The sequence below is a fragment of the Streptomyces sp. NPDC093260 genome (genome assembly GCF_040683715.1).
GTDB classification, from domain to species: domain Bacteria; phylum Actinomycetota; class Actinomycetes; order Streptomycetales; family Streptomycetaceae; genus Streptomyces; species Streptomyces sennicomposti.
In genome coordinates, this window is sequence record NZ_JBFBEK010000023.1 from 1 (window position 1) to 57,281 (window position 57,281).

A 57,281-nucleotide genomic window follows, 5' to 3' on the forward strand; every position below is an offset into this window, starting at 1 on the left:
ACAAACACGGCAACGTCGTCGTCGTCTCCACCCGCGACTGCTCCCTCCAGCGCCGCCACCAGAAACTCGTCGAGGAAGCCCCCGCCCCCTTCCTCTCCGACGAACAGGTCGCCGAGCTCTACCGCGCCTCCAAGGCCATCCTCCGCGAAGCCCGCTACGAAGGCGCCGGCACCTGCGAATTCCTCGTCGGCCAGGACGGCACCATCTCCTTCCTCGAGGTCAACACCCGCCTCCAGGTCGAACACCCCGTCACCGAAGAAGTCGCCGGCATCGACCTCGTACGCGAGATGTTCCGCATCGCCGACGGCGAAGAACTCGGCTACGACGACCCCGCCCTGCGCGGCCACTCCTTCGAGTTCCGCATCAACGGCGAAGACCCCGGCCGCGGCTTCCTCCCCGCCCCCGGCACCGTCACCCGCTTCGACGCCCCCACCGGCCCCGGCGTCCGCCTCGACGCCGGCGTCGAAGCCGGCAGCGTGATCGGCCCCGCCTGGGACTCCCTCCTCGCCAAACTCATCGTCACCGGCCGCACCCGCAAGGAAGCCCTCCAGCGCGCCGCCCGCGCCCTGGACGAATTCCACGTCGAAGGCATGGCCACCGCCATCCCCTTCCACCGCACCGTCGTCCGCGACCGGGCCTTCGCCCCCGAACTGGACGACTCCACCGACCCGTTCACCGTCCACACCCGCTGGATCGAGACCGAGTTCGTCAACGACATCAAACCCTTCACCACCCCCGCCGACACCGAAGCGGATGAGGAGACGGGCCGGGAGACCGTCGTCGTCGAGGTCGGCGGCAAACGCCTGGAAGTCTCCCTCCCCTCCTCCCTCGGCATGTCCCTGGCCCGCACCGGCCTCGCCGCCGGCGCCAAGCCCAAACGCCGCGCCGCCAAGAAGTCCGGCCCCGTCGCCTCCGGCGACACCCTCGCCTCCCCCATGCAGGGCACCATCGTCAAGATCGCCGTCGAAGACGGCCAGGAGGTCAAGGAAGGCGACCTCGTCGTCGTCCTCGAAGCCATGAAGATGGAACAGCCCCTCAACGCCCACAAGAGCGGCACCATCAAGGGCCTCACCGCCGACGTCGGCGCCTCCATCACCAGCGGCGCCCCCATCTGCGAGATCAAGGACTGACCCACACACACCACACACCTGAGGCGCCCGGCCCGACCGCGACAGCGGACCGACCGGGCGCCTCGGTCTTTGCTCCACAACCCTTTGCTTCACGCTACATGTAGATGCATCATGTAGTTATGCATAAGCGGGTTATGGACTCTGCATCCACGGCCGTGCCCTCCGAGGAGCTGATGCTCGCCGTGGAGCAACTGGTCCGGTACGTGCGCCGCAGCGCCACCGCCGGAGGCCTGAGCACCGCGGCCTCCTCCGCGCTCGGCCGGCTCGGCAGCGAGGGGCCGCAGCGGCTCACCGAGCTGGCCCGCGCCGAGAACGTCTCCCAGCCGAACATGACCCAGCTCGTCACCCGCATGGAGCGGGACGGGCTGGTGCGGCGCACCGCCGACGCGACCGACGGCCGCGGTGTGGTGGTGGCGGTCACCGACACCGGTCTGGAGGTGTTCCGGCAGCGGCGGGCCGAACGCGCCGACGCCCTGCGGCAGCTGGTCGAAGAGCTGACGGAACCGGAGCAGGAGGCGGTGCGGATCGCGCTCCCGGCCCTGGCCCGCGCCGTCCGGCACCACACCGTCCAGGAGCGCCGGGCGCAGTCCTGACCCCGTGACCGCGTGCCCCGGCCGACTTCGCTCGGCCTCCCGGGCGCGGCCTGAGCCACCCCCCTCGTTCCACCGTCCCCGTCACCGCGACCACTGGAGAGAAGCGGTCATGAGTACATCGCCTGGAGAAGCGTCCAGCCCGTTCAAGCAGCCGAAGGCCGTCTGGGCCGTGGCGTTCGCCTGCGTGATCTCGTTCATGGGCATCGGTCTGGTCGACCCGATCCTGCCCGCCCTGGCCGAGAGCCTGCACGCCACGCCGAGCCAGGTCTCCCTGCTGTTCAGCAGCTACCTGATCGTCACGGCCGTGGCGATGCTGTTCGTCGGCTGGTTCTCCAGCCGGTTCGGCGCCAAGCGCACCCTCGTCATAGGCCTGGCCGTCATCGTCGTCTTCGCCGCCCTGGCGGGCGCCTCCGGCTCCATCAACGGCATCGTCGGCTTCCGGGCCGGCTGGGGCCTGGGCAACGCCCTGTTCATCGCGACCTCACTGGCCGTGATCGTCGCCTCCGCCAGCGGCGGCTTCGCCGGTGCGATCATCCTGTACGAGACCGCGCTCGGCCTCGGTATCGCCGTCGGCCCGCTGCTCGGCGGCGAGCTGGGTGCGATCAGCTGGCGCGGCCCGTTCTTCGGCGTCGCCGTCCTCATGGCCATCGCGCTGACAGCCACCGTCCTCTTCGTGCCCTCGCTGCCCAAGCCGAAGCGGCCGACCTCGCCCGTCGCCCCGCTCAGGGCGCTGCGCCACCGCGGCCTGCTGACCATGGGCATCATGGCCCTGCTGTACAACTGGGGCTTCTTCACGATGCTCGGCTACGCGCCGTACCCGATGAAGCTGAGCGCCCATCAGCTCGGTCTGGTCTTCACCGGCTGGGGCCTGCTGGTGGCCGCCTTCAGCGTCTTCTTCGCACCGCGCCTCCAGGCCCGTTACGGCACCGCCCCGGTCCTGTACGCCAACCTGCTGGGTCTCGGCATCGTCATGGCGGTCATCGCCGCCGGAGTCGACACGCCCACGACCGTCATCGTCGCGGTCATCGTCAGCGGCGCGTTCATCGGCATCAACAACACCCTGACCACGCAGGCCGTCATGCTCGTCTCCCCGGTCGAGCGCCCGGTGGCCTCCTCCGCGTACGGTTTCCTGCGCTTCATCGGCGGCGGCCTGGCCCCCTACGTCGCCGGCAAGCTCGCCGACGCGACCGATCTGAGCGTTCCCTTCTACGTCGGCGCCGCCACCTTCCTGCTCGCCATCCCCGTGCTGGCCAGCGGGCACCAGTTGCTGCGGCGGGCGGAGCAGCAGTCGGGCGAGGCGGCCGAGACGGTGGAACCGCAGCTCACGGCCGTCGGCGCTCCCGCCCCGGCCGATGTGCCGCCGGTCATCGTCGCCGTCGGTGCCCATGAGCGGGCGGAGGCCATCGTGGACGCCGCCGCGCGCATCGCGCGCGACACCGGCAGCCCGCTGGAAGTCGTCCACGTGCGGCAGACCGCCGTCGTGGAGGAGCAGGCCGTCGACGTCGAGTCGGCCGACCGGGCGAAGGCCGCCGTCACCGCCCACCTCGACCGGCTCGCCGCGGGCGGGGTCCCCGCCACCGGCCAGATCCTGACCAGCGTGGGCGACCATGCCGCGGCCGGGCGCGTCCTGGCCCGGCACGCGGCCGAGGTGCACGCGCGCGTGGTCGCCGTGGGCCGCTCGCCGCGGGGACCGGTCGCGCAGTTCACCGACGGCAGCCTCACCACCGCCCTCGCCCACGCCGCGGAGTGCACCGTCGTCCTGGTCGACGCCGGGCACGCTCCCCGGCCGCTGACGAAGGACAGCCTGGCGGAGCTGCGCGGCAGCGCGGTCTGATCCGGCCCCCTCGCACGGGCCCGCGGCGCGCAGACGCGCCGCGGGCCCGCGGTCCGCCCGGCGCGGGCGTCGGGACGACGTGACGCGGCGGCCGTCGCACAGCGCGTTCCTGACCGGCGGTGGCCGCGAAGCGCTCCTGTTCACAACCCGAGGCGGCGGCGAGGCGCTCCGGATAGCATCCGCAGTCGCTGATCTCCACCCGTCGCCGATGAAGGAACCCGCCCCATGCCGCGCCGCCCGATCCCCGCGATCACTCAATTCCCCGTGTCCGACAGGGACGCCGGCCCCTACGGAATCACCCGCGGTCCCGACGACGCCCTGTGGTTCACCATGGTCCACCACGGGCGGATCGGCCGGATCACCACCGAGGGCGAGGTCACCTCCCACCAGCTCGAACCCCCTTCCGGCGGACCGTCGATCATCACCACGGGGCCCGACGGCGCTCTGTGGTTCACCGAGTACCGCGGTCACCGGATCGGCCGCATCACGACGACCGGAGACATCACCTCGTTCCCGCTGCCGACCCCGGACGCCGGGCCGTTCGGCATCACCGCCGGCCCCGACGACGCGCTGTGGTTCACCGAGGCGAACGCCGACCGCATCGGCCGGATCACACCCGACGGTCACCTCACCGAGTTCCCCCTCCCGCTCTCGGGCGGCTTCCCGTCGGCCATCGCCACCGGTCCCGACGGCCGGCTGTGGTTCACCCTGAACCGGGCGAACGCGATCGGCGCCATCGGGCAGGACGGCCGCGTCACCCTCCACCCGCTGCCCGTACCGGACAGCGCCCCGGTCGGTATCACCGTCGGCGCCGACGGAGCCCTGTGGTTCGTCGAGATCGGCGCCGGTCGGATCGGCCGCATCACACCGGACGGCGAGATCGACGCGTTCGCCCTGCCCCACCCCGCGTCACGCCCCCACGCCATCGTCGCCGACACCGACGGGAACTGCTGGTTCACGGAATGGGGAGCCAACCGCATCGGCCGGATCACGGCCGAGGGCGGGATCGACGAGTACGGCCTCCCGAGCCCGTCCTCCGAACCGCACGGCATCGCACTGGGACCGGACGGCGCGGTCTGGACGGCCCTGGAGATCGGAGCAGTCGCCCGACTCGCACCACGGTGAGCCCCGCGCGGGCGGGTCCGGCCCGAGGGGGCGCGTCCGGCCCGCGCGGACCGGTCGACTGAGTGACCGCGGCCGGTCAGTCCCGGCCGGGCTCACCCGCACCCGGGCCGCCGTCGGCCGCCGTGTCCGGCAGGTAACTCGCCAGGCCGCGCAGGATGATCTCCAGGCCGATGTCGAACCTCTCCTCGGAGGAGTCCGTCACCATCAGACCGGCCAGGGCGCGCAGATGGGGGAAGTCGTCGGCGGGAAGCGACGCGAAGTAGTCCTGCATCTCGGCGGCGATCCCGTTCCCGTCGGGGCGGGCCGGGTCGGGGCTCTGGGCGTCCCCGCCGTCCGGGCGGGCGGCCCGTTCCCGCCACATGCCCTCCGCCAGGACGAAGCCGTCGATGTAGGTGGAGATGAGGTCGCCGGCCTCCGCCGCGATGCGGTCCGGCAGCCCGGCGGTCCGCAGCAGGCCGAGGAACGCCTCGACGTGCGGCAGGAGTTCGGCCGTGAAGGGGGCGTAGGCCATGGAGATCCTGGCCATGTCCCGGTGGGACAGCAGGCGCTCGCGGCCGGCACGGGCGTAGTCCCGCAGTTGTTCCCGCCACCGCTCGGGATCGGGTTCGGGAATATCGGCGCCCTCGAACAGCCGGGCGTACATCAGCTCCAGCAGATCGTCCTTGGACCGCACATGGGCGTAGAGGGCGGAGACCGTGACGTCCAGTTCGGACGCCACCTGCCGCATCGTCAGCTTGTCCAGTCCCTGCCGGTCCAGGACGGTGAACGCCGCCTCCACCACGCGTTCGCGGGAGAGCGGGGTGCGGGCGGGCGCCGGACGGGCGCGGGCGGGGCGTCGGCGCTCCCAGGGGGACGGCGGTGGGGATGCGGGGCTGCCGGGGGCCGCGTCGTTCATGGGAATCAGTCTAGGCGTTCGGAGAACAGTGTTCTCTTCGGGTGGGCGGGCCGCACGGGACGCCCTCAGGGGGCGCGGGGTTCACGACAGGAGGAACGCTACGCGATATATCTTGTCCTCGTCGCGACCTTGCGCTATATCTTGATAAACAGCGTTCTCCCCCTGATCGATGTTCTGTTACGGTGAACGCTGTTCACCGGTTTCTCTGTCCATCTGTCCCACCGTGTCCGTGACCTCGGCACCGCGGCACGGCCCTGTTTCGCGAGGAGACCTACCGATGTCCACCACCGGCGTCGCGTCCGCACAGACGCCCACCGACTCACCAGCGCCCTACCGGTGGCGCTGGGCCGCGCTCTTCGTGATCCTGGCGGCCGAGGTGATGGATCTCCTCGACGCCGTCGTCACCAACATCGCCGGACCCTCCATGCGGGCCGACCTCGGCGGCGGTGCCTCCACGCTCCAGTGGCTCGCCGCCGCCTACACCCTCTCGATGGCCGTCGGGCTCGTCACCGGCGGACGGCTCGGCGACATCCACGGGCGCCGCCGGATGTTCCTGGTCGGCGCCGCCGGCTTCACCGTGGGCTCGCTGCTGTGCGCGACAGCCGTCTCACCCGAGATACTGATCGGCGCGCGCGTCGTGCAGGGGCTGTTCGGCGCGGTGATGCTGCCGCAGGGCCTCGGCATGATCAAGGAGATGTTCCCGCCGAAGGAGTCGCAGAAGGCCTTCGGCATGTTCGGCCCGGTCATGGGCCTGTCCGCGGTGTGCGGGCCGATCCTGGCGGGCTGGCTGGTGGACGCCGACTACTTCGGCACCGGCTGGCGGATGATCTTCCTGATCAACCTGCCGCTCGGCGCCGCCGCGATCCTCGGCGCCCTGCGCTACCTGCCGAAGGGCCGCTCCGGCGACAAGCCCAGGCTGGACATCCCCGGCATGATCCTGATCTCGCTGGCCGCGCTGCTCATCATCTTCCCGCTGGTCCAGGGCCGGGAGTACGACTGGCCCGTGTGGACGTTCGTGATGATGGCCGCCTCGGTGGTCGTCTTCGTCGCCTTCGCGAAGTACGAGGCGCGGCGCAGCAAGACGGGCCAGGACCCGCTGGTGATCCCCAGTCTCTTCCGCAAGCGTGGCTTCAGCGGCGGCATGACCCTCGGGCTGGTCTTCTTCTCGACCATGCAGGGCTTCATGCTGGTCTTCAACCTCTACACCCAGATCGGCCTCGGCTACTCGCCCCTCAAAGCGGGTCTGGTGATGGTGCCGTGGTCCGGCGGCATGATCGTGGGCTTCGGGATCGCGCAGGGCGTCGCCCGGTTCGGCCGGGCGGTGCTCCAGGCGGGCACGCTGGTCATGGCGCTCGGCGTGTTCGGCGTGTGGCTGACCCTCGACCAGGTGGGCAGCGACGTCGGCCCCTGGCAGCTCCTGCCGGCGCTGCTGGTCACCGGTATCGGCATGGGCCTGCTGATGGCGCCGTTCTTCGACATCGTCCTCGCCAGCGTGGAACAGCACGAGACGGGTTCGGCGTCCGGCACGATGACCGCGATCCAGCAGCTCGGCGGGGCGTTCGGCGTCGCGCTCCTCGGCACCGTGTTCTTCGGCCTGCTGGGCGGCGGGATGGCCACCGCCGTCGACCATCACTCCGACGGGCTGCGGGGGCAGTTGACCGCCGCCCACGTCGCGCCCGCCGCCGGCGACCGTATCGTGGCCGACCTGCGCACCTGCGCCTCGGACCGTGCCGTGGCCAAGGACCCGGAGGCGACACCGGCCTCCTGCGCCCGTCTGGAGAAGGACGCCCGGTCGGCCGTGACCTCACCGGAGGCCGCTGCCCGTATACCGGCCGCACTGCAGGCCACGGCGTCGTCGGCCTTCCGCAGCGGTTTCGGCTCGGTGATGCAGACGGTGCTGTGGATCGTCGACGGCCTGCTCGCCGTGACGTTCCTGCTCGCCTTCCTCCTCCCGCGCCACGCCCGCCCCGAGGGCCCGGCAGGGCACTGAGCCCCGTCAGCTTCGGGCGCACAAGAAGACGGCCGGGCCACCGCAGGGGCCCGGCCGTCGCGGCGACGGGCGGCCCACGGGGACGCGCTCCGGCCCGCCGGCACGACCGGCGAACAGACTGCCGCGCCCGCCGCGTCGGGCGGGGCGACCTGCCTCGCCCGCGGGTTTGGCCGGCGGGCCGGGCGGCATACCCACCGCACATGACGTCCTCCCGGGTCGAGGAGAACCTGCCGGGCCTGGGGCCCTCGTCACGCCGTGCGGGCGGTCGGGCAGCCGCGTGCCGCGCACCGTCCGGCGAACCGCCGGCCGGCCTGCCACACGGACGGCACGACGCCCCGTCGGGCACCCCGCCCGGTACCGCATCCGGGCCCTCGCACATCCGCACCCGCACCCGTCGGGGGCTACCGGCGGCCGAGGGTGCTCTCGCGTTCGACCAGGGAGTAGCCGGCGTGGATGCGGCGCGCCTGGTGGCGGGGGGCGCCGTTCAGCTGGGACAGCACGGACTCGACGGCCATCCTGGCGATGGACGCCTTGTCGGGTGAGACGGAGGTGAGGGTGACGGCGCCGAACCGGCCCTCCACCACGTCGTCGAAGCCGACCACGGCGACGTCCTCGGGAATGCGCAGGCCCCGTTCGGACAGGACGCGCATCGCGCCGATGGCGATGAGGTCGTTGTAGGCGAACACCGCGTCCGGGCGGTGCCCGGCGTCCAGCAGCCCGGCCATGGCCGCCGCCCCGTCCGCGTGGCCCCACCCGTCGGTGGCCGCCACCAGCCGGTGGTCGGCGACCAGTCCGGCGGCGTCCAGCGCCTCCCGCCAGCCGCGCAGCCGCAGATGCGCCGGCTGGCTGCGCCCCCGGCGCGCCCCCAGGAAGGCGATGTCCCGCCGTCCCAGATCGATCAGATGGCGCACCGCCTCACGGGCGGCGGCGACGTTGTCGATGGAGATGTGGTCGTAGGGCAGGTCGTACTCGCGTTCGCCCAGCAGGACGAGCGGGACCGGTTCGGCGCGCTGACGCAGGTCCTCCGCCTCCAGCTCGATGGGGCTGAGGATCAGCCCGTCGATCACCCGGGCTCGGAAGCCCTGGCTGACCAGGGTCTCCTGGTCGCGCCGGCCGCCGGTGTGGTCGAGCAGGACGGTGTAGTCGTGCTCGGCCGCCGCGTCCACGACCTCGGCGGCCAGTTCGGCGAAGTAGGGGTTGCCCAGTTCGGGCAGGGCCAGGGCCACGATCCCGGTGCGGCCCTTGCGCAGATGCCGGGCGGTGAGGTTGGGGCGGTAGCCCAGCTCGTCGATGGACTTCTGCACCCGCGCCCGCATGGTGGGGGTGACATGGGGCTGGTCGTTGACCACGTTGGAGACGGTCTTGATGGAGACGCCCGCGTGCAACGCGACGTCCTTGAGGCTGACCCGCACGATGTTCCTCCCCTTTCCAACGTTATACGGGGGACACCTCCGCCCTGGCAAGCCTTCGCCGTACGCGGCACCACTGTCTTGACGCCCTGTCAACACCACCCTACGGTGGCGCACCGTCGGCATTACAACGATGCAAAGCGATATCCCGGCGTGTCCGCGCCGGGCCTGCCCCCACCTCTGTGCGAAGCGCTCCCCCCAGAAGGAGTCCCTCATGCGCACGCAATCCCGCACCGCTCCCCCTGGGGTGCGTCCATCCCGGTCGCGCCCACGGCGCCTGCTCGGCGTGCTGGTCGCGCTCGGGCTGGTCCTCGTCGCCCTGAGCGCCGTACGCCCCGCCCCCGCCACGGCGGCCCAGGCGACGCGGCCGGCCGCCCAGGCCGCCGCCGCCCGACAGGCCGCCGCAACCGGCACGTTCCGCAACCCGCTCAACACGGGGCCGGACCCGTTCATGACGTACTGGAAGGGGAACTACTACCTCACCACCACGCAGGGCGGCAGCATCCGCATGTGGCGCTCGCCGTCGCTGAGCACGCTGCTGACCGCCGACCCCATCACCGTGTGGACCGACACCGACGCCTCCCGCAACCGCGACGTGTGGGCGCCGGAGTTCTACCGGTTCGGCGACCGCTGGTACCTGTACTACACCGCCGACGACGGCACCGACGACCACCACCGGATCTACGTCGCCGAGTCCGACCGCGACGACCCGGCCGGGCCGTACCACTTCAAGGCGAAGCTGGCACCGCCCAACCACGCCGCCGACTTCGCCATCGACCCGGGCATCCTCCAGCACAACGGCCGCCTCTACCTGGCCTACAGCGGCATCAACCCGTACCAGCACAACGGCCTCAACATCGCGCCGCTGTCGAACCCGTACACCGTCTCGGGCAATGCCGTAGCGATCGACGCGGCCGGAGGCTGCCCCGAGGTGCGGGAGGGACCGGAGTTCCTGTACCGCAACGGCCGTACCTGGATGACGTATTCGACCTGTGACACCGGTAAGCCGGACTACCAGGTGTGGATGATGTCGCTGCCGTCCAACGCCGACCCGCTGGTGCCCGGCAACTGGACGCAGCACCAGGGGGCGGTCTTCTCCCGCGCCGACGACCACGGCGTCTTCGGGCCCGGCCACCACGCCTTCTTCAGGTCGCCCGACGGCAGCCAGGACTGGATCGTCTACCACGCCAAGACCACCTCGGCCTACACCTACAGCGACCGCACCACCCGGGCGCAGCGCATCGGCTGGAACGCCGACGGCAGCCCGAACCTCGGCGTGCCGCTCGCGGCGGGCGCCACGCAGGACCTGCCGTCCGGCGACCCGGGACCGGGCGGCTACTGGATCAACGACGACGGCCGTTCCAACGGCCCCGGCAGCCTCGCCTACACCGGCACCTGGAACTCGGGCACCGGGTGCGGCGTGCAGTGCTTCTGGGGCAACGACCACTGGAGCGACCGTGCCGGGAACACCGCCACGTTCACCTTCACCGGCACCCGGATCGCCCTGCTGTCCGTCCGCGACACCGGCAACGGCTACGCGGCGCTCAGCATCGACGGCGGCGCCGAGCAACGCCTCGACTACTACGGCGCGATCCGTACCGGCGAGACGCTCCAGTTCCTCAGCCCGCGTCTGCCCTACGGGCAGCACACGCTGCGGGTGCGGGTGACGGGCGAGCACGACGCGCAGTCCGGGGCGTCGTTCGTCAGCGTCGACCGCGCGGAGGTGTACGTCAACTGAGCCCCGAGTGAGGGGGGTACGGGACCGGGGACCGGTCCCGTACCCCCCCTGTCCATCTCCCGACATACCTGACGTGGCGTCAGCTCAGCGTGAAGCGCTGTGCCGCCGAGCCGTTGCAGTCCCAGATGCGCAGCCGGGTGCCGTTGGCGGTGGCCCCGTCGGGCGAGTCCAGGCAGCGGCCCGACTGTGCGTTGAACAGGGAACCGTCCGAGCGCTGCTGCCAGTTCTGGCCGCCGACGCCGTTGCAGTCCCACAGCTCGACCGGCGTGCCGTTCGCGGTGCCGTTGCCGTTGACGTCCAAGCAGCGGCCGAGCGAGCGCAGCGAGCCGTTCGCGTTGTGGTACCAGTGCTGGTCGACGGCGTAGGACTGGCAGTCCCAGAGCTGTACGGCGCTGCCGTTGCCGCCCGTGTCGTCGGCGGCCACGTCGAGGCACTTGCCGCCGGGGGCCGCGACCGGGGCGCCGCCGTCGACGGAGAACCTCTGCGCCGGCGAGCCGTTGCAGTCCCAGATCTGCAACCGGGTGCCGTTGGCGGTGGCACCGCTCGGCGAGTCGAGGCAGCGGCCCGACTGCGGGTTGCGCAGCGAGCCGTCGGCCTGCTGCACCCACTTCTGGCCGCCGACGCCGTTGCAGTCCCACAGTTCGACCTTGGCACCGTTGGCGGTGCCGTTGCCCTCGATGTCCAGGCAGCGGCCGATGGTGGTCAGGGAGCCGTCGGCGTTGTGCTGCCAGTGCTGGTCCTCGGCCCAGGTCTGGCAGTCCCAGAGCTGCACGGCGGCGCCGTTGACGCCGGTGTCGTCGGCGGCCACGTCCACGCATTTGCCGCCGGGGCCGGTGACGGTGCCCTGCGGTCCGCCCGGCACATCGGTCCGGCCCGCGTAGCCGACGGAGACGATGTCGGCCTGGACGGCGTTCTCGGCGGCGTCGCTCGGGTAGCCGGCGACCATGACGCCCTCGAAGAAGGTGCCCCGGTTCCAGTTGCTGTTGTCGCCGCCGGTGCCCAGGATGATGCCGCCCTCCTGGTGCATGGGCTTGTAGCCGCCGCGGGTGGGCAGCCCGCCGTCCCACCAGGTGGTCAGGGCCCCGGTCTGGGAGTTGCCGCCCTTGAGGGCGTACCTGGTCTGGCCGTCGTTCTTCAGCACGGCGGTGACGAAGGGGCTGTTGTTGCCGCGGTTGGCGGTGTTGGAGCCGTTGTCGCCCTGGAACATGCCGTTCTCCAGGTCGGCCTCGACCCACGGTCCGGAGCCGGTGCACGGGGCGAAGTAGCAGGTGGTGGCGATGGATACGGCATCCATGTGGCCGTTGCCCGTGTCGGCGGGGGTGCTCTCGGCGTTGCCGTAGTCGAAGCAGCAGTCGGAGCCGACGTGGGTGCCGGAGGCCACCATGTAGGCGCCCTCGGGCTGCCCGTTGACGGCGACGCCGGAGGCCACGCCGGTGTAGCGGTAGCCGACGCCCGGCGAGATCCAGATGCCGTAGACCTTGTGGCCGCCGGCGGTCACCGCGATCTCGCCGGCGTCCGCGCCGCGGTCGGCGCCCATGCCGGCGGTGCCGGCCGGGCCGGGGGTGAGGTCGTTGTGCCGGGCGGTCTGGTCGTAGACCTTGGTGATGCGGCACGTGGTGTTCTGGCAGAACACGTCCTGCCGGGCGGCGTCGGCGTAGCCGCCGGGGGCGAGCAGCCCGATGTCGGCGCGGGCCCCGTCGGAGGCACGTGTGACCTGGTAGAGGGGGCCGTTGTAGGACGACAGCAGGGCGCGTGTGGTGCTGTGCGCGGCGACGCAGGGGGTGCCGGCCGTGCCGTAGATGTCGCACGGCAGCGAGCCGGCCGCCTGGGAGACGGCGGGGAAGGCGATCAGGGCGCCGAGGACGAGGCCGAGGGCGGCCATGGCGGACAGCAGGTGCCGCAGGGTGCGGAGGACCGCTGATCTCGCGACGGGGCGCGGGATTCTTCGCGCGGCGGTGGACGGTGCTCTGCGCATGGTGTGCTCCCGTGGCTGTGGGGAGGGGAATGGAGCTCGACCTGCCGATGCGACGGCAGAGTTCACGCCGCTCGGCACCTTCGCCGGGAAGTTACGCGCGCCGGTCCGCCGCGTCAATATTTGTTGCTTCGCTCTCCTTGACCGTCGGCAACCCGTCTGGATCTGTTGTCTTCTGTTGGTCCAGGGCTCGATTCGGCCAGTCGTTCGGGGCTCGGCCCGGCCGTTCCCGGGCAGCCCGCAGCCCTCCAGGGGCCGGTGGCACCGGCCCCTGGAGGGTGTCAGTCGCTCTCTGCCGAGCGGGCGTCCGCCGTCAGCGCGCGGTGGTGCCCGCCGCGGCGCCGGCCGCGATGAGCCTGCGGTTGATGTCCCTGACCTGGTCCGGGTAGACCTTCAGGACCGCCCGGTCGTAGGTGATCAGGCCGTTCAGTTCGCCCTCCACGTCGCTGATCTGGGTGTAGACCGAGCCGGACAGTCCGGCGGCGGCGTTCGGGATGAGCTGGCTGGTGTTCTCCACGTAGGTCTTGGTCATCTCGGCGATGTCGGTGGGGCCGTCACCGTAGTCCTGGCCGCCCGCGACACCCGCGATGTGGCCGGGGACGGTCAGCGAGTACCCGCCGTGCTCGCCGTCCACGGCCGCCCGGGTGGCGTCCGGGGCGGGGTTGGCCGGACCGTGGTAGAGGTGGTAGTCGATGACGTCACCGCGGCCGGAATCGCCCTTGGAGGCACAGCAGTTGACTCCCGAGTGGGCGTCGACCAGGCGCGAGGGGTCCTGCTGCTTGACGGCGTCGGCGAGTTCACCGGTGGACTGCTTGCTCTGCTCGCCCCAGCCCTCGTTCATCATGGTCCACATGACGACGGAGGGGCTGCTGATGTGCTGGTCCACGATCTCGTGGACCTCCTTGGTGAACTCCGCGTTGCTCGCGGCGCTCGCGTGGTCGGTGTTGCGGCTCGGCATGTCCTGCCAGACCATGAGGCCGAGCTTGTCGGCCCAGTAGTACCAGCGGGCGGGCTCCACCTTGATGTGCTTGCGCACGGCGTTGAACCCGAGCTGCTTGTGCAGCTGGAGGTCGGACTTGAGGGCCGCGTCCGTCGGAGCGGTGTAGACGCCGTCGGGCCAGAAGCCCTGGTCGAGGGTGGACAGCAGGAAGGTGGGCCTGCCGTTGAGTTCGATCTTGTTGACGCCGCCGACCTTCGCCACGGAGATCGACCGCATCCCGAAGTAGGAGCCGACGCTGTCGTGCGAGCGGCCGTCGTCGAGGGTGACCTTCAGGTCGTAGAGGAAGGGGTTGTCCGGGCTCCACAGCTTCGGGTTGCTGATGTGCAGCCGCAGCGGGGTTCCGGCGGCGCCGGAGACCGAGCCGACGCGCTTGTGGCCGTCGTAGGCGGTGGCGCTCACCCGGGCGGTGCGCTTGGCGCCGGCGCTCGGGCGGACCGTGACGGAGAGGGTGTCGTCCTTCAGGTTGGGGGTGAGGACCAGCGAGTCGATGCTCTCCTCGGGGACCGGCTCCAGCCACACGGTCTGCCAGATGCCGGAGGTGGGCGTGTACCAGATGCCGCTCGGGTCGGTGGACTGCTTGCCGGTGGCCTGGTCGGAGGCGTCGGTGGTGTCCCTGATCTTCAGCAGCACCTTCTGGTCGCCGTGGCGGGTGACGGCGTCGGTGATGTCCGCGGTGAACGCCTCGTAGCCGCCGAGGTGATGGGCGACCTGCTTGCCGTTGACGTAGACCCAGGCCTCGTAGTCGACCGCGCCGAAGTTCAGGTGCAGCCGGTTGCCCGAGCCGACCCGCCAGCCGGCCGGGACCTTGAAGGTGCGCTGGTACAGCGACCAGTCGTGGTGCTCGGCGACGCCGGACAGCGGCGCCTCCATCGGGTAGGGCACCAGGATCCTCCCGCTCAGCTTGCCCTTGGGCAGCGCGGCGTCCTGCGTGGTGCCCTGGAACTGCCAGGTGCCGTTGAGGTTGGCCCACTGCTTGCGGGTCTGCTGCGGGCGCGGGTAGTCGGGCAGGGCGTTGGACGGGGAGACGTCCTTGGCCCACTTGGTGGCGAAGTACCAGGTGGAGTTGTTCTGCGCCACGCTGGAGAACACACCGAGCGGACCGGCGGTGGTGGTCAGTCCGCCCTGGCCGTCGTAGCTGATGCGGACCTCGGACTTCAGGGCCGCCGGGGTGTCCGTCTTGGCGGCGGTGAGGACCAGCTTGGAGCGGTCGGCGGGGTCGGTGGTCACGGTCGGCGACCAGCGCTGTCCGCCCGCGATCACCGACAGGTGCTTCGTCAGGTCGGCGGGCAACGCGGCGACCTGATCAGGGAGTTGCACGACGGCCTCGCGGCCCGAGGTGTCGACCGTGCTGTGCAGGTCGAGGGGCGCGTAGTCGTCCGGCAGGTGCAGGGCGGAGTCGGGGACGGGCTGGCGGTCGATGCCGGGGCCGGACCACTCGGTCTGGATGTAGGCGCCGCCGTTGCCCTGGTTGTAGTCGAAGGACAGCTGGTGCTCACCGGCGGTCAGCGTGACGGGCTGGGACTGGGTCTGCACGTCCCAGTCGGTCGTCCAGTGGTCGATGACGCTGGCGCCGTCCAGGGACATGCGGAAGCCGTTGTCGCCCTTGATGTAGAAGGTGTACGACCCCCCGGTGGGCACGTCCAGCATGCCGGTCCAGTGCACGGCGACGTTGAGGGTGGAGCCGGCGCAGCTGCGCAGGGTCGGAATGAGGTCCTTGACGTTGAGGGACGGCTGGATTCCGCTGCTGGTGTAGGTGGCGAAGTCCAGTGAGGTGCTGTCGGAGCTGAGGTAGCAGTCGCTGCGCAGCCCCTGTGCGGTGGCGCTCGGGGCGGCCTCGGCGGCCGGGGCCGCCTGCGCGAGGGTGGCCGGGGTGAGGAGCGCCGCGCCGAGCAGCAGCGGGGCGAGAGCGGCCAGTCCGCGGGTCAGCGGGGTGCGGTTTCTTCCGGGACTCAACGGGGGTTCACCTTTCGTTCGGAGCGGTGACAGGGGCTGCCGGGCGGTGCTGCCGGGGATCGGTGGCAGACCCTCGGGGTTTCTCCGGAGCGCTCGTGCGCACCGGGCCGTACGGCCCGTACACCGGCCGTGGTGGCGGGCGCGTGGGCCGTACGACTCCGTAGGCGCCGGGCCGCCTGACCGGGCGCGCGGACCGTCACGGTCCGGTGCGCCAGGCCAGCAGGCCGCCGGAGAACCCGGTCTTCAGTTGCGCGGTGATGCGCAGGGCGGTGGTGGTCACGGTGGGGAAGGAGAGGTCGTTGAAGCGGTCGACGGCGGTGCCGTGGCCGGTGTCCGCCCCGGCCGTGCGCCAACTGCCGTCCACGGCGCGGTACTCCAGCTGCCAGGAGGTGGGGACGCGGCAGGCGCCGTGACCGGTGTCGTCATACCAGTACACGGACACCGTGCCGACGCGCACGGGTTCGGCGTAGGCGTACTGGACCCATTCCTCGGTGCCCGTGCGGTCCCACCAGGTGAAGCGGGGCACCGACTGGTCGTAGGAGCCGGACGGTTCGACGGCGGCGTTCATGAGCAGCGCCTGCGGGCTGTCGACGCCGCTGAACGAGGCGGTGACGGCGGCCCACTCGCGTGCCGTGGCCGAGGTGCCGGCGGTCGGGAAGGAGGTGATGCGCAGCCGTGCGGCGGCGGCCGGGATCAAGGTGAGCTGTTCGACCGGCTGGGTGGTGTGCGCGGGGCTGTGCTGGAGCGGGGCGAGGACGTTCTGGTCGTCGGTGGTCCAGCCGGGCAGCCGCCGGCCCCGGGCCCGGATGCGGACCGGGGCGCCGTCCTGGGTGAAGGGGTTGGCGGCGCGGGCGCGGGTGCGTTCCACGACGAGGGACCGGGCGGGGTCGCGTGGGTCCAGGTCCAGGGCGTGGTTCCAGGGCGAGCCGGGGCGCACCTCGTACTCCGGCCAGGCGTCGGTGCCGCCGGAGCGCTGCCACTTCTCCTCGATGCGCAGGGAGTAGGCGAGGGGGCCGTGGTGGACGGAGACGGAGTCCTCGTTGGCGCCCCAGGTGCGCACCGTCGTCCTCATCGGCAGGTGCAGCACGAGCTGGTCGCCGTCGTGCCAGCGCCGGTCGAGGACGAGGTGGCCGCCGCTGCGCCGCGCGTCCACCGGACGGCCGCCGAGCCGTACCGCGGGCCGCTCGCACCAGCCGGGCACACGCAGGTAGAGCGGGAAGGAGACGGGTCGCGGTGTGGACACCTGGAAGGTCACGGTGTCGCCGAAGGGGTACTCGGTGCGCTCGGCGACGGTGACGGTGGTGCCGTCGCCGACCTTGGCGCGGACGCTGGACTCGCCGTACAGCGAGGCGCACAGCCCGCCGTCGACGCTCGCGAGCCACATCTCCTCGGCGTAGTAGGGCCAGCCCATCCCGTAGTTGTGGGGGCAGCAGCGGTACTGGTGGATGCCCGGCATGTACGCCTGCATGGCGAAGGAGTTGTTGAACTGGCCGTGTGATTTGGCAACGTTGTCCAGCTGGACGTTGTTGGCGGACGTGACGTAGTGGGTGCCCTTCTGGAGCGGGTCGAAGGCGGCGGGCAGCATGTTGAGGGCCAGGTCCTCGCAGCGGTCGGCCCACACCGTGTCCCCGGTCATCCGGGCGAGCAGCTGGTGGCTGTGCATGAACTCGACGATGCCGCACGTCTCGAAGCCCTGACGCGGGTCGTGGAAGCCGGGGCGCGCGTTCTCGTCCGCGGCGAAACCGCCGCCGGGGAACTGGCCGTAGGCGTGCATGACGGTGTCGTAGACGCGCCGGGTGGCGGCGAGGAAGGAGTCGTCGCCGGCCAGGACGCCGTACTGGGCGGGTTCGCGGAAGCCCTGGGCGAGGTTGACGTTGTGCCAGGTCGGGACGGAGTTCGTGTAGTCGGCGCTGTGGGTGTGCATGGTGCGGACCAGGTCGAGCAGCCAGTCCTCGCCGGTGCGGTTGTACACCCAGTACGCGGTGTCGATGGTGTCGCCGACACGGGCCGCGCCCCAGCCCTGCCCGAAGAGCGTGCCCGGCTGGGTGTGCAGGTACTTCAGCCAGCCGGTCAGGGTGGGCACGACCCGGTCGTCGCCGCTGTACTCGTGCCAGGTGCGGAGCGCGTCCAGGACCGGCATGTGCGGCCAGAAGTCGGGGCCGCCGTTCAGCGCGGTGCGCAGCCGGGCGGGGCCGAAGAAGCCGTCGGACTGCCGGGTGGCGAGGATGCGGTCGATCCAGTCGCGGGTCAGCTCCAGCACGCGGGCGTCCTGGGTGACGTAGCCGAGGTCGCCGAACCCGCGCAGCCAGTACGGCAGTTCCTCCCAGCCGTCGTTGGCGGGGACGGACCAGCCGCTGGTCCTCGGGTCGAGGTAGTCGGACACCTCGGGCATGCGTCCGTTCAAGCCGTCCAGTTGCAGGTCGAGTTGGGTGCGCAGCCAGCCCTTGGGGGTGACGCTGCCGGGCGGCAGCCGCAGGAAGGGCTCCGGCCGCAGCGGGTCCCGGTTGGCGGTGTAGTGGGGGCGGCGGCCGGCGGCCGGGACGACGGGGCCGGGCGGGGAGGCGGCGTGCGCGGGCGTGGCGGCGCCGGCCAGGGCGGCGGCGCCGGCGACCGACATGGAGCCGGTCAGGAACGTACGGCGTTCCATGAACTGCCCTTCCTGTTGGAGGACCGTGTCCAGCGGGGGTGCGGGGCTTGCGTGTCCAGCGGCGGTGCGGCTTGTGCGTCCGGTCGGGGCGCGGGATGCGGGGTACGGGCTTGTGGGGACTTCGCACGAGGGGCATGAGGTGGCGGGGCGCGCGGACCGGCCGGGCCGGGACACGGTCCTGACGGCCGGCACGTACGCGCGGGGCCGTGAGCGGTCACGGTCGGCGGCCGCCACGGGGTGGGGACGGCTCGGCCCGCCCGCGCCGCGACCCTCGGCGGTGACGGACACCTAACAACGTTGTAAACGAAAGCAGCCACATGACAGCACAGCCCCGATCGGAGTGTCCACCCCTCTGCACGATTCTTCTCGCACCCCGCGCACAGACCTCGGAAATCATGGAAATACCGCTGTTCAGAGGGCCTTTGACGAGCGGAACAGTACCCATCGAGGACACCGCCGCCCTCATGGCGCCCGGCGGCCGGTCGCCGCCCGGGCCCGGGAAAACCGCCGTCGGAAAGGTTGCGTACCGCGGGTTGACATCCGGTTTGACGTTCCCTCAATGTCTACAACGTTGAAAAGCCCGCCTGTCGGCACCGCACCCTTCGATCGAGGGCCCAGGTGGTCCCCCGCCTTTTCCGCCCCGCCCCCTTCGTCCACCCCGCTGAGGATGTGATCGGCGCGTGAACCTCCAGTCCAAGACCTTCTCTGCCGCAGTGCTGGCCGCCGGGCTGTGCCTGGCCGTCACCGGATGCACCAAGTCGGACTCGTCCGGCTCCGGCGGCGACTCCAAGTCCGCGGCCGCCGCGAACGACAACGCGGCCGCCTCGCAGCAGGTCGCCTCGCCCTCCGCGGCGGCCGGACCCGGCTGCACCTACAAGACCTACGGCGGCGGCGTCCCCAAGCTGGACCTCACCGACGGCAAGACGGTCGTCGGCTTCTCGCAGTCGGAGTCGACCAGCAACCCGTTCCGCGCCACCGAGACCAAGAGCATCGAGCAGCAGGCGAAGAAGCTGGGTGTCAAGCTCATCCAGCGCAACGCCAACGCCGATGTCAACGCGCAGAACTCGCAGATCGAGGACATGATCGCGCAGGGCGCCAAGGTCCTCATCGTGGCGCCGGAGAACTCCGACGGCCTCGGACCCGCGCTCGCCAAGGCCAAGTCCGCCAAGGTCCCGGTGCTGACCATCGACCGCACGGTCGGCGGCAGCGCCTGCACGGACTTCATGGCCTTCATCGGCTCCGACTTCTACCACCAGGCGCAGATCGCGGCCGACGACCTGGCCGGTGCCACCGGCGGCGAGGCCCATGTCGCCATCCTGACCGGCACCCCGGGCAACAACGTCACCACCGACCGGACCAAGGGCTTCCAGGACCAGGCCAAGGCCAAGTACCCGAAGATGAAGATCGTGGCGTCGCAGACGGGCAACTTCGCCCAGACCGACGGCCAGAAGGTGATGGAGCAGCTGCTCCAGTCGCACTCCGACATCAACGCGGTCTACGCGGAGAACGACGAGATGGCGCTCGGCGCGATCCAGGCCATCCGGTCGGCCGGCAAGACGCCCGGCAAGGACGTCAAGGTCGTCTCCATCGACGGCATCGAGCAGGCCGTGAAGAACGTCGCCGCCGGCCAGATGGTCTCCGACATCGAGACCAACCCGCGCTTCGGCCCGCTGGCCTTCCAGGCGCTCAAGGACTTCTACGGCGACACCGGCGTCCAGCCCAAGGTGATCATCAAGGACGGGCACTTCACCGCCGACAACGCCCAGCAGGCCCTCGACCAGGGCCTCGTGTACTGAGCCCGCACCGCACCGGGCGCGCCGGGGCCGGGCCGCGACGCCGTGGCCCCGGCCGGTCCGGCCGACCGGTGGCTGCCTGCGGCAGCCCGCATGAGGAGGAAGACGTTGGTCCAGCAGGACCCGGCACCTCGCAGCGACTGGATCGTGGAAGTCGCCGGGGTGGACAAGAGCTTCGCGGGCGTCCACGCCCTGCGCGGGGTGGACTTCCGCCTGCGCCCCGGTGAGGTGCACGCCCTCATCGGCGAGAACGGCGCCGGGAAGTCGACGCTGATCAAGGTGATGACGGGCGTGTACCGGCCCGACGCGGGCCGGATCCGGTTCGCGGGCGAGGACCGCGCCTTCCGCAACCCGCTGGAGGCGCAGGCGGCCGGCATCTCGACCATCTACCAGGAGGTCAACCTCGTCCCGCTGATGTCGGTGGCCCGCAACCTGTGCCTGGGGCGCGAGCCGCGCCGCCTCGGCCTGGTCGACGTCAGGGCGATGAACCGCCTGGCCGCCGAGGCGCTGAAGCGCTACGGCGTGGACGTGGACGTGACCCGTCCGCTCGGTTCGCTCGGGCTCGGCGCCCAGCAGATGGTGGCCCTGGCCCGTGCCGTGCAGATCGACGCCCGCGTGGTGGTGATGGACGAGCCGACCTCCTCGCTCGAACCGCGCGAGGTGGAGACCCTGTTCTCGGTGATCCGCGACCTGAAGCGGCAGGGCATCGCGGTCGTCTACGTCAGCCACCGCCTGGACGAGCTGTACGCGATCTGCGACCGGGTCACCGTGATGCGGGACGGCGCGGTCGTGCACACCGGCGAGATGGCCGGGCTGGAACGGCTCAAGCTGATCTCGTTGATGCTCGGCCGCGAGATGTCCACCGTCCGGGCCAAGGGCGCCACCGCGTTCGGCGGGGATCACGAGCGGCGCGAGGGCGTGCCGGCCCTCCGCGCCACCGGGCTTACCGTGCGGCACCGGGTGCACGGCGTGGACGTCGACATCCACCGCGGGGAGGTCGTGGGGCTCGGTGGGCTCCTCGGGGCCGGGCGCAGCGAGACCGCCAAGGCGATCATCGGCGCGCTGGCCACGGACGGCGGCGCCGTCGAGGTGGAGGGCGCCCCGCTGGCCCGGCGCAGCCCGGCCGCCGCCATCAAGGCCGGGGTGGTGATGCTCGCCGAGGACCGCAAGACGGAGGGCATCCTGCCCAACCTGTCCGTGCGGGAGAACATCTCGCTGGCCCTGCTGCCCCGGCTCGCCCGCGCGGGCGTGGTCTCGCAGGCCAAGCAGGACGAGGTGGTGCGCTTCTTCATGGAGCGACTGCGCATCAAGGCGTCCGGTCCCGACCAGAAGGTCAGCGATCTGTCCGGCGGCAACCAGCAGAAGGTGCTGCTGGCCCGCTGGCTGTGCCTGGACCCGAAGGTGCTGCTGCTGGACGAGCCCACCCGCGGTATCGACGTGGGCGCCAAGGCGGAGGTGCAGGCGCTCATCGACGAACTCGCCGAGCAGGGGCTCGGGGTGCTGCTGATCTCCTCGGACCTGGAGGAGCTGATCGAGGGCTCGGACCGGATCGTCGTCCTCAAGGACGGCCGCGCCGTCGGCCATCTCGAGGGCGACGGCGTGACCGAACAGGCGGTCCTCGACACCCTCGCCACCGCCGACCCGGCGGACGGCGCACAGGCGTCGGAGGACGGCGGGAGTGCCGTGCGCGCCCGGGCCACCGCCGCCGAACACCCGCAGGACCAGAGCCGGTTGGCCGGCCGGGCCGTGACGAAGGAGGAGCCCCGATGACGCCCACCACCTGGGCCGGGCCGGACCTGCTGGACCGCGCCCGGCTGACCCGGCTGCTCCAGGCGTACGGCGTCTACGCGGCGCTGGTCGTCCTGTTCGTGGTGGCGGCCGCCCTGGACAGCTCGTTCCTGTCCGCGGGCAACGTGCGCATCCAGCTGTTCCAGGTCGCGCCGACCCTGATGGTCGCGCTCGGCATGGCTCTGGTCATCGGCACCGAGGGCGTCGATCTGTCGGTCGGCGCGGTGATCGCCCTGGCCGCCTCGGTCGTCCCCCTCTACGTCGGCTACGGCGCGCCGCTCGCGGTGATAGTCGCCCTGGTGTTCGGCGCGGTGTCGGGGGCGGTCGGCGGCACGATGGTGGCCTTCGCCCGGATCCAGCCGATCGTCGCCACCCTCTCCCTGATGATCGGACTGCGCGGTGTCGCCGAGCTGATCAACGGCAACTCCGCCAAGCCGGTCATGGACTCCGGTCTGCTGAGCCTGGGTTCGGACGGCTTCGCCGGGGTGCCTCTGATGGCGTGGATCGCCGGGGTGTGCGCCGTGCTGACCGCGCTGCTGGTGCGCCGCACCACGTTCGGGCGGCAGTTGGTCGCCATCGGCGACAACCGGCAGGCGAGCAAGCTGGCCGGTCTGCCGGTGCGCCGCGTCCTCGTCACCGTCTACGTCCTCTCCGGCGTCCTCGCCGCCTTCGCCGGCGCGATGATCGTGGGGCACGGCGCCGAGGCGGACCCCGCTCACCAGGGCCTCAACATGGAGCTGAACGCCATCACCGCGGTCGTGGTCGGCGGCACCCCGCTCACCGGCGGCCGGGTGCGGGTGCTCGGCACGGTGGCGGGCGCGCTGTTCATGCAGCTGATCACCGCCGTCCTCACCCAGCACAACGTGCACACGTCGTACACCCAACTCGTGGAGGCCGCCATCATCTGCTTCGCGGTCTACGCCTCACAGGAGCGTGGTACCCGATGAGCCCGTCCGCCCTGCGGCCCGCCCCGCTGCCGGCGGGCCCCGCGCCCGACGCGGCGCAGCCGGCCGCGCTGCGCGAACGCCTGGCCTCCCACATCCAGCGCCGGGGCGCCCTGGTTGTGCTGGTGCTGATGGTAGCCATCGCCTCGGCGACCTCCGACACCTTCCCGACCTGGTCCAACATCTCCAGCATCCTCGGCAACAACGCGTTCGTGTGGCTGCTCGCCCTCGGGATGACCTTCGTCATCCTGACCGGCGGCATCGACCTGTCGGTGGGCTCCCTGTACGCGCTCGGCGGCGTCCTCGGGGCGTACGGCGCGCACGCCGGCGGCACCTGGCTCGCCATCGTGCTGCCGCTGGCGGTCGGCGCGGTGTGGGGGTCCGTGCAGGGGCTGCTGGTCTCCCGCGCCGGGATGGCGCCGTTCATCGTGACGCTCGCCGGACTGCTGGGCGCGCGGGGGCTGTTGCAGGCCCTGACCGACGAGGGCGCGACCACGTACCTCGTGCCGCCCGGCTCCGCCTTCCGGCACCTGGGCGCGGGCACCTGGACGCCGGTGCTGATCGTGGTCGCGCTGTTCGCCCTGGGCGCCCTGCTGCTCACCCGCACCCGGTTCGGCGCGACGGTCACCGCGCTCGGCGGCAACGAGAGCGCGGCCACGCTGATGGGCCTGCCCGTCGCCCGCACCAAGGTCCTCGTCTACGTCCTGTCGGCCACCCTCGCCTCGGCGGCCGGCGCGCTCGGCAGCGCCCGCCTGGGCTCCGGCGTCACCACGATCGGCGTCGGCTACGAGCTGACCGCGATCGCCTCCGTGGTGATCGGCGGCACGCTGCTGACCGGCGGCAGCGGCTCGGTCGGCGGCACGGCCAGCGGGGTGCTGGTGCTGGCCGTCATCCACAATCTCATCGACCACTACTTCTCGCAGTACGGCTCCGCCTTCACCGACACGGTCAACGGCGCGTTCCTGGCCGTGGTGGTCCTGGCGCAGACCCTGCTCAGCCGCACGCGGCAGACGGACTGACCGCCTGACCGCCCGACCACCTGAATCGGGGCGCCGTCCCGTGGCCCGGCCGACCGTTCGGCGCGCCCGGGCCACGGGACCGCTCCCCGCGATCCGCGCCGGCCCGGGGACGCAGCCGCCCGACCAAAGGAGTTCAGTGGGCGTCAGCCTGAAGGACGTCGCACAGCGCGCCGGGGTCTCCGTCAAGACTGTGTCGAACGTCGTCAACAACTATGTCCATGTCTCCCCCCGGACCCGGGCACGGGTGCAGCGGGCCATCGACGAACTCGGCTACCGGCCCAACCTCGTCGCCCGCCATCTGCGCAACGGCCGCACCGGCATCATCGCCCTGGCCGTCCCCGAGCTGGGCAACCCGTACTTCTCCGAGGTGGCCGGCGCCGTCATCGACGCGGCCGCGCGGCACGACTACACCGTGCTGCTGGACCACACGGCGGGGCTGCGCGAGAAGGAGGTCCTGGTCTGCCAGGGCTTCCGCGCGCAGATCATCGACGGGCTGATCCTCAGCCCGATCCGGATGGAGACCGAGGACCTGCTCTCGCGCACGGACACCTCGCCGCTGGTGCTGCTCGGGGAGCGGGAGTACGAGGCCCCCTTCGACCACATCGCCATCGACAACGTGGCGGCGGCGCGTGCCGCGGTGCAGCATCTGCTGGACACCGGGCGCCGCCGCATCGCCTTCCTCGGCGCCCGCCGGGAGAGCGCGCGCACTCCGGCACACCTGCGGCTGCGCGGCTGGCGGGAGGCGCACACCTCGGCCGGGCTGAAGCCGCCGGACCCGCTGATCGTCGCCACCGACGGCTTCGACCGCCAGGACGGCGCGGCGGGTATGGCCGCGCTGCTGGACCGGGGGGAGCGGCCGGACGCCGTGTTCGCCTTCAACGACATGGTCGCCCTCGGCGCGATGCGGGTGCTCGCCGAACGCGGGCTGCGGGTGCCGCAGGACATCGCGGTGGCCGGGTTCGACGACATCGAGGAGGCCCGGTACGCGGCGGTCGCGCTGACCACGATCGCCCCCGACAAGCAGGCCATCGCGCAGATCGCCGTGGACTGCGTCGTGGAACGCATCGCCGCCCGCACCCCGCCCGTCCCGCGCCGCATCCTCCCCGGTTTCGAGCTGGTGGTACGGGAGTCCACGGTCGAACGGAGACGGTGAGCGGGGCCGACGAGGCCGGCGTACGAGCGCTCAGGCGTCCAGGGGTACGTCGCCGTGGGCCGCGAGGTCGCGCAGGTGCGGGAAGGCGAACTCGGTACGGCTGTCGAAGGGTCGGCCGGGCCGGACCTCGGTGCTGGGGTACTCCGGACGGTTGGGCGAGTCGGGGAAGTGCTGGGTCTCCAGGCACACCCCGGCGTACGCGGCCAGCGGCCGGCCCTCGAAGTCCTTGAGGGAACCGTCCAGTTGCTGCCCGGTGTAGACCTGCACCCCGGGCTCGGTGGTGCGGATCTCCATGATCCGCCCGCTGACCGGCTCTTCGAGCCGCGCGGCCCGATACGGCACGACGGTCCCGAACGGTACGCCCTCGCCCGGGGAACCGGCCGTCCGCTCACGGTTCCACGGATGCCCGCGCAGCACCCAGCAGTGGTCGTATCCGCCGCTGGCGGTGCCGAGTTGCGGGTCCGGCGCGCCGATGCCCGCGCCGAGCCGGCGGGGCCGGGTGAAGTCGAAGGGCGTGCCCTGCACCGGCCGGGGTGCGCCGGGCAGCGGGAGGGAGGTGGCGTCGATCGGCAGGTAGGCGTCGGCGTCGACGGTCAGCACATGGTCGAGGACGCCGAGTTCGGGGCGGCCGGCGAGGTTGAAGTAGGCGTGGTGGGTGAGGTTGACGACGGTGGGGCGATCGGTGTGGGCCGTACTGTCCAGGACGAGGGTCCCGTCCGGCCGCAGCACGTACTCGACGCGGACGGCCAGCGCTCCCGGGAAGCCCTGGTCCCCGTCCGGGCTGTCCAGCGTCAGCCGCACCCCCGCGGACCCGTCGTCGTACGCCACCGGCCGCGCCCGCCACACCCGCCGGTCGAACCCGTCGGTCCCGCCGTGCAGGGCATTGCCCCGGTCGTTCACGGGCACCTGGTGCACGACGCCGTCAAGGCGGAACCGCCCGCCGGCGATCCGGTTGGCGTACCGTCCGACGACGGCCCCGAGATAGGCGCCGCCGCCGGCGTACTCGCGCGGCCCGGGCAGCCGCAGCACCACGTCGTCCACGGCGGCCCCGGCGGCGTCGGGCACCCGAAGGGACTCCAGCACGGCACCGAGGCTGAGGACGGAGGCCCGGACGCCGCTGGGCGAGCGCAACGTCCAGCGCTCGACCGGCTCGTCGTAGGCGTCGGCGGGCAGTTCCTCACGCGTAGCCGTGCACAAAGCCATGGTTCTCCTCACAGAAGACGGAAGAGCGAAAGCACACACCCCGGCCACACCGGCCGTCCCCGGCCGCACTGCGGACGACGGCCCGGGCACGGGCGAACACGTCCGCACTTTACAACGTTGAAAGGACGGGAGAGAAGAGCCTCCGGAGCGAGACACCGCCCTCCTCGGCCGGCCGCTGCGATCACGGGACGCGGTACCGTGTGCGGTCCCTCCCGGCGGACCGCCATCGCGACGGGGAACCTGTCGGCCTCCAGGCACAGGGCGATGTCGTCCGGGTGGATCCCGCGGTAGCCGTTCAGCACCAGCGCCTCGTCCTCCGACGCGGCCAGGACGATCCTCTCCCCGCGCGAAGGCGCACGCGGCCACGGCGAAGGCCCGCATCACGTCCACGACGACCGCGACACGCGGGACGCCGGTCAACTCCCGTGTGCCTGAGCAGAGGTGGCCCATCCCGCCAGTGTGCCCGGAACACCCGGCGGTGCCGGGTGAGCGGACGGCTCCCAGTAGCGTTCGCTGCGTGATCGTTCTCGAGGACCTGGTACGTCTCTGCCCGCCGCCCCTCGAACCGCCGCCCCCGGTGGACTGGGCGCAGGCCGAGAGCGCGCTCGGTACCGCTCTGCCCGGCGACTACAAGCGACTCGTCGAGACCTACGGTGCCGGTGTCTTCGGCGACACCGTCTGGCTGCTCGTCCCCGACTCCGCGTACGACGACTGCGACCTGCACGCGCAGGCGGCCGACGCGCCGAGATCCTGGCCGACTTGTGGGAGGCGGGCGAGGCGAGGCCCGCCGGGCTCACGGAGGCGGGGGCGCGGGCCCTGCCGTGGGCGTTCGAGGAGGGCTCGGGGGCGTTCCTGTACTGGCTTGTCCTGCCGGGGCGGCGGCCCGACGAGTGGACGGTGCTGTACAACGAGGGGCGCGGCCCGCTGTGGGAGGACCACGACATGGGGTGCGTGGCCTTCCTGGAAGCGCTGCTGTGCGGGACGTTGCAGTCGGCGTACTTCGGCGACGAGGAGGCGGCGCCGGTGGCGCACCGTTTCGAGACCGCCGACGCGGTACTCGGCGAGCCGCGGCGCTGATCCCGCCGCTCCGGTCACTCCTCGGCCCGGGACCGCCAGTGCGCGGCCGGGCGGAGCCTCCGAGCCGGTCGAAGGCTTCCTTCGAGGACGCGGACGGGACGGATTGGGGGGCGCGGTGGGTGCGTGACGCCTCCGCCCGGCCCCCGACCAGGTGCCGACGGCCGGACGCGAGCACCATCCCGTACGTCTCCGGCGACCGCGTCACCTCCTGCGGATCCTGCCGGCGGCGGTGGCGGACGCGGACCCGCCGCTGTCGCCACACCGCGTCCGGCACGGTGACCAGGCGCGGAACGGACACGGGCGTGGGAACGGACACGGGCGTGGGACCCGTCGCCGCGGCTCAGGGGACGCGCAGGGCCAGGACGGCCACGTCGTCGTGCTGGTCGTCGATCAGCCGGGTGAGAAGGTCGTCGCGGAAGACGGCCAGCGGTTCGCGGGCGAGCGCCGCCGCGTGCTGGCGCAGTCGGGTCAGACCGCGGCCGATGTCCTCGCCGGGGCGCTCGACCAGGCCGTCGGTGTACAGGAGCAGCGTGGAACCCGGCGGCAGCTCGACGGTCGCCGTGTCGCGGGCGAGGTGGGGGTCGATCCCCAGCACGGGGGCGTGCCCCTCCTCAAGCAGCAGGGTACGGCCGTCGGGCTGGGCCAGCAGGGGCGGGGGATGGCCCGCGTTGGTCCAGTCGATCCGCCACGGGCCGCGGGCGGGCGTCGTCAGACGGACGATGACGGCGGTCACGAGTTCGACGCCGGTCAGCCCCTGCATGACGTTGTCGAGGCGGCACATGACGCCCGCCGGATCGTCACCGCTGTCGTAGGCGATCGCGCGCAGCATGTTGCGCAGCTGGCCCATCCGGACGGCGGCGGCCAGGTCGTGGCCGACGACGTCGCCGATGGCGAGGATCACCGAGCCGTCGGGGAGGCGGAAGGCGTCGTACCAGTCGCCGCCCACCTCGGCCCGTTCGCGGGCGGCCACATAGCGCGCGGCGAGCTGGAGGTCGGCGAGGCCGGTCAGGTCGGGCAGCAGGGAGAGCTGCAACTGCTCGGCGGTGTACTGCTGGAGCGCGTACAGGCGGGCGTTGTCGAGGGCGAGGCCCGCCCGGTGGCCGAGGTCGGCGGCGAGCGCCTGCTCCTGATCGTCGAAGGGCACGGCCGGGGCACGGCGTACGAGGGTGAGCGCGCCCAGGGCCTGCCGTCGTACCCGCATGGGCACGATCAGCGCGGTCTCGGCTCCCAGCGTGCGGTACAGCGCCCACTGCGCGCAGCGCAGGGGGTCGTCCGGGTCGGGCGCATCGATGCCGTTCACCACCATGGGGCCCGCGCCGCGCAGCACCTTGGCCAGGGCGGCGGCCGAGTCGTCGGGTCCGGGCAGGAGCCCGGTGGGCAGCATGCGCAGGGCCCGCTCCGGGTCCCGGTCGGTGACGGTGAGCCGGCGTACCCCGTCGCCGTCGACCACGTCGACGACGCAGGCGTCGGCCAGCTGGGACACCACCAGCCGGGCCAGCCGGCGCAGGGACTCCTCCGCGTCCAGGCCCGAGGCCAGTGCCCGGCTGGCCTCGGCGAGCAGCCGCAGACGCGCGGTGGCGACCTCGGGCGGCAGCTCCGCGGTGGCCGCCTCCGGCGGTGGGGGTTCCCGCTTCATCACCCCCATTGTTGCCGTGGCGGCCGCCCGTGCAATCCGCCGTACGGACGTACGGAGGGGGAGACGGGCGGGGGAGGTGCCGCGATGCCCGGGGCCGGGCCTGAAGCCCGGACCGACGGGCTCGGGAGCCTGTCCCGGGAGGCTGTCCGCAGAACCTGGAACGAGTGTTCCGCATGCGGGGCCATGGGACATGCGGGAGACACGGCCAGTCCGGCGCCTCCGCATGGCCCCCCGCGCCTTCCTGCGTGGTCCGTCGGAGCGGCCGGAGCGGGCCGGGCCGGCCGGACGGCCGCGGGCGTCGCACCGGGAAGGCCGCGAGCAGGCGTACGCGGAGATCGGCACCTCTCGCGCCCGCGCCGCCGAGGAGCGGGCGCACGATCCGGGCTGAGGCCCGGAGCGCCAGGTCACAGGCCCCGTCCGAGGCACGTTATCCTGGAGGGGTGGCCGCGGGAGCGGCCGCACGGCGGTGGGGCTCGCCGTACCCAACCGCGGCGACGGCGCCGCCGACAGTCCCTGCTTGCGATGGAGTGCGTCCCGGTGCGGCCGGGACGACGTGCGAGTAGGAGACCCACGTGGGAGAGGCCCGATCCCCGGTGCACAGCGAACCCACCGATCCCGACATCGACCTGCGCGTCCCCGCGCGACGGCGTGAGCCGGGACGCCGACAGTGGCCGGTCATCGCGGCGGTGGCCGTCGGCGGTGCCGTCGGGGCGTGCGCCCGCTACGGAGCCGCCCTGCTGTGGCCCACCGCCACCGGCGCCTTCCCGTGGACCACCTTCTGGGTGAACGTGATCGGCTGCGGCGTCATCGGCGTCTTCATGGTGATCATCACGGACGTGTGGGCGGCGCATCGCCTGGTCAGGCCGTTCTTCGGCACCGGGGTGCTCGGCGGGTTCACCACGTTCTCCACGTACGCCGTGGACATCCAGCGCCTGGTCGGCGGCGGGCACGCCAGGACCGGTCTGCTCTACCTCGCCGCCACCCTGCTCGCCGCGCTCACGGCGGTGTGGGCGACGGCGAACCTCACCCGGCGGGTCATCGAGTGGAGGCAGTCATGACGAGACTGACCGGCACCGCGCTTCGGCTGACGATCTTCATCGGCGAGAACGACACCTGGCACCACAGGCCGCTCTATTCGGAGATCGTGCACCGGGCGCACCGGGCAGGGCTGGCCGGCGCCAGTGTGTTCCGCGGTGTCGAGGGTTTCGGGGCGTCGTCGCTGATCCACACCAGCCGGCTGCTGTCGCTGAGCGAGGACCTGCCGGTGGCGATCGTGATCGTGGACACCGAGGACCGGGTGCGCGCGTTCCTGCCCGAGCTGAACGAACTGATCGGTCAGGGCCTGGTGATCCTCGACGACTGTGAGGTCATCCGCTACATCGGCCGGGACAGGAGCCGGGACGAGGGCGGGGACAGCGACCGCGGCAGGAAGCGCGGCAAGGGCGGGAGGGAGGACCTGTGAACTGGCTGATGGTCATCGCCGGCGCCGTCGTGGGGGCCCCGCTGCGCTATCTGACCGACCGTACGGTGCAGTCCAGGCACGACACGGTTTTCCCCTGGGGCACCTTCACCGTCAACGTCGCCGGCAGTCTCGTCCTCGGTCTGGTGACGGGAGCGGTGGCCGCCGGCGGGGTCTCCTCCGACGTCCAGCTCCTGGTGGGCACCGGACTGTGCGGGGCCCTGACCACCTACTCCACTTTCTCCTACGAGACGCTGCGGCTGGCGGAGGACGGGGCCCGCTTCTTCGCGGCGGTCAACACGATCGGCAGCCTCGTCGCCGCCCTGGGCTCCGCGTTCACCGGGGCCGCCCTGGCACAGGCGTTCTGGGTCTGACGGCACCTGACAGGACACGCCCGCTGCCCCCGCGCCGGGGAGGGGCGGCGGGCTGTTCGGGCCGGGCGTCGTGCAGGGCCGGGCGGCCGACGAACTCGCCGACCAGAGCGTTGATCTCGGCCGCCGCGCGGTGTTGCAGTCCGTGGTGTCCTACGCCGGGCAGGACGTCGATCTCGGCGTGCGGCAGCACCTCCGCGGCTGCCTTCGCCGCCCGTCCGGCGTCCTGCGCCCGGCCGCCGCCCGCGAAGAGGATCCGGACAGGTGTGTCCAGGGCGCGCAGCGCCGCGGCCGACGGACGCGGCCCGGTCACCGGCCGTACGGTCTCGACACCGGCCGAGGCCTCCTGGAGCCGCAGCCACCCCGGGTCCAGCGGGGCGCCCCGGCTCTCCCACCGCAGGAACGAGCGCACCCGCCCCGGACTTGGCGCGAGCAGCATCGGCAGGGCCCGCAGCAGATAGCCCGGCCGGTACCCGGCGAAGCAGCCGGTGGGGTCGAGCAGGACCAGGCGGTCCGTCCGGGACGGCGAGAGCAGGGCGTAGTGAAGGGCGATCCAGCCTCCGTAGGAGTGGCCGGCGAGGGCGGTCCGCTCGACGCCGAGACCGTCCAGCAGGGCGTCCAGCCACCGGCCGAGGTCGGCGACGGAGCGGATCGAGCGTCCGGGGGCCGGCACGCTGCGTCCCGCGTCACCGATGAGGTCGGCGGCCAGCACCCGGTGGGTGCGCGCCCACTGCGCGGCGTTGGCGAACCAGGCGGCCGAGGTGTCCCGGCCGCCGGGCAGCAGGAGGAGCGGTGGCGCCTCCTTCCCGCCGAGGCAGTTGACCCGCGTGGCGCCGTACGGCGTGAGGATGTCGAGGTGTTCGGCCCCGGGTCCCCACCGGGCGGACAACTCGTCGTACGCCGCGAAGAACTCCTCAGGCATGACGGACCCCCAGTCGACACGCTTTTCCCGCCTCGGGATAATCTCGTTGAGCGACAATCTCGTTGAGCGAGATATTAGGGGAAAGGACGGCGATGGGCGACAGTGATCCCGGACTGGGGATCGTCCACCTGCTGCGCGAGGTGACGGTAGAACTCGCCATGGTTCAGAGCGAGTTCGCGCGCGCCAACGGCATGCACGCCACGGATGTGCGGGCGTTGATCTGCGTGCTCGACGCCGAACGCGCGGGCGACCTGCTCACGCCGGGCCGGCTGGGCGCGCAACTGGGCCTCAACTCGGCCGGCACGACCTCCGTGATCGACCGCCTCGAGCGCGCCGGTCACCTCCAGCGGCTGCACGACCCCGACGACCGCCGCCGGGTGCGCCTGCGGACCACCGAGCAGGCGGTCACCCTGGGCCAGGGGCACTTCGGTCCCTTGATCGCGCACATCCTGGACCTGCTCGGCACCTTCGACGAGGCCGAGGTCGCCGCGGTGCGACGGTTCCTGACCAGCGTGCGCGACACGGCCAAGGACCGAGGCTCCCGCTGAACTCCCGCGTGGCCGACGCGCGTCACACCGTCCTGGAGCCCCTCGCGCCTCCGGCCTCGTCCCTCCCGCGCACGGCCGTCAGTAGCGCTGCGCCTTCGCCAGACGCGGCGTCAGCTTCGCCTCGGCGGGCTGCCGGCTGAAGGCGATGGGCTGTTCCTGCTTGCCCGGGGCGAGGTTCTCCGCGCCGACGAACCGGGTCTCCACCACCTTTCCCGAGGCGTCCTCGAAGTCCACCTGCACGGCGTAGGAGGCCTTCTTGTCGGTCTTGTTGGTGATGGTGACCAAGGCGGCGAGCAGGCCGCCGGTCTGCGCTCGCGGCAGGCCCGTCATTGCGACCTCGTTCAGCGCGTTGCCGCGCCCCCGCACGTTCTTCAGTTCCTTCTCGGCGGCGGCCCCCGCCCGTGCGGCCTGGGCCTCCACGGAGGCCTCGAACTGGGAGGCGCGCGCGGACGCGGAGGAGGCCGCCGCCGAGGCGGAGGCACGGGCCGACTCGATCGCGGAGGCGGCCGCCGAGGCAAGCGCGGACGGCGGCATCCCGGAGAAGGAGTTCGTGGCGGGGGTCTGCGGCGTGGCCGGGCCGGAGGTGGCGCCACCGCCCTGACCGTCGCCGGAACCGCACCCGGTCAGGGCGCCGGCGCCGAGCAGGCAGCCGACTGCGCCGGCCAGCACGGCGCGGAGGCGGAGCGGCACGGGGCCGCGGTGGGGTCGGGGCATCCTGTCGTCCTTCGCAGCGCACGGAAACGATCGCCCCCATCGTCCGCGAGCCGACCGCGCCCCGCGACTCGGCCGTACTCCATCCGCACTCCGTCGGGACGCTTGGTCCGTACTCCGTCCGGACGCCGCCCGCCCCGGCCGCCCGCCGCGGCACACGTGTGAGCGCGCGGACCCGGCTGCGCCGAACGGGCGGTCCTGCGCCCGCGTGCACTACTCCTTCTCCGGCACGCCGTGCACCATGGGCGTCGCCCATGCCCTGCGCCATCGGGCCTCAACCTACCCGCCCGGAGCGGCCGGTGATCGCCTTCACCGGCGACGGCTCGCTGTCGATGGGCATGGGCGAACCCGCCCCGCTCGCCCGGCACGGGGTGCCCGTCGAGGTCGTGGTGCTGCGCAACGACTCCCTGGCCGAGAAGCTCAACTGTTCCAGGAGGGTGCGAGGGCCGCGGGCCCGATGGCCCGCAACCTCCTCCGGAGCGATCGGGTCGCCCTGTCCCCCGCCCTGCGGGAGCACCATGCGGCGCCGGCCCGCTACCGCTGACCGGTCCGGTCGCGACGGCGGCCGGACCGGTCCGGGGCGCGGCTCAGCAGCCGGAGTCGGCGATGACGAAGTACGCCGGGGAGGTCTCCTTCAGGGTGTGGGTGATGGCCACGTTGTACAGGCCCATGTTCTGGTTGGAGCCGTTGGCGTAGGTGTAGCCGCCGCTCTGGTGGGCGCGGCCGGCCCTGACCTGGTTGTAGTTGTTGTCGGTGTAGCACTTGGGCGCCGGGGTGGCGCCGGTGGTCGTCGCGGTGACCGGGGCGGAGGCGGTGCCGGCGGCGCCCGTACCGTCCACGGCGGCGACGGTGTAGGTGTACGTCGTCCCGGCGGACAGGCCGGTGTCGGTGTACGCGGTTCCGGCCGGGGCGCCCACCTTGGTGCCGCCCCGGTACACGGCGTACGAGGCCGCGCCTTCCACGGCGTTCCAGGTGAGCGTCGCGGTGGTGTCGGTGGTGGCGGTGACCGTCACCGCGGACGGCGCGGGCAGGGTGCTGCTGCCGCCGCCGTCCGACTGGTCCAGGCCCCAGAACTTCGCGGTGTGGTAGCTGGAGCAGATGGCGTCGAGGTAGTAGGCGCCGGTGGTGCCGCACTGGTCGGTGCCCGAGCCGGGGTCGACGGCCAGGCCGTGGGCCATGCCGGAGACCGAGAACAGGGCGACGGCGGGCGTGCCGGACGAGCCGTTGTAGGTGGTCTCGGTGGTGTTCCCCGTCAGCGTCCGGGTGGCCGACGGTGTCTGGCCGATGCCCCACACGTCGGTCCACTGGTCACGCAGCTCGGTCCCGTTGACGGGGGCGACGGTGGTGTCGGAGGAGCCCTGCCAGATGGCGACGCGCGGCCACGGTCCGGTGTAGCCCGGGTAGGAGGCGCGGACCTTGTCGCCCCACTGCTTCGGGGTGAGGTTCTGGCCGCTGTACTGGCAGCCGGAGGCGGCGGCCTGGGTGGTGGCGCACTGGGCCGGGAGCCCGGAGTCGACGGCGCCGCCGGCGAACACGTCCGGGTAGTCGGCAAGCAGGTCGGCGGTCATGCCGCCGCCCGCGGACAGGCCGGTGACGAAGACGCGGCCGCGGTCGGAACCGTACTGCGCCACGGCGTGGTCCACCATCTGCACGACGGAGGCCGCCTCGCCCTTGCCGCGGCTGTCCTTGGAGGCGTCGAACCAACTGAAGCAGGACAGGCTGTTGTTGGCGGCGCCGGTCTGCGGGTAGACCACGGCGAAGCCCCACTGGTCGGCGAACTTCTGCCAGCCGGAATGGCTGTGGTAGTCGCTCGCCGACTGGGTGCAGCCGTGCAGGGCGACGACCAGGGGCGCGTTCGCGGGCAGGTTCGCCGGGGCGTACTCGTACATCGCCAGGTTGCCCGGGTTGGAGCCGAAGTTCGTGACCTGCTGGAGGGTGCCGGCGGCCTCGGCCTGGGCGGCGGGGGCGAGCGTGACCAGTCCGGCGGCCAGGGCGCCGAGCGCCGCGGCCCGGGCGGCGCGCCTGCCGAACCCGCGCAGTGTGTGCCATCGCATGGGAGGACTCCCGTGGGGTGATGGGGTTTTCGGGGAGGGGGGAGAACTGCGGCGGACCGTACGGCCGGCCCGGCGAGCGGTGACAGGTGGGGGGCCGCCAGGAGCGCGCAGGGCGGCATGGCGGGCGCACCCATGGCGTCGGCGGGACGGCTGTGGCATGGCGGGACACGGCGGCGCGGCACATGGTGTCCGCGACCATGCCCCGGCGGGAAAATGTGTCACCGGCCCACGTGTCTCACCTCTGCCCGGCTTCCTACCGTGGCCGCCATGGACAGTACCGAGAACCCCGCCGAGGGCCCGTCCGCGCACGCCGGGCCACGCCCCACCACCGCGCCCGCCCTGGTCGGCGCCCGGTTCGCGACCGGGCGGAAGGTCCTGGTCACCGGGGCGGCCAGCGGGATCGGCCGGGCCTGCGCCGAGGCCTTCGCCGCCGCGGGCGCCGATGTCTACGTGGTGGACCGGGCGGAGCGCGCCGCCAAGGAGGTCGCGGCGGCGATCGGCGGCACCGCGCTCGTGGTCGACCTCTCCGATCCCGGGGCGGTGGACACGCTGCCGGACGACGCCGACATCGTCGTGAACAACGCCGGTCTCCAGCACGTGGCCCCCGTGCACGAGTTCCCGCCGGAGCGGTTCGCGCTGATCCAGCGGGTGATGGTGGAGGCACCGTTCCGAATCCTGCGCCGCACCCTGCCGCACATGTACGCGCGGGGGTGGGGCCGGGTGGTCAACATCTCCTCGGTGCACGGCCTGCGGGCCAGCGCCTACAAATCGGCGTACGTCGCGGCGAAGCACGCCCTGGAGGGACTGAGCAAGGTGGTCGCCCTGGAGGGCGCCGCACACGGGGTGACCAGCAACTGCATCAACCCGGGCTATGTCCGCACCCCGCTGGTGGAGGACCAGATCGCGGGACAGGCGCGCGCCCACGGCATCCCGTCGGCGGACGTGGTGGACCAGGTGTTCCTGGAGCACACCGCGATCAAGCGCCTGATCGAGCCGGCCGAGGTCGCCGCGGCGGCCCTGTGGCTGTGCACCGAGCACACCGGCTACGTCACGGGCGCCTCCCTCCCCCTGGACGGCGGCTGGACGGCCCACTGACCACCGGCCCTCGCCGCCCCCGCAGAGCGACTGGCCCGAACCGGACCGAACCGGACCCGAACCCCGCCCAGACCCGGCCCGGACCCGGCTCCGCATCGCGGTGTGCGCGGGCCGGGTACCGGCGTCCCGCCGCACCGCCCGCAGCCACGGCGACCGTCCCGCGCCGTCCTGTGCCGGATCCCTGATCCCATCCCCGTGTGCCGTGTACGGGCTCGGTCCGACAGAGTTTCCGCCACTTTCGAGGTCGGCAGATCGCGGCGGGAACCTTCGCAGATCTCCGCAGTGGTCCACGTCAACGGCGTGCCGGGGCACCACAGGGGAGAGGGCGAGCGGGGACCGGGGGTTGGCACACTCGGCACGCCCCGGGTGTTCCGGATCGCGCCCGGGCGGGGCGCGCGGAAGGCGGCGGCGGAGGGTGCGGGAGGGACTCGCAAGAGGCGCGGATGCTACGTTCGCGGTCGCCGCCCGCATGCCAGGGCCTCCCCCGCCACGACCTCACCGCAGGAGCCGTCACGTGACCAGCCGCGTCACCCTCGTCTCGGCCGCCATGAGCTCGTCGCTGCGGCAGGCCCGCTTCTACGACGGCGACCCGGTCGACGACATCGGCGCGGCCCACGCCCGTGCGGCGGCCGGGACCCTGCCCGCGGCCGTCCGTACGGTCGTCTCCCCGAGCACGCGGTGCGCGCAGACGGCGGCAGCGCTCGGCCTCGACGGGCTGGAGGCACCGGAGTTGGCCGGGCTGGACGTGGGCCGCTGGCGGGGCCGCACCCTGGACGAGGTGGGCGCCGCCGAGCCCGAGGCGGTGACCCGGTGGCTCAGCGATCCCGGCTGGGCGGGGCACGGCGGGGAGCCGGTCCAGCGTCTGTGCGAACGGATCGGGCGGTGGCTGGACGTCATGAGCGATACGGGCGGCCGTACCCTCGCCGTGGTCGAGCCGGAGGTCGTACGGGCCACCGTCGTACACGTCATACACGCCCTGGCCCTGCCCGCCACCGCCTTCTGGCGGCTCGACGTGACCCCGCTGGCCGCGACGGAACTCACCGGCCGTCACCGCCGCTGGAACCTGCGCCTCGGCGGACCGCTGACCGGGCCGGACGCCTCGGCGACGAACTGAACGGCGTCGGATCGCAGGCGGGAGACGGCCACGGCCTCGGGCATCCCGTCGACGGACGGCACGGCCTCGGGCGTCCCACCGGCGGACGGCACGCCGGAGAGCTGAACGGCGTCGCCGGGCACCGCCGTCCAGCCACGCGAGGCGCCGCCCGGGTCAGTCAGTCAGTCCGCTCCGCCCCGCTGCAGCGGGATCTTCTCGCCCGCCTCGACCGCGACGGGCAGCCGGTTCCCGGTCGGCGGGAGCGGGCAGGTGGCCAGGTCGGTGTAGGCGCACGGCAGGTTCCCGGCGCGGTTGAAGTCGACGGTCACCCGGCCGTCGACGTCCGGCGCGGCGATCCGCACGGAGCGGTTCGCCGCGTACGTCGTGACCCCCGAGGTCCGGTCGGTGAACAGCACCAGCAGGCTGCCGGGCGTCGCGCCGTTGAACGCGGTCAACCGGTGCACCAAGCCGTCCAGTTCGAACTCGACCTGACCGGGCGAGTCGTAGACGTGCTCGAGGCCCTCCACCGAGGCGCCGACCGTCACCGGGCGCGGCTCCTCGAACGGCAGGAAACGGCCCTCGACGACCCAGCGCGGGTCCGGCTCGTAGACGGGGGTGTGTGTGAACGAGGTGCGCAGCGCGTTGCCGGGGTGGCGGGGTCGCACGAGGTCGTGACCACCGCGCCTGGCGACCTCGATCACCGCGTCGCCGGCGGCGGGGAAGAGGCTGGTCCGTTCGCCGAGGACGCCGAAGTCGTGGCGCCCGCGCAGCACTTGGCCGTCGAGGACCAGCTCCTCGCCCTCGGCCAGTTCGACCACCACGCCCTCGCGGGTGCTCGACCACGCGCCGGGGGCGTCCTCGAACCGGGTCGGCTCCGCGCTCAGCCAGTGCAGACCGGTGATGGCGAGGAAGCCGTGCGGTCCGGCGAGGTCCTCCTCCTTCTGCCGGTGCCACTGCTCCCACTCCGCCGTGAAGCTTCGCCGGTCGATGTCCTGGACGGTCATGCGCGCTCCTTGCTGCGTGGGTGAGCCCGGGGATGTCTGTGGGGCCTGGTCCGGTCGCGCCTGGGGGCCGGGCACGGGCGCACCCGCCGTCCCGGTCTGGCCGGACGGACCACGGTGACCCGGTGGCGTACGGCGGCGGGGCAGGGACCCGCGACCGCCACAGGGCAGTGCGGGAGGAACGGGAGGGAGAGCCGCAGCGGCCGGTCAGCGGGCGTGGCGACACAGCGCGGCGGCGACGCGGACGAGGTCCACGGCGCGGCGGCGGGTCAACGGCTCCAGCGGGAACATGCCGGGATGCAAGCACGAGGCGGATGAACGTGTCAACGCCCGGTCGCGGGCGAAGGGGTTGCGACGGACGGTGCTCGACCGGGCCTCGCCGCCCTCGGTGCACCGCCCGACACCCGGTCTCTGCGCCGACGGACGGCGCACGTCCCCGCGCCCGTGCTCCGGAGTGCGCCCCGCAGCGGGTGAAACGACCGCGATGCGCTGGTGCGTCGCGGCTTCCATGTGGTTACCTGAGTCCATGACCGTGCTCGTGACCCGCCGCCACGTCGACTACGCGCGTGTCACCACCACGGGTTGTCCCGCCGCGAACTGAGCCCTCGCCTTCCGGCCCCCGGGCCGTCTTCCCACCACCGCGAAGCGCCGCACCGAACGCCTCTGCTGCAAGGCCCCGTTCGCGGCGCGTGCGGTCCCTCCGCGCTTCCTCGTACCCATCCGCAGCCGTACCGCCACCACGGACGTACCCGCGCCGCGGCGCGCGCTCCTGCCCGAGACGTACCCGCGTCACGGAACCCGCCTCGCGCGCCCCGTCCTCCGCACCAAGGAGCCTCACATGAGCCAGCCCGTCGACTCCGTCACCGCCGGTCACACCCCCGAGGAGGAGCCCTCCGGCCCCGACACCTCGGCCTGGTCGTTCGAGACCAAGCAGATCCACGCGGGCGCCGCGCCCGACCCGACGACCGGCGCCCGGGTGACGCCGATCTACCAGACGACGTCGTTCGTGTTCCGCGACACCCAGCACGCCGCCGACCTGTTCTCGCTGGCCGAGCCCGGCAACATCTACACCCGGATCCACAACCCCACCCAGGACGTGTTCGAGCAGCGCGTCGCCGCCCTGGAGGGCGGGGTCGCGGCCGTGGCGCTGGCCTCCGGACAGGCGGCGGAGACCCTGGCGATCCTGACGGTGGCCAGCGCCGGCGACCACATCGTCTCCAGCACCTCGCTGTACGGCGGCACCTACAACCTCTTCCGGCACACGCTGCCGAAGCTGGGCGTCGAGGTGTCGTTCGTGGACGACCCGGGCGACACCGAGGCCTGGCGGGCGGCGATCCGCCCGAACACCAAGGCGCTGTTCGCCGAGACGCTGGGCAACCCGCGCGGCGACGTGCTCGACGTGCGGGCGGTCGCGGACGTGGCGCACGCGGCCGGGCTGCCGCTGATCGTGGACAACACCCTGCCGACCCCGTACCTGCTGCGGCCCATCGAGCACGGCGCGGACGTGGTCGTGCACTCGGCGACCAAGTTCCTGGGCGGGCACGGCACGGCGATCGCGGGCGTGGTCGTGGACGGCGGGACCTTCGACTTCGGGGCGCACGCCGAGCGGTTCCCGGACTTCAACGAGCCCGACCCCAGCTACCACGGGCTGCGGTACTGGTCGGCGCTCGGCCCGGGGGCCTTCGCCGTCAAGCTGCGGGTGCAACTCCTGCGCGACCTCGGTCCGGCCCTCTCCCCGCACTCGGCCTTCCTGCTGCTGCAAGGTGTGGAGACGCTGAGCCTGCGCATCGAGCGGCACTCGGCGAACGCGCTGGCGCTGGCCGAGTGGCTGGAGCAGCGGGACGAGGTGGCAGCCGTGCACTACCCGGGGCTGCGGTCCAGCAAGTGGTACGAGGCGGGCCGGACGTACCTGCCCCGCGGTGCGGGCGCGCTGGTCTCCTTCGAGCTGCGGGACGGCGTGGAGGCGGGCAAGCGGTTCGTGGACGCGGTCGAGCTGTTCAGCCACCTCGCCAACATCGGCGACGTACGCAGCCTGATCATCCACCCGGCGTCCACGACGCACAGCCAGCTCGACGAGGAACAGCTGGCGGCCACCGGCGCCTCGCCCGGGCTGGTGCGGCTGTCGGTCGGGCTGGAGAACCTGGCCGATCTGAAGGCCGATCTGGAAGCGGGGTTCCGAGCGGCGAAGGGCGCGTCCTGAACACCGTGCTGACGCCTTCCGCGGTCCCCCTCCCGCCGGCCTCCGGGGCCTGGCGGGAGGGGGACCCGCCCGGGCGTCGCCGGTGGTTCGAGCGCGCCGCCCCGCTGCCGCTGGAGGCCGGCGGTGAACTCCCGTGCGTACGGCTGGCGTTCGAGACCTGGGGGCGGCTCGCGCCGGACCGGTCCAATGCGGTCCTGGTACTGCACGCGCTGACCGGCGACAGCCATGTGGCGGGCGAGGCGGGGCCCGGCCATCCCAGTCCCGGCTGGTGGGACGGACTGGTCGGCGCGGGGCGGGCGCTCGACACGGACCGCTGGTTCGTCGTCGCCCCGAACGTGCTCGGCGGCTGCCAGGGCAGCACCGGACCGTCCTCCCCCGCGCCCGGGGGACGCCCCTGGGGCAGCCGGTTCCCGTTCCTGACGCAGCGGGACCAGGTTGCGGTGGAGGCGGGCTTGGCCGACGCGCTCGGCATCGACCGGTGGGCGCTGGTCGTCGGCGGGTCGATGGGCGGGATGCGGGCCCTGGAGTGGGCCGTGTCGTATCCGGAGCGGACGGGGGCGCTGCTGCTGCTCGCCACGACGGCGGCGGCGAGCGCGGAGCAGATCGCCTGGGCGACCATGCAACTGCACGCCGTGCGCGGCGATCCGCACTGGCGCGGCGGCGACTACCATGACGCGGGTCCCGGGCGCGGCCCGCACGCCGGGCTCGGCCTGGCCCGGCGTCTCGCCCACGTCACCTACCGCAGCGAACCGGAGCTGCAGAGCCGTTTCGGCCGTGCGCCGCAGGGCGCGGAGGACCCCTGGCACGGCGGCCGCTACCAGGTCGAGTCGTATCTCGACCACCATGCCGCCAAGCTCGTCCGCCGTTTCGACGCGGGCAGTTACGTCACCCTCACGGAGGCCATGAACAGCCATGACATCGGCCGGGGGCGCGGCGGTGTGCGCGCCGCCCTGAGCCGGGTGACCGCCCCGGCGCTCGTCGCCGGTGTGGACTCGGACCGTCTGTATCCGCCTTCCCAGCAGGCCGAGTTGGCCGCCGGTATCCCCACCGCGGACCGCCTGCGGGTGATCGAGTCCCCGTACGGGCACGACGGTTTCCTCATCGAGGCGGAACAGGTGGCCTCGCTCGTCACCGAACTCCTCGGCCGGACCGACGCCTGACGGAGCGCTCCGGGGGGCGGCTCGGGTGGCACGGGCCGGGTGGCGCGGCCTCCCCAGCGCGGCTCGCGCGGCGCGGCTCGCGCGGCGAGACCTTGGCGTCGCGGCCACCTTGGCGGAGTGAGGCGCGAAGACGTGCAGAACCTGGCAGTCGTCCGAGGTTGATTCGGCTCACCGAGGAGATAGGCGACGACCAGGGCGAGCACACCGGCCACGAGGCCGGCGATCATGCCGCGGACGAGCAGGTTTCTCACCGTTGCGGAGTTCATGGGCGTGCGGCCTCCCTCGCGTCAGTGGCGGGGGAAGCCGCCTGGCGCCCGGCCTCGGCGGGGCTCAGGGACGTACCGCTCTCGAACGCCTCGTCGAAGGCGGGTACGCCCAGGACGGCCCGCGCCGCGGTGGTGACACGGTCCACGTCGCCGCGTTCGGTCGGCGGCAGCGGCGCGCCCACGCCACGGCGCGCGGCGTGGGCGGCGCCCAGGAGCCGGGCCGCACGCGTGGCACCGCCGCGCTCACCGGAGAGGGCGGCCACGCCCGCCAGCCCCTCCAGGCAGAGGGCGAGGGCGCGCGGCTCGTCCAGGGTGCGGGCGATCGCGAGGCCCCGCAGATGGTGGGCGGCCGCCTGCTCGGCGTCGCCGCGGAGTTCGGCGAGGAAGCCCAGTTCGGCGTGGAGCAGGTGGTCGCCGGCCGGGGAGGACACCTCGGCGTGCCGCTCCCGGATGCCCAGCAGGCGCGTCCCGGCCTCGTCGAGGTCGCCGCGGCGTCGCGCGCCGAGGGCCAGCCCCATCTCCGCGTGGATCTCCCCGTACCGGTAGCCCTGCTCGACGGCGATACGCCGGGCCCGTTGGTGCAGGTCGCGCGCCCGCTCGAAGTCGCGGGCGAGCAGTGCGAGGCGGCCGAGTCCGGAGAGCCGGGCCGAGACCTCGGCGCGCAGGCCCAGCTCCCGGGCCATCTCCAGGCCCTCGCGCTGACAGCGCTCGGCCCGCGCGTACTCGCCTTTGATCTCGGCGAGCGCGGCCAGCGGGGACACGGTCTGCAACTCGCCCCAGCGGTCGCCGAGGGCGCGGAAGAGGGTCCGGCTGCGCTCCCCGTCGCGGGCCAGGGCGCGCAGGTCGCCGCGGACCAGGGCGAGCGCCGCGCGCAGGCCGAGCGCCGCCGCGACGCCCCACCGCTCGTCCGCGGCCTCGAAACGGGTGAGGGCGCGGGTGTTCAGCGTGTCGGCGGCGTCGAGGTCGCCGACGCTGAACATCCCGTGGGCGTTCAGCCACAGGGCGCGGGCTCGGCGGGTCACGGCGTCGGGTGTGGGGTCGGTGAGTGTGAGGGCGGTGGGTGTGAGGGCGGTGGGTGCGGGTGTGTCAGTGCGTGTGAGGGTGGTGGGTGCGTCGGAGGGCGGGGGTGGCGTGCGGTCGCCGGTCAGGAGGGCGAACGCGTCGTGCAGCAGCACGAGTTCGGGCACGGGGACGGGGGCGGGGGTGGCGTCTCCCTGGACGGCCATGGAGGCCGTAATCGCCTTGGTCGCCGTGAGAACGGTGGTCAGGTTGCGGCGGGCCTCGGTGAGACGGCCGCGCAGCAGCCACCACCAGGACAGGGCGGTGACGAGCCGTACGGCCTCCTCGCTCCGGCCGGCGACGGCCCGCCGTGCCGCCTCGTCCAGCGCGGCGCGCAGGTTGCCCGCCTCGGTGTCGAGCCGGGCGAGCCACTCCCGCTGCCGTGCGCCGCGCAGCTGCGGCTCGGCGTGTTCGGCGAGGGCGAGATAGTGGCGCAGATGGCGCTCGCGTACGGCCGTCTCGTCGTCCGTCTTGCGCAACCGCTCGGCGCAGTACGCGGCGACCGACTCCAGGAGCCGGTAGCGGGGGCCGGCGGGTCCGTCCGTGACGACGACGAGTGACTTCTCGACCAGCCGGGTGACCAGGTCGAGCACGTCGGCGCCGGGTACGCCGTCGCCCGCGCACACCGCCTCCGCCGCGTCGAGGCCGCAGCCGTCGCTGTGCACGGCGAGCCGGCCGAGGACGAGGCGTTCGGGCTCACTGAGCAGCTCCCAGCTCCAGTCGATCACCGCGCGCAGGGTGCGTTGACGGGCGGGCGCGGTGCGCTGCCCGGAGGTGAGCACCCCGAAGCGGTCGCCGAGGCGAGTGGCCAACTCCCGTGCGCCGAGGGCGCGTACGCGGGTGGCGGCCAGCTCGAGGGCGAGGGGGATGCCGTCCAGGCGGCGGCAGATCTCGGCGACGGCGGTGCGGTCGGAGGCGGGGTTGAAGCCGGGGGCGCGGGCGGCGGCGCGTTCGGTGAACAGCCGTACGGCGTCGTCCGGTCGGAGCGGTTCGACCAGGAACACGGTCTCGCCGGCCAGCGCGAGGGGTTCCTGGCCGGTGGTGAGGATGCGCAGGTGGGGGGCGCTGTTCAGGAGGGACACGACCAGTTCGGCGGCGGCCGCGACGACGTGTTCGCAGTTGTCGAGGACGAGGAGGGTGCGGCGATCGCGCAGGGCGGCGGCCACGCGCCGTAGGGGCGTGGGGGGTGCGGTGCCGGTGGGCGAGGGGGCGGCGGGGGCGTCGTCGCGGATGCCGAGGCTCGCGGCGACGACTTCCGCGAGGTCGTCGGGGGTGGCGGTGCGGAGCCCCGCGAACTCGACGAACCACACTCCGTCGGGCAGCCCGGCGGCATCCCCGCCGGAGGCGGCGTCCCGCGCGGCGGCCACCGCCAGGCGGGTCTTGCCGACGCCGCCGGGACCGGTGAGGGTGACCAGTCGCTCCCGGCGGAGGAGCCGGCCGAGACGACCGAGGGCCTGTTCGCGACCGATGAGGGCGGTCAGGGGCGCCGGGAGGTGGACGGGGACGGCGGGGGCCGTGGAAGCGGCGGATCCGCCAGGGCCGGTGGACCCGCTGGACGCTGCGGTCCCGGCGGTCCCAACAGCTCCGGTGGACCCACCGGACGCCGCCCCGGTGGGCGTGGTGGATGCGGCGGACACGACGGTCGCAGCGACCCCGGTGGCTTCGGCGGGCGTCGTGACGCCTCCCGGTCCCGGGGCCGCCACGGCATCGTCCACCGGCGCCCCCGGGGCACCCACCGCAGCCGCCGGAGCGGGCGCCGGGACCGAAGCCGAGGCCGGGCCCTGGGCCGGGATCGGCACCGGGACCGGGGCGTCGAGTTCCGGGGCCTGTCGTAGCATCGCCCGGTGGAGCGCGCTCAGTGCGGGGCCGGGACACGCGCCCAGTTCCCCGGCGAGTCGGACGCGCAGGTCCTCGTACGAGGCGAGCGCCCGGCTCTGGTGGCCCGCCCGGTACAGCGCCAGCATCTGCACGGCGCGCAGCCGTTCCCGTAGCGGGTGTTCGGCCACGAGGGCGGCGAGTTCGCCGGCGAGGAGCAGATGGTCGCCCGCCGCCAACCGGGCCTCGGCGCGTGCCTCCACCACGGCCAGCCGTTGCTCCGCCAGGCACTGGCGCGCCGCCCGGACGAACTCCTCGTCGGCGAAGTCCGCGTACGCCGGCCCCCGCCACAGCCCGAGCGCCTCGGTGAGCAGCGCCGACCGCACCCGCGGGTCGGTGACGGAGCGGGCGCGGGCGACGAGGCCGCCGAACCGCTCCGCGTCCACCTCGTCGGCCGCGCCGAGCCGCAGCCGGTAGCCCGGCGGCTGCCGCACCAGCCGCTCCCGGCCGAGCACCCGGCGCAGTTGGGAGACCTTGGCCTGTAGCGCGCCCGAGGGACGGGCGGGCTGATCGTCGCCCCAGAGGTCGTGGATGAGGCGGTCGGCGGAGACGGGGCCGCCGTCGTGCGCGAGCAGGTCGGCCAGCAGCGCCCGCACCTTCGTCTCGGGCACCCGGACCGGCTCCCCCTCGTCGTCCCACACCGCGAGTGGTCCGAGCACGCCAAACCGCATGTCCGCAACCGTACCCGCGCGCCGGGGAGTTCGCGCGGTCGCCGGCGGCCCCGAAGCGTTCCCGAAGCAATTCCGAAGCATTTCCGAAGTGCTCGCCCGCACAGTCGTCGCGACCTCGCCCCGAACCCACGGACACGGAGCACACGTCCATGAGCACGTCACCCGACACGAGCGGCACGCCCGCCACGGCCGGCCCGCGACACCTCGACCACCCCCGCCAGAAGCTCCCCCTTCCCGCCCTCCTCGCCCTGGCCACCGCCGTCTTCATCACCAGCCTCACCGAGACCCTCCCGGCCGGCCTGCTCACCGCGATGAGCCGCGATCTGGACGTGAGCGAGTCGGCGACCGGGCAGACGGTCACCGTCTACGCGATCGGCACCGCGCTCACCGCGATCCCGCTGACGGCGGCCACCGCGACCTGGCGGCGCAAGCGGCTGCTGCTGACCGCCGTGGCCGGCTTCGCCGCGGCCAACACGGTCACGGCGCTGTCCTCCGTCTACGGGCTGACGATGGCGGCCCGTTTCGTCGCGGGCGTCGCCGCCGGCCTGGCGTGGGCGCTGCTCGCCGGCTACGCGCGGCGCCTCGCGCCGGTCCCCTTGCAGGGCCGGGCCATCGCCGTCGCCATGGCGGGCATCCCGGTGGCGCTCTCCCTCGGCGTCCCGGCCGGCACCTTCCTCGGTCACGCCCTCGGCTGGCGGGTGGCGTTCCTGGCGATGTCGGCGCTGACAGCGGTGCTGCTGGCGTGGATCACCGCCGCCGTGCCCGACCACGCGGGGGCGCGGCGCGGCCGACGTCCGCGCACGCTGGACGCGTTGGGGGTGCCGGGCGTGCGCCCGGTGCTGTTCGTGACGCTCGTCTTCGTCCTGGCCCACACGGTGCTGTACGCCTACATCGCCGCGTTCCTGGACGGGCTCGGGATGGAGGACCGCACCGATGTGGTGCTGCTCGTCTTCGGCGCCGCCTCGCTGGTGAGCATCTGGGTCGTCGGCGCCCGCATCCAGCGGCGGCTGCGGGCGCTGACCCTCGCCGGGACCCTGCTGGTGGCGGCCGCCGCCGCGCTGCTCGCCCTGCTGACCGGGGGCGGCGCGCCGGTCTACGCGGCGGCGGCGTTGTGGGGGCTGGGATGGGGCGGCGTACCGACCTTGCTGCAGACCGCCGCCGGCGACGCGGGCGGCGAACACGCCGACGCGGCGCAGGCGATGCTGGTGACGCTGTGGAACGTGGCGATGGCCGCGGGTGGCGTGCTGGGCGGGGTCCTGCTCGACGCGCGCGGCAGCGGCTCCTTCCCGCCGGCCGTGCTGCTGCTCCTGCTGCCCGTGCTCCTCGTCGTGCTCGCCGCCCGCGACCACGGCTTCCCGGCCCGCCGCAGCGCCGGCGCGCGCAGCGGAACGGAGATGTGAGAAGCGAATGTCCCCCACAGAACAGCACCCCAGGCAGATCCATCTCGCCGCGCAGCTGCCGGGCGTCCACAACGTCACCGTCTGGTCGGGCCCGCGCTCCACGAGCCAGATCTCCGTCGACAACTTCGCGCATCTGGCGCGGACGGCGGAGCGCGGCCGGTTCGACTTCCTCTTCCTCGCCGAGGGCCGCGCCTGTGCGAGCACAAGGGCTCGATCCATGAGTTGGACGTGGCGAGCCGCCCGGACAACCTGACGATGCTGGCCGCGGTGGCCGCCGTCACCACGCGTCCGGGTCTCGCCGCCACCGTCAACGCCACGTTCAACGAGCCGTACGAGGTGGCGCGTCGGCTCGCCACGCTCGACCACCTCAGCGGCGGTCGCGCCGCGTGGAACGTGGTAACCGGCCATGACGCCTTCACCGGCGCGAACTTCCGTCGCGGCGCCTTCCTCGCCGAGGCCGACCGTTACGACCGGGCCGCGGAACTCCTGGCGGTGGCAGGTGAGTTGTGGGACAGCTGGAGCCGCCGGGACCTCGCGCCGATCCGCTCGCCGGTGAGTTCGCGCGTGCGGGGGCCGGTGCGTTCGCCCACCGTGGACGGCACTTCGACATCTCGGGCCGCTTCTCCACACCGCGCCCCGCAAGGCCACCCCCCTCCGCGACCGCCTGCACCTGCCGCATCCGCGCAACAGGTACGCACCGGCGGACTGAGCATTCCGGCGGGCCCGTCGATGCGTCACGGGCCTTGTGCGTCTTCCCTGTCCCCGCGCAGGGAAGACGCTGCCCGGGTGCCGTCGCCGTACGCTCGGCCGCCCCGATGCCGCGCCGGGCACCTGCCTGACGGGCCGTCAGGGTGCCGGAGGTGTCCGCCCGGCGGTCAGAAGTGGTCCGGGTGCATCTCCAGGGTCGTACGGTCCAAGCTCTCCAGCAGGTCGAACTGCGGTGCGGTGCGCGGGAGTTCGTAGCGGAAGAAGTAGCGTGCCGCCTGGCGCTTGCCCGCGTAGAAGTCGCCGTCGCGGCCGTCGGCCGCGAGCAGTTGCTCCAGCCAGATCCAGGCGAGGACGGTGTGCCCGACTGCCTCCAGGTAGACGGAGGCGTTGGCGAGGGCGGTCCGCGGGTCTCCGTCGGCCCACAGCCGCCCGGTCACGGTGACGATCCGGGCGAGCGCGGCGTCCAGGCTCCGCCCCAGTTCGGCGAGTTCGCCCTCCGCGGCGGCGGCCCGGGCGGTCGTGGCGGAGATCGTCTCCGCGAGCAGCCGCAGGCCCGCGCCGCCGTCCGCGACGACCTTGCGGCCCAGCAGGTCGAGGCCGTGGATGCCGTGGGTGCCCTCGTGGATGGCGTTGAGGCGGTTGTCGCGGTAGAACTGCTCGACGTCGTACTCGCGGGTGTAGCCGTAGCCCCCGTGCACCTGGATGGCCAGGTCGTTGGCCTCCAGGCACCACTGGGAGGGCCAGCTCTTGGCGATCGGGGTGAGGACGTCGAGCAGGAGCCGGGCCCGGTCGCGCTCCTGCTGCGTCGCCGCCGTGCGCTGCTCGTCCAGCAGCCGGCCGCAGTAGAGGATGAGGGCCAGAGCGCCCTCCACGGAGGACTTCTGGGCCAGCAGCATCCGTCGTACGTCGGCGTGCTCGATGATCGGCACCTGGGGTGCCGTGGCGTCCTTCGCGGTGACCGGGCGGCCCTGGGGGCGGGTGCGGGCGTAGTCCAGGGCGTGCAGGTAGCCGGTGTAGCCGAGGGCCGTGGCGCCGAGGCCGACGCCGATCCGGGCCTCGTTCATCATGTGGAACATGTACGCCAGCCCGCGGTGCGGTTCGCCCACCAGGTGGCCGACGGCGCCGGGGACACCGCCCGGACGGAAGCCGCCCTCGCCGAAGTTGAGCAGGGTGTTGGTCGTGCCGCGGTAGCCCATCTTGTGGTTGAGGCCGGCCAGGACGACGTCGTTGCGCTCGCCGAGCGTGCCGTCGGACCCGACCAGGTACTTGGGGACGATGAACAGCGACAGGCCCTTCACCCCGGGCGGTCCGCCGGGGATGCGGGCCAGGACCAGGTGGACGATGTTCTCGGTCAGCTCGTGGTCGCCGCCCGAGATCCACATCTTGTTGCCGAACAGCCGGTACGTGCCGTCGCCCGCCGGTTCGGCGCGGGTGCGCACATCGGCCAGCGAGGACCCGGCCTGAGGCTCCGACAGGCACATGGTGCCGGTGAAGCGGCCCTCGACCATGGGGCGCACATACGTGTCGATCTGCTCCGGGCTGCCGTGGGCCAGCAGCAGGTTGGCGTTGCCGATGGTGAGGAAGGGGTACGCGGCCGTCCCCACGTTGGCGGCCTGGAACCAGGCGAAGCACGCGTCGGCGACCACGCCGGGCAGTTGCATGCCGCCCACCTCGGCGTCCATGGCGCCGCCGATCAGCCCGGCGTCGGCGAAGACCCGCAGGGCCTTCTCGACCTCCGGGATGATGTGCACCCGGGTGCCGTCGAAGCGCGGCTCCTCGGCGTCGTTCTTCTTGTTGTGCGGGGCGAAGTGCCGGGTGGCGATCGTCTCGCTGAGGTCCAGCGCCGCGTCGAACGTCTCCCGCGAGTGGTCGGCGAAGCGCGGGCGCGCGGTGAGCGCCTCCACGTCGAGCCATTCGTACAGCAGGAAGTCGAGATCACGACGGGACAGCAGCAGGGAGGCCATGGTTCTCTTCTCGGCTTCTCGGTGGTGGGCGTACCGCAGGGAATACTAAGCGGTTGCTTACGCCAGGTCCACACGTCCCGGCTCCGCCCAGATGTCGGGCGGGACCACGCCCACGGACCGGCCGCACGGATCGAGCAGGCGGCCGAGCAGTTTGTCATGGCGCAGGGTGACCGTCCGGTCGGCGATGTCGAGGCCGGGACGGGCGGCCGCCAGCCGCGACTCCAGGCGCGGCACGTCCGCCACGGAGTGCAGGCTGGCCTGGAGGAGCAGGTTGTACGGGCCGGTGACCGCGGCGCAGTTGCGGATCTCGGGCCACCGGACCAGGGCGTGGCCGATCTCGGGCAGTTCTGCGGGCGGCGCCGTGGCCCGGAAGGTGACCGCCACCGGCCAGCCGCCGAGCGGCCGGGCGAAGTCGCAGCGGAAGCGCAGCAGGTCGAGGCGGACGAGCTGGTCCAGCCGGCGCCGGGCGCTCGACAGGCTGACCCCGAGCGCGGTGGCCAGGCTCTGGTAGGAGGCGCGCCCGTCGTGGGCCAGGCGGGCCAGCAGCGCCCGGTCGAAGTCGGTGATCTCGCGGTGACCGTCGCGGGGCGGCCGGGTGGCGGGCGCCGTGGTCAGGCGGGTGCGCTGGTCCGGGTCGAGGGCGGCGATGCGCCACCGGCCGCCCTCGGCGAACATGTGGGTGACGATCCTGGCCCGGACCGCCGTGACGCCCTCGACACGCGGAAGCAGGTCGAGGGTGTAGCGGGAGAGCGCGGCCAGGTCGGCGGCGGCGACGGTGGCGAGGATGTCATGGCCCGCGGCGCACCGTTCGAGGGTGAGCAGGTGCGGGTGCGTCCCGAGGACGGCGGCGGTCCGGGCTGCGGCTCCGGGAGCGCAGTCGATCTCGACGAAGGCGGCGCAGACCCGCTCGAACAGGCGCGGGCCGGGCGACAGTCCGACCCAGGCGGCGCCCTGGCGGGTCAGCCGGGCGAAGCGCCGGGCGACGGTCACCGGATCGGCCCCGAGGGCGCGGCCGAGGTCGGTCCAGGAGGCCCGGGGGCGCAGCTGGAGGGCGTGGATCAGCGCCAGGTCGCCCTCGCCGAGCGGCTTCGCCGTTGCCCCGAGAGGTCTCGTCCCCGTGCTGTGCGGCTTCGCCGTTGTGCCGGGAGGCCGCGTCCCTGTGCTGTGCGGTTCCGCCGTCGTACCGGGGGGCTCCGCCGTCGCCGCTGTGCCGTGCCGTTTCGCCGTCGTACCGTGCGGTTTCGCGGTTTCCTGCATCCGGGGCCTCTCCGGGGCGAGAATCCTGCGTCTGGGGGGAGGATGGGGGATCTTCTTCCACTCTAGTCAGGGGTCCGCGCCGGGCGGGCCGGGACCGGAGCGACGCCGGGAGGCCGGGCATGGCTTTCGCCGACTACCAGAACGAGATCTACCTCGACGGGCTGCGCGGTGTGGTGCCGGGCCTGCCGATGACGTACCGCGACCTGGAGCCGGTGGCGCAGGCGGCGATGACGCCCTCCATCCGCTCCTACGTGGCGGGCGGCGCGGGCGACGAGCACACCCAGCGGGCCAATGTCACCGCGTTCGAGCGGTGGGGACTGGTGCCGCGCATGATGGTCAGCCCCACCGAACGCGACCTGAGCGTCGACCTGTTCGGCATGCGGCTGGCCACGCCGCTGTTCATGGCGCCGGTCGGGGTGATCGGGCTGTGCGCGCCCGACGGGCACGGCGATCTGGCCACGGCCCGCGCCGCCGCCCGCACCGGGGTGCCGATGGTCGCCTCCACCCTCACCGTCGATCCGCTGGAGGAGGTGGCGGCCGAGTTCGGCGAGACGCCCGGCTTCTTCCAGCTCTACACCCCCACCGACCGGGAGGTGGCGGAGAGCCTGGTGCACCGGGCGGAGGCCGCCGGGTTCAGGGGCATCGTGGTCACCCTGGACACCTGGATCACCGGCTGGCGTCCGCGCGACCTGACGACCAGCAACTTCCCCCAGCTGCGCGGCCGCTGTCTGGCCAACTACTTCTCCGACCCGGTCTTCCGCTCCCGTCTCGCCAAGGCCCCCGAGGACGATCCGGGGGCCGCCGTACTGCACTGGGCGATGACCTTCGGCAACCCGCTCACCTGGGACGACCTGGCCTGGCTGCGGTCGCTCACCGAGCTGCCGCTGATCCTCAAGGGCATCTGCCACCCCGACGACGTGCGCCGCGCCCGGGACGGCGGCGTGGACGGCGTGTACTGCTCCAACCACGGCGGCCGGCAGGCCAACGGCGGCCTGCCGGCGCTGGAGGCGCTGCCCGGTGTGGTGGAGGCGGCCGACGGGCTGCCCGTGCTGTTCGACTCCGGTGTGCGCACCGGCGCCGATGTCGTCAAGGCCCTCGCGCTGGGCGCCACCGCCGTGGGCGTCGGCCGCCCCTACGCCTACGGGGCGGCCCTCGCCGGCACGGACGGCATCGTCCACGTGCTGCGGTCGCTGCTCGCCGAGGCGGATCTCCTGATGGCCGTGGACGGCTACCCCGCCCTGGCCGACCTCACCCCGGACACACTCCGTCGCGTCGGCTGAGTGACGGGGCTCTCGCCGGGCGCCGGTCGGCAGGGCACCCGCCGGCACCGGGCACCGGCCCGTCCGCCGCCGTCAGCCCTTCGCCGCCAACCCCTTCAGCGCGACGTTGAGTTCGAGGACGTTGACCCGCGGCTCGCCGAGGAAGCCGAGGGTGCGGCCGGTGGTGTGGTCCCGGACCAGCTGCTCCACCCGGGCGAGCGGCAGGTGGTTCCTCGCGGCGATCCGGCGGGCCTGGAGGGCGGCGTAGGCCGGGGAGATGTCGGGGTCGAGGCCGGAGCCGGACGAGGTCACGGCGTCGGCGGGGACCTCGGACGGCCTGACGGTGTAACCGGGCACCGAGTTGTCCCGGACGACCGCCGCCTTGGCGTCCTCGACCTGCTGGAGCAGCACCCTGCTGTCGGCCGCCAGGTTGGTCGCGCCGGACAGGATCAGGTGGTAGCGGGTGTTGACGGTGTTGGTCCCGAGCCCGTTCGCGGGACGGCCCTGGAACCACCTCAGGTCCGGCCTTGGGGCCCGCTGCCCCTTCTTCAGCGGCAGGTCGTACGGCTGTCCGATCAGGGACGAGCCCACGACCTTCCCGTCCGCCCTGATCTCGGAGCCGTTCGCCCGGCCGGGGAAGAGCGCCTGTGCGATGCCGGTGACGACCAGCGGATAGACGACGCCGGTCACCAGGGTCAGGACGAGCAGGGCCCGCAGGCCCGCGCCGAGCAGCCGGGCGGTGTTCGTGACGGAAGCGTTCATGGCGATCAGCCGATCCCGGGGATGAGGGAGACGAGCAGGTCGATGATCTTGATGCCGGCGAAGGGGGCGATCAGCCCGCCGACGCCGTAGACGGCGAGGTTGCGGCGCAGCATCCGGTCCGCGCTCATCGGCCGGTAGCGCACGCCCTTCAGGGACAGCGGCACCAGGGCGACGATGATCAGCGCGTTGAAGACGACGGCGGACAGGATCGCCGAGGCGGGCGAGGCCAGGTGCATGATGTTCAGCCGGTCCAGGCCCGGATAGACGGCCGCGAACAGCGCCGGGATGATCGCGAAGTACTTCGCCACGTCGTTGGCGATGGAGAAGGTGGTCAGCGCGCCGCGGGTGATCAGCAGCTGTTTGCCGATCTCCACGATCTCGATGAGCTTGGTCGGGTCTGAGTCGAGGTCGACCATGTTGCCGGCCTCCTTGGCGGCCGACGTACCGGTGTTCATCGCCACGCCCACGTCCGCCTGGGCCAGCGCGGGGGCGTCGTTGGTGCCGTCGCCGGTCATCGCGACCAGCTTGCCGCCGGCCTGCTCGCGCTGGATGAGGGCCATCTTGTCCTCGGGGGTGGCCTCGGCGAGGAAGTCGTCGACGCCGGCCTCCTCGGCGATGGCCTTCGCGGTCAGCGGATTGTCACCCGTGATCATGACCGTCTTGATGCCCATGCGGCGCAGTTCCTCGAAGCGTTCCCGCATGCCCTCCTTGACGACGTCCTTGAGGTGCACGACGCCCAGGACCCGGGCGCCGCGCCCGTCGTGGACGGCGACCAGCAGCGGGGTGCCGCCCGCCGCGGCGATCCGGCCGGCGACGGCTTCGGCGTCCTCGGCGACCGTGCCGCCGCGCTCCCGTACCCAGTCGAGGACCGAGGCGGCGGCGCCCTTGCGGATCTCGCGTCCGTCGACGTCCACGCCGGACATCCGGGTCTGCGCGGTGAAGGCGGTCCACCGTGCCCCGGCCAGCTCGCCCTCGTGCCGCTCGCGCAGCCCGTACCGCTCCTTGGCCAGGACGACGACGGAGCGCCCCTCGGGGGTCTCGTCCGCGAGCGACGACAGCTGGGCGGCGTCGGCGACCTCGGCCTCGGTGGCGCCGCGCACCGGCAGGAACTCGGCCGCCCGGCGGTTGCCGAGGGTGATGGTGCCGGTCTTGTCCAGCAGCAGCGTGGACACGTCGCCGGCGGCCTCGACCGCGCGGCCGGACATGGCCAGGACGTTGCGCTGCACCAGCCGGTCCATGCCGGCGATGCCGATCGCGGAGAGCAGCGCGCCGATGGTGGTGGGGATCAGGCAGACCAGCAGGGCCACCAGGACGACCATCGTCAGGCGGGTGCCCGCGTACTCGGCGAACGGCGGCAGGGTGGCGCAGCCCAGCAGGAAGACGATGGTCAGCGAGGCGAGCAGGATGTTCAGCGCGATCTCGTTGGGCGTCTTCTGCCGGGCCGCGCCCTCGACCAGGCTGATCATCCGGTCGATGAAGGTCTCGCCGGGCCTGGTGGTGATCTTGACGACGATCCGGTCGGAGAGGACCTTGGTGCCGCCGGTGACGGCGCTGCGGTCGCCGCCGGACTCGCGGATGACGGGAGCGGACTCGCCGGTGATGGCCGACTCGTCCACCGAGGCGACGCCCTCGACGACATCGCCGTCGCCGGGTATGACGTCGCCCGCCTCGCACACCACGAGGTCGCCGATCGCGAGGCCGGTGCCGGGCACCCGCTCCTCGCGGCCGTCCGTCAGCCGCCGGGCGACCGTGTCGGTCTTGGCCTTGCGCAGGGTGTCGGCCTGCGCCTTGCCGCGGCCCTCGGCGACGGCCTCGGCGAGGTTGGCGAAGAGGACGGTGAGCCACAGCCAGGCGCTGATCGTCCAGCCGAACCAGTCACCCGGGTCGGTGCAGGAGAAGACGGTGGTGAGCACGGAGCCGACCCACACCACGAACATCACGGGTGACTTGACCATGATCCGGGGATCGAGTTTGCGGATGGCCTCCGGCAGCGATCTGACCAGCTGGCCGGGATCGAACAGACCGGCGCCGACCCGGCCTTCAGCGGGCCTGCGCCCGGTGGGGAGGTCGCCGTGCGGCGCCCGGGCGGGGGTGACGGTGGACATGGAGTCCTCTGGGTTCTCGGTACGGGTCGTCATCACGCCAGCCCTTCGGCGAGCGGTCCCAGTGCGAGCGCCGGGAAGTAGGTGAGTCCGGTGATGATGAGGATCGCGCCCACCAGCAGGCCGGTGAACAGCGGTTTCTCGGTGCGCAGGGTGCCGGCGGTGACGGGCACGGGCTGCTGCCGGGCCAGCGAGCCGGCCAGCGCCAGCACGAACACCATCGGCAGGAAGCGGCCGAACAGCATGGCCAGGCCCGTCATGGTGTTGAACCAGTCGGTGTTGGCGTTCAGCCCGGCGAAAGCCGAACCGTTGTTGTTGGCCGCGGAGGTGAAGGCGTACAGGACCTCGGAGAAGCCGTGCGCGCCGGAGTTCAGAATGGAGTGCGGCGGGGTGGGCAGGGCCAGGGAGGCCGCCGTGCACACCAGGACCAGCGCCGGGGTGACGAGGAGGTAGCAGGCGGCGAGCTTCATCTCCCGGCCGCCGATCTTCCTGCCCAGGTACTCGGGTGTGCGGCCCACCATCAGACCGGCGATGAACACCGCGATGACCGCCATGATCAGGATGCCGTAGAGGCCGGAGCCGGTGCCGCCGGGCGCGATCTCGCCGAGCATCATCCCCAGCATCGCGATGCCTCCGCCGAGACCGGTGAAGGAGGAGTGGAAGGAGTCCACCGCGCCGGTCGAGGTCAGTGTCGTGGACACCGCGAAGAGGGAGGAGCCGCCGATGCCGAACCGGACCTCCTTGCCCTCCGTCGCGGCGCCCGCGGCCTGGAGCGCCGGGCCGTGGTGGCCGAACTCGGTCCACATCATCAGGAGGACGAAGCCGACCCAGATGGTGACCATGGTGGCGAGGATCGCGTAGCCCTGCCTCGTGCTGCCGACCATCAGGCCGAAGGTGCGGGTCAGCGAGAACGGGATCACCAGGATGAGGAAGATCTCCAGCAGGTTGCTGACGGGGGTCGGGTTCTCGAAGGGGTGGGCGCTGTTGGCGTTGAAGTAGCCGCCGCCGTTGGTGCCCAGCTCCTTGATGGCCTCCTGGGACGCCACCGCGCCGCCGTTCCACTGCTGGGAGCCGCCCATGAACTGGCCGACCTCGTGGATGCCGGAGAAGTTCTGGATCGCGCCGCAGGCGACCAGGGCCATCGCGGCGAGCACGGCCACCGGCACCAGGACGCGCAGCGTGCCGCGTACCAGATCGGTCCAGAAGTTGCCGAGTTCGCCGGTGCGGGAGCGGGCGAAGCCGCGGACCAGCGCGACCGCTACGGCCATGCCGACGGCCGCGGAGACGAAGTTCTGCACGGCCAGACCGGCGGTCTGCACGACGTGCCCCATGGTCTGTTCGCCGTAGTACGACTGCCAGTTGGTGTTCGTCACGAACGACACGGCCGTGTTGAACGACTGCGCCGGGTTCACCGACGAGAAGCCGAGCGAGCCCGGCAGCACGCCCTGGAGGCGCTGGAGCAGATACAGGAAGAGGACGCCCACGGCCGAGAACGCGAGGACGCCGCGCAGATACGCGGGCCAGGTCATCTCGGCGTCGGGGTCGGCGCCGATGCCGCGGTAGATCCACCTCTCCACCCGCAGGTGCCGGGAGGAGGAGTAGACCCGGGCCATGTAGGCGCCGACGGGTCTGTGGACGAGCGCGAGTGCGCCGATGAGGGCGAGCAACTGGAGCACGCCTGCGGTTACGGGACCCATGCCGGCGCTCAGAACCTCTCCGGGAAGATCAGGGCGAGGACGAGATACCCCAGGAGGGCGACGGCCGCGATCAGGCCGACGGTGTTCTCGGCGGTCACAGCTTCGTCACCCCCTTGGCGACGAGGGCCACCAGTGCGAAGACCGCGAGCACGGTGACGACGAAGGCCAGATCGGCCATCGTGGACTCCTGGAAGGTGCGAAGGAGAAAACAGGGACGCTTGAAGGAAACCCCCGCGCCGCCCGGTCCGGAACACCCGTTGACGGCCCTCTTACGTCCCAGGTCACGGCTTTGACGGCTCTCTTACGACGGCTGCCGGGAGGGGGCGGCCGGACGTCCGACCGCTCGTCTCCACGTCGATGACCCAGCCGTCGGGCCGCGACCGGCGTGCACGTCGGGCCGGGTGCGGCGGGCGACCCGCGGCAGGAGTTCCCCGCCGGACTCCTTGACCACTATCGCCGCCCTCCTGGCCCCGACCGGTGCCGGGTGCGGCACTGCTCGCACTGCAGGTCCTGCCGGGGAAGGTACTGCGGGTGAGCCTCCCCGACGGCCGAGCGCACACCCTTCTGGAGGACGCCGGTCCCGCGCCGGACGGCATCGCCGTGGACCCGGCCGCCGTCTACTGGACGACGATGGGCGCGCTGCTGACCGATCCGGGCACGCCCGGCGAGGCAGGCCAGGACTTCTCCCGCCCCAACGGTGGCGTCCACGCCGTCAGCCTGACCGGCGGACGACCTCGCGAGTGTTGAC

43 protein-coding genes and 2 pseudogenes are annotated in these 57,281 nt (G+C 72.8%); 26 read left to right on the forward strand and 19 right to left on the reverse strand.

The annotated features are described in order from the left end of the window. From AB0N63_RS25735 to AB0N63_RS25750, 4 genes are all read left to right on the forward strand, one after another. A partial coding sequence (locus AB0N63_RS25735; protein WP_365531982.1) for a biotin/lipoyl-containing protein occupies positions 1-1,130 on the forward strand: 1,130 nt, incomplete at its 5' end. A gap of 119 nt (positions 1,131-1,249) precedes the next feature. Beyond that, positions 1,250-1,723, forward strand: coding sequence for a MarR family transcriptional regulator (locus AB0N63_RS25740; RefSeq protein WP_365531984.1), 474 nt, complete (start codon positions 1,250-1,252; stop codon positions 1,721-1,723). A gap of 109 nt (positions 1,724-1,832) precedes the next feature. Then, positions 1,833-3,557: an MFS transporter gene (locus AB0N63_RS25745; RefSeq protein ID WP_365531987.1), complete on the forward strand. Its 1,725-nt coding sequence runs from the start codon at positions 1,833-1,835 to the stop codon at positions 3,555-3,557. Positions 3,558-3,782: 225 nt separating this feature from the next. Beyond that, the gene (locus AB0N63_RS25750; RefSeq protein WP_365531990.1) at positions 3,783-4,682 is read left to right on the forward strand and encodes a virginiamycin B lyase; all 900 of its coding nucleotides are present in this window, start codon (positions 3,783-3,785) and stop codon (positions 4,680-4,682) included. 76 nt (positions 4,683-4,758) lie between these two features. On the opposite strand, the gene AB0N63_RS25755 is transcribed toward AB0N63_RS25750, so the two are convergent. After that, positions 4,759-5,577, reverse strand: a complete 819-nt coding sequence (locus AB0N63_RS25755) for a TetR/AcrR family transcriptional regulator (protein WP_365531992.1) — start codon at positions 5,575-5,577, stop codon at positions 4,759-4,761. Positions 5,578-5,854: 277 nt separating this feature from the next. Between AB0N63_RS25755 and AB0N63_RS25760 the strand changes: the two genes are divergently transcribed. Continuing rightward, positions 5,855-7,567: an MFS transporter gene (locus AB0N63_RS25760; RefSeq protein WP_365531993.1), complete on the forward strand. Its 1,713-nt coding sequence runs from the start codon at positions 5,855-5,857 to the stop codon at positions 7,565-7,567. Between the two features lie 401 nt (positions 7,568-7,968). Here AB0N63_RS25760 and AB0N63_RS25765 read toward each other — a convergent pair whose 3' ends face one another. After that, positions 7,969-8,979 carry a LacI family DNA-binding transcriptional regulator gene (locus tag AB0N63_RS25765; RefSeq protein WP_365531995.1) on the reverse strand — a complete coding sequence of 337 codons (1,011 nt, stop codon included), beginning with the start codon at positions 8,977-8,979 and terminating at the stop codon, positions 7,969-7,971. A 211-nt stretch (positions 8,980-9,190) separates the two neighbouring features. Between AB0N63_RS25765 and AB0N63_RS25770 the strand changes: the two genes are divergently transcribed. Further along, positions 9,191-10,714 (forward strand): family 43 glycosylhydrolase, encoded by a 1,524-nt coding sequence (locus AB0N63_RS25770; RefSeq protein ID WP_365531997.1) that lies wholly within the window; start codon positions 9,191-9,193, stop codon positions 10,712-10,714. Between the two features lie 79 nt (positions 10,715-10,793). On the opposite strand, the gene AB0N63_RS25775 is transcribed toward AB0N63_RS25770, so the two are convergent. The 3 genes from AB0N63_RS25775 to AB0N63_RS25785 form a co-directional block, all read right to left on the reverse strand. Beyond that, positions 10,794-12,596: an arabinofuranosidase catalytic domain-containing protein gene (locus tag AB0N63_RS25775; RefSeq protein WP_365532202.1), complete on the reverse strand. Its 1,803-nt coding sequence runs from the start codon at positions 12,594-12,596 to the stop codon at positions 10,794-10,796. Positions 12,597-12,999: 403 nt separating this feature from the next. Beyond that, a complete protein-coding gene (locus AB0N63_RS25780; RefSeq protein WP_365532000.1) occupies positions 13,000-15,639 on the reverse strand; it encodes a PA14 domain-containing protein in 2,640 nt (879 codons plus the stop codon). A gap of 196 nt (positions 15,640-15,835) precedes the next feature. Next, positions 15,836-18,286 (reverse strand): beta-L-arabinofuranosidase domain-containing protein, encoded by a 2,451-nt coding sequence (locus AB0N63_RS25785; RefSeq protein WP_365532002.1) that lies wholly within the window; start codon positions 18,284-18,286, stop codon positions 15,836-15,838. Between the two features lie 680 nt (positions 18,287-18,966). Here AB0N63_RS25785 and AB0N63_RS25790 point away from each other — a divergent pair. The 5 genes from AB0N63_RS25790 (at position 18,967) to AB0N63_RS25810 (ending at position 24,983) form a co-directional block, all read left to right on the forward strand. Beyond that, the gene (locus AB0N63_RS25790) at positions 18,967-20,082 is read left to right on the forward strand and encodes an ABC transporter substrate-binding protein (protein ID WP_365532004.1); all 1,116 of its coding nucleotides are present in this window, start codon (positions 18,967-18,969) and stop codon (positions 20,080-20,082) included. A gap of 90 nt (positions 20,083-20,172) precedes the next feature. Then, positions 20,173-21,849, forward strand: coding sequence for a sugar ABC transporter ATP-binding protein (locus tag AB0N63_RS25795; protein ID WP_365532006.1), 1,677 nt, complete (start codon positions 20,173-20,175; stop codon positions 21,847-21,849). Then, a complete protein-coding gene (locus AB0N63_RS25800; RefSeq protein ID WP_365532008.1) occupies positions 21,846-22,814 on the forward strand; it encodes an ABC transporter permease in 969 nt (322 codons plus the stop codon). The genes AB0N63_RS25795 and AB0N63_RS25800 overlap by 4 nt, the downstream gene beginning before the upstream one ends. Beyond that, on the forward strand, positions 22,811-23,830 hold the full coding sequence (locus tag AB0N63_RS25805) for an ABC transporter permease (RefSeq protein ID WP_365532010.1): 1,020 nt from the start codon (positions 22,811-22,813) through the stop codon (positions 23,828-23,830). Before AB0N63_RS25800 ends, AB0N63_RS25805 begins: the two co-directional genes overlap by 4 nt. A gap of 136 nt (positions 23,831-23,966) precedes the next feature. Then, a complete protein-coding gene (locus AB0N63_RS25810) occupies positions 23,967-24,983 on the forward strand; it encodes a LacI family DNA-binding transcriptional regulator (RefSeq protein WP_365532012.1) in 1,017 nt (338 codons plus the stop codon). Positions 24,984-25,013: 30 nt separating this feature from the next. On the opposite strand, the gene AB0N63_RS25815 is transcribed toward AB0N63_RS25810, so the two are convergent. Next, positions 25,014-26,186, reverse strand: coding sequence for an aldose epimerase family protein (locus AB0N63_RS25815; protein WP_365532014.1), 1,173 nt, complete (start codon positions 26,184-26,186; stop codon positions 25,014-25,016). Between the two features lie 260 nt (positions 26,187-26,446). Beyond that, a pseudogene (locus tag AB0N63_RS25820) lies at positions 26,447-26,636 on the reverse strand (2-phosphosulfolactate phosphatase); the annotation flags it as partial. 309 nt (positions 26,637-26,945) lie between these two features. On the opposite strand from AB0N63_RS25820, the gene AB0N63_RS25825 reads away from it, so the two are divergent. Continuing rightward, a complete protein-coding gene (locus AB0N63_RS25825; RefSeq protein WP_365532015.1) occupies positions 26,946-27,263 on the forward strand; it encodes a hypothetical protein in 318 nt (105 codons plus the stop codon). Positions 27,264-27,603: 340 nt separating this feature from the next. Here AB0N63_RS25825 and AB0N63_RS25830 read toward each other — a convergent pair whose 3' ends face one another. Continuing rightward, positions 27,604-28,899: a GAF domain-containing SpoIIE family protein phosphatase gene (locus AB0N63_RS25830; protein WP_365532018.1), complete on the reverse strand. Its 1,296-nt coding sequence runs from the start codon at positions 28,897-28,899 to the stop codon at positions 27,604-27,606. A gap of 593 nt (positions 28,900-29,492) precedes the next feature. Here AB0N63_RS25830 and AB0N63_RS25835 point away from each other — a divergent pair. The 3 genes from AB0N63_RS25835 to crcB are packed head-to-tail and all read left to right on the forward strand — an operon-like array spanning position 29,493 to position 30,732. Beyond that, positions 29,493-29,957: a CrcB family protein gene (locus AB0N63_RS25835; RefSeq protein ID WP_365532204.1), complete on the forward strand. Its 465-nt coding sequence runs from the start codon at positions 29,493-29,495 to the stop codon at positions 29,955-29,957. Next, positions 29,954-30,361, forward strand: a complete 408-nt coding sequence (locus AB0N63_RS25840; RefSeq protein WP_365532020.1) for a DUF190 domain-containing protein — start codon at positions 29,954-29,956, stop codon at positions 30,359-30,361. The genes AB0N63_RS25835 and AB0N63_RS25840 overlap by 4 nt, the downstream gene beginning before the upstream one ends. Then, positions 30,358-30,732, forward strand: coding sequence for a fluoride efflux transporter CrcB (gene crcB, locus AB0N63_RS25845; protein WP_365532023.1), 375 nt, complete (start codon positions 30,358-30,360; stop codon positions 30,730-30,732). The genes AB0N63_RS25840 and crcB overlap by 4 nt, the downstream gene beginning before the upstream one ends. Here crcB and AB0N63_RS25850 read toward each other — a convergent pair. Further along, the gene (locus AB0N63_RS25850) at positions 30,695-31,651 is read right to left on the reverse strand and encodes an alpha/beta fold hydrolase (RefSeq protein ID WP_365532025.1); all 957 of its coding nucleotides are present in this window, start codon (positions 31,649-31,651) and stop codon (positions 30,695-30,697) included. The genes crcB and AB0N63_RS25850 overlap by 38 nt on opposite strands. 92 nt (positions 31,652-31,743) lie before the next feature. On the opposite strand from AB0N63_RS25850, the gene AB0N63_RS25855 reads away from it, so the two are divergent. Continuing rightward, complete coding sequence (locus AB0N63_RS25855) at positions 31,744-32,199, forward strand: MarR family transcriptional regulator (protein WP_365532028.1); 456 nt, start codon at positions 31,744-31,746, stop codon at positions 32,197-32,199. A gap of 78 nt (positions 32,200-32,277) precedes the next feature. On the opposite strand, the gene AB0N63_RS25860 is transcribed toward AB0N63_RS25855, so the two are convergent. Beyond that, entirely contained in the window at positions 32,278-32,913 is a 636-nt protein-coding gene (locus AB0N63_RS25860) for a hypothetical protein (RefSeq protein WP_365532030.1), read from the reverse strand. A 251-nt stretch (positions 32,914-33,164) separates the two neighbouring features. On the opposite strand from AB0N63_RS25860, the pseudogene AB0N63_RS25865 reads away from it, so the two are divergent. Then, positions 33,165-33,260: pseudogene (locus AB0N63_RS25865) on the forward strand (thiamine pyrophosphate-dependent enzyme); the annotation flags it as partial. Between the two features lie 237 nt (positions 33,261-33,497). Here the strand turns inward: AB0N63_RS25865 and AB0N63_RS25870 are convergent. Beyond that, on the reverse strand, positions 33,498-34,964 hold the full coding sequence (locus tag AB0N63_RS25870; protein WP_365532031.1) for a PHB depolymerase family esterase: 1,467 nt from the start codon (positions 34,962-34,964) through the stop codon (positions 33,498-33,500). 267 nt (positions 34,965-35,231) lie between these two features. Here AB0N63_RS25870 and AB0N63_RS25875 point away from each other — a divergent pair, with 267 nt between their 5' ends. Together AB0N63_RS25875 and AB0N63_RS25880 are read left to right on the forward strand one after the other, a co-directional pair. Then, entirely contained in the window at positions 35,232-36,059 is an 828-nt protein-coding gene (locus AB0N63_RS25875) for a 3-hydroxybutyrate dehydrogenase (RefSeq protein WP_365532033.1), read from the forward strand. Between the two features lie 514 nt (positions 36,060-36,573). Continuing rightward, the gene (locus tag AB0N63_RS25880) at positions 36,574-37,173 is read left to right on the forward strand and encodes a histidine phosphatase family protein (protein WP_365532034.1); all 600 of its coding nucleotides are present in this window, start codon (positions 36,574-36,576) and stop codon (positions 37,171-37,173) included. 161 nt (positions 37,174-37,334) lie between these two features. Here AB0N63_RS25880 and AB0N63_RS25885 read toward each other — a convergent pair whose 3' ends face one another. After that, a complete protein-coding gene (locus AB0N63_RS25885; protein WP_365532037.1) occupies positions 37,335-38,156 on the reverse strand; it encodes a DUF1684 domain-containing protein in 822 nt (273 codons plus the stop codon). Between the two features lie 835 nt (positions 38,157-38,991). Here AB0N63_RS25885 and AB0N63_RS25890 point away from each other — a divergent pair. Together AB0N63_RS25890 and AB0N63_RS25895 are read left to right on the forward strand one after the other, a co-directional pair. Next, a complete protein-coding gene (locus AB0N63_RS25890) occupies positions 38,992-40,353 on the forward strand; it encodes a bifunctional o-acetylhomoserine/o-acetylserine sulfhydrylase (RefSeq protein ID WP_365532039.1) in 1,362 nt (453 codons plus the stop codon). 5 nt (positions 40,354-40,358) lie between these two features. Next, positions 40,359-41,513: a homoserine O-acetyltransferase gene (locus tag AB0N63_RS25895; RefSeq protein ID WP_365532041.1), complete on the forward strand. Its 1,155-nt coding sequence runs from the start codon at positions 40,359-40,361 to the stop codon at positions 41,511-41,513. 262 nt (positions 41,514-41,775) lie between these two features. Here the strand turns inward: AB0N63_RS25895 and AB0N63_RS25900 are convergent, their stop codons facing one another. After that, positions 41,776-45,384, reverse strand: coding sequence for a BTAD domain-containing putative transcriptional regulator (locus tag AB0N63_RS25900; protein WP_365532044.1), 3,609 nt, complete (start codon positions 45,382-45,384; stop codon positions 41,776-41,778). A gap of 149 nt (positions 45,385-45,533) precedes the next feature. On the opposite strand from AB0N63_RS25900, the gene AB0N63_RS25905 reads away from it, so the two are divergent. The 3 genes from AB0N63_RS25905 to AB0N63_RS25915 are packed head-to-tail and all read left to right on the forward strand — an operon-like array spanning position 45,534 to position 47,747. Further along, on the forward strand, positions 45,534-46,784 hold the full coding sequence (locus tag AB0N63_RS25905) for an MFS transporter (RefSeq protein ID WP_365532047.1): 1,251 nt from the start codon (positions 45,534-45,536) through the stop codon (positions 46,782-46,784). Positions 46,785-46,791: 7 nt separating this feature from the next. Continuing rightward, on the forward strand, positions 46,792-47,037 hold the full coding sequence (locus AB0N63_RS25910) for a hypothetical protein (RefSeq protein WP_365532050.1): 246 nt from the start codon (positions 46,792-46,794) through the stop codon (positions 47,035-47,037). Positions 47,038-47,039: 2 nt separating this feature from the next. Beyond that, complete coding sequence (locus AB0N63_RS25915; protein WP_365532206.1) at positions 47,040-47,747, forward strand: LLM class flavin-dependent oxidoreductase; 708 nt, start codon at positions 47,040-47,042, stop codon at positions 47,745-47,747. Here the strand turns inward: AB0N63_RS25915 and AB0N63_RS25920 are convergent. Together AB0N63_RS25920 and AB0N63_RS25925 are read right to left on the reverse strand one after the other, a co-directional pair. Then, positions 47,660-49,456 carry an acyl-CoA dehydrogenase gene (locus AB0N63_RS25920; RefSeq protein ID WP_365532052.1) on the reverse strand — a complete coding sequence of 599 codons (1,797 nt, stop codon included), beginning with the start codon at positions 49,454-49,456 and terminating at the stop codon, positions 47,660-47,662. The genes AB0N63_RS25915 and AB0N63_RS25920 overlap by 88 nt on opposite strands. A 57-nt stretch (positions 49,457-49,513) precedes the next feature. Then, entirely contained in the window at positions 49,514-50,713 is a 1,200-nt protein-coding gene (locus AB0N63_RS25925) for an AsnC family transcriptional regulator (protein ID WP_365532055.1), read from the reverse strand. A gap of 119 nt (positions 50,714-50,832) precedes the next feature. Between AB0N63_RS25925 and AB0N63_RS25930 the strand changes: the two genes are divergently transcribed. Beyond that, positions 50,833-51,993, forward strand: a complete 1,161-nt coding sequence (locus AB0N63_RS25930) for an alpha-hydroxy-acid oxidizing protein (RefSeq protein WP_365532057.1) — start codon at positions 50,833-50,835, stop codon at positions 51,991-51,993. Positions 51,994-52,065: 72 nt separating this feature from the next. Here AB0N63_RS25930 and AB0N63_RS25935 read toward each other — a convergent pair whose 3' ends face one another. From AB0N63_RS25935 to kdpF, 4 genes are read right to left on the reverse strand one after another with little or no spacing between them, the layout of a single operon-like run. Continuing rightward, a complete protein-coding gene (locus AB0N63_RS25935) occupies positions 52,066-52,734 on the reverse strand; it encodes a potassium-transporting ATPase subunit C (RefSeq protein ID WP_365532059.1) in 669 nt (222 codons plus the stop codon). A 5-nt stretch (positions 52,735-52,739) separates the two neighbouring features. After that, complete coding sequence (gene kdpB / locus AB0N63_RS25940; protein WP_365532208.1) at positions 52,740-54,839, reverse strand: potassium-transporting ATPase subunit KdpB; 2,100 nt, start codon at positions 54,837-54,839, stop codon at positions 52,740-52,742. A gap of 32 nt (positions 54,840-54,871) precedes the next feature. Continuing rightward, a complete protein-coding gene (gene kdpA / locus AB0N63_RS25945; RefSeq protein WP_365532061.1) occupies positions 54,872-56,533 on the reverse strand; it encodes a potassium-transporting ATPase subunit KdpA in 1,662 nt (553 codons plus the stop codon). An 8-nt stretch (positions 56,534-56,541) separates the two neighbouring features. Further along, positions 56,542-56,631 carry a K(+)-transporting ATPase subunit F gene (kdpF, locus tag AB0N63_RS25950; RefSeq protein WP_043262119.1) on the reverse strand — a complete coding sequence of 30 codons (90 nt, stop codon included), beginning with the start codon at positions 56,629-56,631 and terminating at the stop codon, positions 56,542-56,544. A 433-nt stretch (positions 56,632-57,064) separates the two neighbouring features. On the opposite strand from kdpF, the gene AB0N63_RS25955 reads away from it, so the two are divergent. Continuing rightward, on the forward strand, positions 57,065-57,280 hold the full coding sequence (locus AB0N63_RS25955) for a hypothetical protein (RefSeq protein ID WP_365532063.1): 216 nt from the start codon (positions 57,065-57,067) through the stop codon (positions 57,278-57,280). Position 57,281 lies beyond the last annotated feature (1 nt).

Excerpts from the sequence above, each read along its gene's own strand:
- AB0N63_RS25740 (WP_365531984.1), top strand. The coding sequence starts at position 1,250 with ATGCATAAGCGGGTTATGGACTCTGCATCCACGGCCGTGCCCTCCGAG.
- AB0N63_RS25745 (WP_365531987.1), top strand. The coding sequence starts at position 1,833 with ATGAGTACATCGCCTGGAGAAGCGTCCAGCCCGTTCAAGCAGCCGAAG.
- AB0N63_RS25750 (WP_365531990.1), top strand. The coding sequence starts at position 3,783 with ATGCCGCGCCGCCCGATCCCCGCGATCACTCAATTCCCCGTGTCCGAC.
- AB0N63_RS25755 (WP_365531992.1), bottom strand. The coding sequence starts at position 5,577 with ATGAACGACGCGGCCCCCGGCAGCCCCGCATCCCCACCGCCGTCCCCC.
- AB0N63_RS25760 (WP_365531993.1), top strand. The coding sequence starts at position 5,855 with ATGTCCACCACCGGCGTCGCGTCCGCACAGACGCCCACCGACTCACCA.
- AB0N63_RS25770 (WP_365531997.1), top strand. The coding sequence starts at position 9,191 with ATGCGCACGCAATCCCGCACCGCTCCCCCTGGGGTGCGTCCATCCCGG.
- AB0N63_RS25775 (WP_365532202.1), bottom strand. The coding sequence starts at position 12,596 with ATGGCCGCCCTCGGCCTCGTCCTCGGCGCCCTGATCGCCTTCCCCGCC.
- AB0N63_RS25785 (WP_365532002.1), bottom strand. The coding sequence starts at position 18,286 with ATGGAACGCCGTACGTTCCTGACCGGCTCCATGTCGGTCGCCGGCGCC.
- AB0N63_RS25795 (WP_365532006.1), top strand. The coding sequence starts at position 20,173 with ATGAGGAGGAAGACGTTGGTCCAGCAGGACCCGGCACCTCGCAGCGAC.
- AB0N63_RS25800 (WP_365532008.1), top strand. The coding sequence starts at position 21,846 with ATGACGCCCACCACCTGGGCCGGGCCGGACCTGCTGGACCGCGCCCGG.
- AB0N63_RS25805 (WP_365532010.1), top strand. The coding sequence starts at position 22,811 with ATGAGCCCGTCCGCCCTGCGGCCCGCCCCGCTGCCGGCGGGCCCCGCG.
- AB0N63_RS25815 (WP_365532014.1), bottom strand. The coding sequence starts at position 26,186 with ATGGCTTTGTGCACGGCTACGCGTGAGGAACTGCCCGCCGACGCCTAC.
- AB0N63_RS25830 (WP_365532018.1), bottom strand. The coding sequence starts at position 28,899 with ATGAAGCGGGAACCCCCACCGCCGGAGGCGGCCACCGCGGAGCTGCCG.
- AB0N63_RS25840 (WP_365532020.1), top strand. The coding sequence starts at position 29,954 with ATGACGAGACTGACCGGCACCGCGCTTCGGCTGACGATCTTCATCGGC.
- AB0N63_RS25850 (WP_365532025.1), bottom strand. The coding sequence starts at position 31,651 with ATGCCTGAGGAGTTCTTCGCGGCGTACGACGAGTTGTCCGCCCGGTGG.
- AB0N63_RS25855 (WP_365532028.1), top strand. The coding sequence starts at position 31,744 with ATGGGCGACAGTGATCCCGGACTGGGGATCGTCCACCTGCTGCGCGAG.
- AB0N63_RS25860 (WP_365532030.1), bottom strand. The coding sequence starts at position 32,913 with ATGCCCCGACCCCACCGCGGCCCCGTGCCGCTCCGCCTCCGCGCCGTG.
- AB0N63_RS25870 (WP_365532031.1), bottom strand. The coding sequence starts at position 34,964 with ATGCGATGGCACACACTGCGCGGGTTCGGCAGGCGCGCCGCCCGGGCC.
- AB0N63_RS25875 (WP_365532033.1), top strand. The coding sequence starts at position 35,232 with ATGGACAGTACCGAGAACCCCGCCGAGGGCCCGTCCGCGCACGCCGGG.
- AB0N63_RS25885 (WP_365532037.1), bottom strand. The coding sequence starts at position 38,156 with ATGACCGTCCAGGACATCGACCGGCGAAGCTTCACGGCGGAGTGGGAG.
- AB0N63_RS25890 (WP_365532039.1), top strand. The coding sequence starts at position 38,992 with ATGAGCCAGCCCGTCGACTCCGTCACCGCCGGTCACACCCCCGAGGAG.
- AB0N63_RS25900 (WP_365532044.1), bottom strand. The coding sequence starts at position 45,384 with ATGCGGTTTGGCGTGCTCGGACCACTCGCGGTGTGGGACGACGAGGGG.
- AB0N63_RS25905 (WP_365532047.1), top strand. The coding sequence starts at position 45,534 with ATGAGCACGTCACCCGACACGAGCGGCACGCCCGCCACGGCCGGCCCG.
- AB0N63_RS25910 (WP_365532050.1), top strand. The coding sequence starts at position 46,792 with ATGTCCCCCACAGAACAGCACCCCAGGCAGATCCATCTCGCCGCGCAG.
- AB0N63_RS25915 (WP_365532206.1), top strand. The coding sequence starts at position 47,040 with ATGCTGGCCGCGGTGGCCGCCGTCACCACGCGTCCGGGTCTCGCCGCC.
- AB0N63_RS25920 (WP_365532052.1), bottom strand. The coding sequence starts at position 49,456 with ATGGCCTCCCTGCTGCTGTCCCGTCGTGATCTCGACTTCCTGCTGTAC.
- AB0N63_RS25925 (WP_365532055.1), bottom strand. The coding sequence starts at position 50,713 with ATGCAGGAAACCGCGAAACCGCACGGTACGACGGCGAAACGGCACGGC.
- AB0N63_RS25930 (WP_365532057.1), top strand. The coding sequence starts at position 50,833 with ATGGCTTTCGCCGACTACCAGAACGAGATCTACCTCGACGGGCTGCGC.
- AB0N63_RS25935 (WP_365532059.1), bottom strand. The coding sequence starts at position 52,734 with ATGAACGCTTCCGTCACGAACACCGCCCGGCTGCTCGGCGCGGGCCTG.
- kdpB (WP_365532208.1), bottom strand. The coding sequence starts at position 54,839 with ATGTCCACCGTCACCCCCGCCCGGGCGCCGCACGGCGACCTCCCCACC.
- kdpA (WP_365532061.1), bottom strand. The coding sequence starts at position 56,533 with ATGGGTCCCGTAACCGCAGGCGTGCTCCAGTTGCTCGCCCTCATCGGC.